General features: G+C 64.7%; 53 protein-coding genes (1 of these 53 only partly in view). 20 read left to right on the top strand and 33 right to left on the bottom strand.

What is annotated here, in order from left to right:
* The 3 genes in view from AC5Y21_RS09030 to AC5Y21_RS09020 are tightly spaced (at most 4 nt apart) and all read left to right on the top strand, a layout consistent with a single transcriptional unit that may run on beyond the window.
* A protein-coding gene (locus AC5Y21_RS09030; RefSeq protein WP_499911470.1) for an aromatic ring-hydroxylating oxygenase subunit alpha crosses the window boundary here: on the top strand, nucleotides 1–99 show its 3' portion. 1,197 nt of this gene lie to the left of the window's left edge; the window shows 99 of its 1,296 coding nt (coding positions 1,198–1,296); its start codon lies beyond the left edge, outside the window; its stop codon occupies nucleotides 97–99.
* Entirely contained in the window at nucleotides 96–431 is a 336-nt protein-coding gene (locus tag AC5Y21_RS09025; protein WP_499911468.1) for a hypothetical protein, read from the top strand. Before AC5Y21_RS09030 ends, AC5Y21_RS09025 begins: the two co-directional genes overlap by 4 nt.
* Nucleotides 432–435: 4 nt before the next feature.
* A complete protein-coding gene (locus AC5Y21_RS09020; protein WP_499911466.1) occupies nucleotides 436–1,053 on the top strand; it encodes a TetR/AcrR family transcriptional regulator in 618 nt (205 codons plus the stop codon).
* Between the two features lie 286 nt (nucleotides 1,054–1,339).
* Here AC5Y21_RS09020 and AC5Y21_RS09015 read toward each other — a convergent pair whose 3' ends face one another.
* The 5 genes from AC5Y21_RS09015 to AC5Y21_RS08995 form a co-directional block, all read right to left on the bottom strand.
* Nucleotides 1,340–2,554: a cytochrome P450 gene (locus AC5Y21_RS09015; RefSeq protein WP_499911464.1), complete on the bottom strand. Its 1,215-nt coding sequence runs from the start codon at nucleotides 2,552–2,554 to the stop codon at nucleotides 1,340–1,342.
* Between the two features lie 10 nt (nucleotides 2,555–2,564).
* Complete coding sequence (locus AC5Y21_RS09010; RefSeq protein ID WP_499911462.1) at nucleotides 2,565–3,401, bottom strand: mycofactocin-coupled SDR family oxidoreductase; 837 nt, start codon at nucleotides 3,399–3,401, stop codon at nucleotides 2,565–2,567.
* Between the two features lie 151 nt (nucleotides 3,402–3,552).
* Nucleotides 3,553–6,807 (bottom strand): helix-turn-helix transcriptional regulator, encoded by a 3,255-nt coding sequence (locus AC5Y21_RS09005; protein ID WP_499911784.1) that lies wholly within the window; start codon nucleotides 6,805–6,807, stop codon nucleotides 3,553–3,555.
* A 209-nt stretch (nucleotides 6,808–7,016) separates the two neighbouring features.
* Nucleotides 7,017–7,823, bottom strand: coding sequence for a DUF3060 domain-containing protein (locus AC5Y21_RS09000; protein WP_499911460.1), 807 nt, complete (start codon nucleotides 7,821–7,823; stop codon nucleotides 7,017–7,019).
* Between the two features lie 81 nt (nucleotides 7,824–7,904).
* Nucleotides 7,905–8,477, bottom strand: a complete 573-nt coding sequence (locus AC5Y21_RS08995) for a TetR family transcriptional regulator (protein ID WP_499911458.1) — start codon at nucleotides 8,475–8,477, stop codon at nucleotides 7,905–7,907.
* 88 nt (nucleotides 8,478–8,565) lie between these two features.
* Between AC5Y21_RS08995 and AC5Y21_RS08990 the strand changes: the two genes are divergently transcribed.
* Nucleotides 8,566–8,892, top strand: a complete 327-nt coding sequence (locus tag AC5Y21_RS08990; protein ID WP_499911456.1) for a sigma factor-like helix-turn-helix DNA-binding protein — start codon at nucleotides 8,566–8,568, stop codon at nucleotides 8,890–8,892.
* A 42-nt stretch (nucleotides 8,893–8,934) separates the two neighbouring features.
* Here AC5Y21_RS08990 and lipL read toward each other — a convergent pair whose 3' ends face one another.
* The 3 genes from lipL to AC5Y21_RS08975 form a co-directional block, all read right to left on the bottom strand.
* Nucleotides 8,935–10,206 (bottom strand): esterase/beta-lactamase LipL, encoded by a 1,272-nt coding sequence (gene lipL, locus AC5Y21_RS08985; RefSeq protein ID WP_499911454.1) that lies wholly within the window; start codon nucleotides 10,204–10,206, stop codon nucleotides 8,935–8,937.
* A 140-nt stretch (nucleotides 10,207–10,346) separates the two neighbouring features.
* Entirely contained in the window at nucleotides 10,347–11,336 is a 990-nt protein-coding gene (locus AC5Y21_RS08980) for an ABC transporter ATP-binding protein (RefSeq protein ID WP_499911451.1), read from the bottom strand.
* A gap of 92 nt (nucleotides 11,337–11,428) precedes the next feature.
* Nucleotides 11,429–12,457, bottom strand: a complete 1,029-nt coding sequence (locus tag AC5Y21_RS08975; RefSeq protein WP_499911449.1) for a DNA polymerase domain-containing protein — start codon at nucleotides 12,455–12,457, stop codon at nucleotides 11,429–11,431.
* Nucleotides 12,458–12,494: 37 nt separating this feature from the next.
* Here AC5Y21_RS08975 and AC5Y21_RS08970 point away from each other — a divergent pair, with 37 nt between their 5' ends.
* The 3 genes from AC5Y21_RS08970 (at nucleotide 12,495) to AC5Y21_RS08960 (ending at nucleotide 15,400) form a co-directional block, all read left to right on the top strand.
* The gene (locus AC5Y21_RS08970; protein ID WP_499911447.1) at nucleotides 12,495–13,595 is read left to right on the top strand and encodes an ATP-dependent DNA ligase; all 1,101 of its coding nucleotides are present in this window, start codon (nucleotides 12,495–12,497) and stop codon (nucleotides 13,593–13,595) included.
* A gap of 90 nt (nucleotides 13,596–13,685) precedes the next feature.
* A complete protein-coding gene (locus tag AC5Y21_RS08965; RefSeq protein ID WP_499911445.1) occupies nucleotides 13,686–14,255 on the top strand; it encodes a TetR family transcriptional regulator in 570 nt (189 codons plus the stop codon).
* Between the two features lie 92 nt (nucleotides 14,256–14,347).
* Nucleotides 14,348–15,400 carry a zinc-binding alcohol dehydrogenase family protein gene (locus AC5Y21_RS08960; protein ID WP_499911443.1) on the top strand — a complete coding sequence of 351 codons (1,053 nt, stop codon included), beginning with the start codon at nucleotides 14,348–14,350 and terminating at the stop codon, nucleotides 15,398–15,400.
* A gap of 77 nt (nucleotides 15,401–15,477) precedes the next feature.
* On the opposite strand, the gene AC5Y21_RS08955 is transcribed toward AC5Y21_RS08960, so the two are convergent.
* The gene (locus tag AC5Y21_RS08955) at nucleotides 15,478–16,722 is read right to left on the bottom strand and encodes a cytochrome P450 (RefSeq protein WP_499911441.1); all 1,245 of its coding nucleotides are present in this window, start codon (nucleotides 16,720–16,722) and stop codon (nucleotides 15,478–15,480) included.
* Between the two features lie 73 nt (nucleotides 16,723–16,795).
* Here AC5Y21_RS08955 and AC5Y21_RS08950 point away from each other — a divergent pair, with 73 nt between their 5' ends.
* Nucleotides 16,796–17,839 carry a DUF2330 domain-containing protein gene (locus AC5Y21_RS08950; protein WP_499911439.1) on the top strand — a complete coding sequence of 348 codons (1,044 nt, stop codon included), beginning with the start codon at nucleotides 16,796–16,798 and terminating at the stop codon, nucleotides 17,837–17,839.
* Nucleotides 17,840–17,858: 19 nt separating this feature from the next.
* Here the strand turns inward: AC5Y21_RS08950 and AC5Y21_RS08945 are convergent, their stop codons facing one another.
* From AC5Y21_RS08945 to AC5Y21_RS08925, 5 genes are all read right to left on the bottom strand, one after another.
* A complete protein-coding gene (locus AC5Y21_RS08945) occupies nucleotides 17,859–18,764 on the bottom strand; it encodes a haloalkane dehalogenase (RefSeq protein WP_499911437.1) in 906 nt (301 codons plus the stop codon).
* 18 nt (nucleotides 18,765–18,782) lie between these two features.
* Entirely contained in the window at nucleotides 18,783–19,268 is a 486-nt protein-coding gene (locus AC5Y21_RS08940; RefSeq protein ID WP_499911435.1) for an NUDIX hydrolase, read from the bottom strand.
* Nucleotides 19,269–19,275: 7 nt separating this feature from the next.
* Complete coding sequence (locus AC5Y21_RS08935; RefSeq protein WP_499911433.1) at nucleotides 19,276–20,634, bottom strand: WS/DGAT/MGAT family O-acyltransferase; 1,359 nt, start codon at nucleotides 20,632–20,634, stop codon at nucleotides 19,276–19,278.
* 53 nt (nucleotides 20,635–20,687) lie between these two features.
* Complete coding sequence (locus AC5Y21_RS08930) at nucleotides 20,688–21,071, bottom strand: DUF1330 domain-containing protein (protein ID WP_499911431.1); 384 nt, start codon at nucleotides 21,069–21,071, stop codon at nucleotides 20,688–20,690.
* 616 nt (nucleotides 21,072–21,687) lie between these two features.
* Entirely contained in the window at nucleotides 21,688–22,545 is an 858-nt protein-coding gene (locus AC5Y21_RS08925) for an SDR family NAD(P)-dependent oxidoreductase (protein ID WP_499911782.1), read from the bottom strand.
* A 97-nt stretch (nucleotides 22,546–22,642) separates the two neighbouring features.
* Between AC5Y21_RS08925 and AC5Y21_RS08920 the strand changes: the two genes are divergently transcribed.
* A complete protein-coding gene (locus AC5Y21_RS08920; protein ID WP_499911429.1) occupies nucleotides 22,643–23,728 on the top strand; it encodes an NAD(P)H-dependent amine dehydrogenase family protein in 1,086 nt (361 codons plus the stop codon).
* A 91-nt stretch (nucleotides 23,729–23,819) separates the two neighbouring features.
* The gene (locus AC5Y21_RS08915; RefSeq protein WP_499911427.1) at nucleotides 23,820–24,419 is read left to right on the top strand and encodes a TetR/AcrR family transcriptional regulator; all 600 of its coding nucleotides are present in this window, start codon (nucleotides 23,820–23,822) and stop codon (nucleotides 24,417–24,419) included.
* Nucleotides 24,420–24,457: 38 nt separating this feature from the next.
* Here AC5Y21_RS08915 and AC5Y21_RS08910 read toward each other — a convergent pair whose 3' ends face one another.
* The 3 genes from AC5Y21_RS08910 to AC5Y21_RS08900 form a co-directional block, all read right to left on the bottom strand.
* The gene (locus AC5Y21_RS08910; protein WP_499911425.1) at nucleotides 24,458–24,826 is read right to left on the bottom strand and encodes a hypothetical protein; all 369 of its coding nucleotides are present in this window, start codon (nucleotides 24,824–24,826) and stop codon (nucleotides 24,458–24,460) included.
* A 111-nt stretch (nucleotides 24,827–24,937) separates the two neighbouring features.
* Nucleotides 24,938–26,317 (bottom strand): flavin monoamine oxidase family protein, encoded by a 1,380-nt coding sequence (locus AC5Y21_RS08905; protein ID WP_499911423.1) that lies wholly within the window; start codon nucleotides 26,315–26,317, stop codon nucleotides 24,938–24,940.
* Nucleotides 26,318–26,394: 77 nt separating this feature from the next.
* Nucleotides 26,395–27,006, bottom strand: coding sequence for a TetR/AcrR family transcriptional regulator (locus AC5Y21_RS08900; RefSeq protein WP_499911421.1), 612 nt, complete (start codon nucleotides 27,004–27,006; stop codon nucleotides 26,395–26,397).
* A gap of 108 nt (nucleotides 27,007–27,114) precedes the next feature.
* Here AC5Y21_RS08900 and AC5Y21_RS08895 point away from each other — a divergent pair, with 108 nt between their 5' ends.
* Entirely contained in the window at nucleotides 27,115–28,008 is an 894-nt protein-coding gene (locus AC5Y21_RS08895; protein WP_499911419.1) for a PfkB family carbohydrate kinase, read from the top strand.
* A gap of 82 nt (nucleotides 28,009–28,090) precedes the next feature.
* On the opposite strand, the gene AC5Y21_RS08890 is transcribed toward AC5Y21_RS08895, so the two are convergent.
* From AC5Y21_RS08890 to AC5Y21_RS08880, 3 genes are read right to left on the bottom strand one after another with little or no spacing between them, the layout of a single operon-like run.
* Complete coding sequence (locus tag AC5Y21_RS08890) at nucleotides 28,091–28,999, bottom strand: HpcH/HpaI aldolase/citrate lyase family protein (protein ID WP_499911417.1); 909 nt, start codon at nucleotides 28,997–28,999, stop codon at nucleotides 28,091–28,093.
* A 14-nt stretch (nucleotides 29,000–29,013) separates the two neighbouring features.
* Nucleotides 29,014–30,198 (bottom strand): CaiB/BaiF CoA transferase family protein, encoded by a 1,185-nt coding sequence (locus tag AC5Y21_RS08885; RefSeq protein ID WP_499911780.1) that lies wholly within the window; start codon nucleotides 30,196–30,198, stop codon nucleotides 29,014–29,016.
* On the bottom strand, nucleotides 30,191–31,561 hold the full coding sequence (locus AC5Y21_RS08880) for an LLM class flavin-dependent oxidoreductase (protein WP_499911415.1): 1,371 nt from the start codon (nucleotides 31,559–31,561) through the stop codon (nucleotides 30,191–30,193). Before AC5Y21_RS08880 ends, AC5Y21_RS08885 begins: the two co-directional genes overlap by 8 nt.
* Nucleotides 31,562–31,622: 61 nt before the next feature.
* Between AC5Y21_RS08880 and AC5Y21_RS08875 the strand changes: the two genes are divergently transcribed.
* Complete coding sequence (locus AC5Y21_RS08875) at nucleotides 31,623–32,264, top strand: GntR family transcriptional regulator (protein WP_499911413.1); 642 nt, start codon at nucleotides 31,623–31,625, stop codon at nucleotides 32,262–32,264.
* A 103-nt stretch (nucleotides 32,265–32,367) separates the two neighbouring features.
* Here the strand turns inward: AC5Y21_RS08875 and AC5Y21_RS08870 are convergent, their stop codons facing one another.
* Nucleotides 32,368–33,633 carry an HNH endonuclease signature motif containing protein gene (locus tag AC5Y21_RS08870; RefSeq protein ID WP_499911411.1) on the bottom strand — a complete coding sequence of 422 codons (1,266 nt, stop codon included), beginning with the start codon at nucleotides 33,631–33,633 and terminating at the stop codon, nucleotides 32,368–32,370.
* Nucleotides 33,634–33,774: 141 nt separating this feature from the next.
* Here AC5Y21_RS08870 and AC5Y21_RS08865 point away from each other — a divergent pair, with 141 nt between their 5' ends.
* Together AC5Y21_RS08865 and AC5Y21_RS08860 are read left to right on the top strand one after the other, a co-directional pair.
* Nucleotides 33,775–37,716, top strand: a complete 3,942-nt coding sequence (locus AC5Y21_RS08865) for a Pls/PosA family non-ribosomal peptide synthetase (RefSeq protein ID WP_499911409.1) — start codon at nucleotides 33,775–33,777, stop codon at nucleotides 37,714–37,716.
* Nucleotides 37,713–39,041, top strand: a complete 1,329-nt coding sequence (locus AC5Y21_RS08860; protein WP_499911407.1) for a M1 family metallopeptidase — start codon at nucleotides 37,713–37,715, stop codon at nucleotides 39,039–39,041. The genes AC5Y21_RS08865 and AC5Y21_RS08860 overlap by 4 nt, the downstream gene beginning before the upstream one ends.
* On the opposite strand, the gene AC5Y21_RS08855 is transcribed toward AC5Y21_RS08860, so the two are convergent.
* The 4 genes from AC5Y21_RS08855 to AC5Y21_RS08840 form a co-directional block, all read right to left on the bottom strand.
* A complete protein-coding gene (locus AC5Y21_RS08855; protein ID WP_499911405.1) occupies nucleotides 39,031–39,417 on the bottom strand; it encodes a DUF2237 family protein in 387 nt (128 codons plus the stop codon). The two genes, AC5Y21_RS08860 and AC5Y21_RS08855, sit on opposite strands and share 11 nt — an antisense overlap.
* Nucleotides 39,418–39,531: 114 nt before the next feature.
* Complete coding sequence (locus AC5Y21_RS08850) at nucleotides 39,532–40,332, bottom strand: NHL repeat-containing protein (protein ID WP_499911403.1); 801 nt, start codon at nucleotides 40,330–40,332, stop codon at nucleotides 39,532–39,534.
* A 270-nt stretch (nucleotides 40,333–40,602) separates the two neighbouring features.
* Complete coding sequence (locus AC5Y21_RS08845) at nucleotides 40,603–41,772, bottom strand: fatty acid desaturase family protein (RefSeq protein ID WP_499911401.1); 1,170 nt, start codon at nucleotides 41,770–41,772, stop codon at nucleotides 40,603–40,605.
* A 19-nt stretch (nucleotides 41,773–41,791) separates the two neighbouring features.
* Complete coding sequence (locus AC5Y21_RS08840; protein ID WP_499911400.1) at nucleotides 41,792–42,883, bottom strand: ferredoxin reductase; 1,092 nt, start codon at nucleotides 42,881–42,883, stop codon at nucleotides 41,792–41,794.
* Nucleotides 42,884–42,967: 84 nt separating this feature from the next.
* Here AC5Y21_RS08840 and AC5Y21_RS08835 point away from each other — a divergent pair, with 84 nt between their 5' ends.
* Nucleotides 42,968–44,206 carry a PucR family transcriptional regulator gene (locus AC5Y21_RS08835; protein ID WP_499911398.1) on the top strand — a complete coding sequence of 413 codons (1,239 nt, stop codon included), beginning with the start codon at nucleotides 42,968–42,970 and terminating at the stop codon, nucleotides 44,204–44,206.
* On the opposite strand, the gene AC5Y21_RS08830 is transcribed toward AC5Y21_RS08835, so the two are convergent.
* The 4 genes from AC5Y21_RS08830 to AC5Y21_RS08815 are packed head-to-tail and all read right to left on the bottom strand — an operon-like array spanning nucleotide 44,199 to nucleotide 48,176.
* Entirely contained in the window at nucleotides 44,199–45,170 is a 972-nt protein-coding gene (locus AC5Y21_RS08830; RefSeq protein WP_499911396.1) for an LLM class flavin-dependent oxidoreductase, read from the bottom strand. The genes AC5Y21_RS08835 and AC5Y21_RS08830 overlap by 8 nt on opposite strands.
* A gap of 6 nt (nucleotides 45,171–45,176) precedes the next feature.
* Nucleotides 45,177–45,647, bottom strand: a complete 471-nt coding sequence (locus AC5Y21_RS08825; protein WP_499911394.1) for a VOC family protein — start codon at nucleotides 45,645–45,647, stop codon at nucleotides 45,177–45,179.
* Nucleotides 45,644–46,882 carry an MBL fold metallo-hydrolase gene (locus tag AC5Y21_RS08820; RefSeq protein WP_499911778.1) on the bottom strand — a complete coding sequence of 413 codons (1,239 nt, stop codon included), beginning with the start codon at nucleotides 46,880–46,882 and terminating at the stop codon, nucleotides 45,644–45,646. Before AC5Y21_RS08820 ends, AC5Y21_RS08825 begins: the two co-directional genes overlap by 4 nt.
* A gap of 34 nt (nucleotides 46,883–46,916) precedes the next feature.
* Nucleotides 46,917–48,176, bottom strand: coding sequence for a sulfotransferase family protein (locus AC5Y21_RS08815; protein ID WP_499911775.1), 1,260 nt, complete (start codon nucleotides 48,174–48,176; stop codon nucleotides 46,917–46,919).
* A 210-nt stretch (nucleotides 48,177–48,386) separates the two neighbouring features.
* On the opposite strand from AC5Y21_RS08815, the gene AC5Y21_RS08810 reads away from it, so the two are divergent.
* The 4 genes from AC5Y21_RS08810 to AC5Y21_RS08795 all read left to right on the top strand — a co-directional run bounded on the left by AC5Y21_RS08810 (nucleotide 48,387) and on the right by AC5Y21_RS08795 (nucleotide 51,249).
* Nucleotides 48,387–48,815 (top strand): YbjQ family protein, encoded by a 429-nt coding sequence (locus AC5Y21_RS08810; RefSeq protein WP_499911392.1) that lies wholly within the window; start codon nucleotides 48,387–48,389, stop codon nucleotides 48,813–48,815.
* A 269-nt stretch (nucleotides 48,816–49,084) separates the two neighbouring features.
* Complete coding sequence (locus AC5Y21_RS08805; RefSeq protein WP_499911391.1) at nucleotides 49,085–49,651, top strand: hypothetical protein; 567 nt, start codon at nucleotides 49,085–49,087, stop codon at nucleotides 49,649–49,651.
* Between the two features lie 181 nt (nucleotides 49,652–49,832).
* Nucleotides 49,833–49,952, top strand: coding sequence for an excalibur calcium-binding domain-containing protein (locus AC5Y21_RS08800; RefSeq protein ID WP_499911389.1), 120 nt, complete (start codon nucleotides 49,833–49,835; stop codon nucleotides 49,950–49,952).
* A gap of 133 nt (nucleotides 49,953–50,085) precedes the next feature.
* Nucleotides 50,086–51,249, top strand: coding sequence for a cellulase family glycosylhydrolase (locus AC5Y21_RS08795; protein ID WP_499911387.1), 1,164 nt, complete (start codon nucleotides 50,086–50,088; stop codon nucleotides 51,247–51,249).
* 167 nt (nucleotides 51,250–51,416) lie between these two features.
* Here AC5Y21_RS08795 and AC5Y21_RS08790 read toward each other — a convergent pair whose 3' ends face one another.
* The 3 genes from AC5Y21_RS08790 to AC5Y21_RS08780 all read right to left on the bottom strand — a co-directional run bounded on the left by AC5Y21_RS08790 (nucleotide 51,417) and on the right by AC5Y21_RS08780 (nucleotide 54,694).
* The gene (locus AC5Y21_RS08790; protein ID WP_499911385.1) at nucleotides 51,417–51,935 is read right to left on the bottom strand and encodes a hypothetical protein; all 519 of its coding nucleotides are present in this window, start codon (nucleotides 51,933–51,935) and stop codon (nucleotides 51,417–51,419) included.
* A gap of 191 nt (nucleotides 51,936–52,126) precedes the next feature.
* Nucleotides 52,127–53,449 carry a glycosyltransferase 87 family protein gene (locus AC5Y21_RS08785; RefSeq protein WP_499911384.1) on the bottom strand — a complete coding sequence of 441 codons (1,323 nt, stop codon included), beginning with the start codon at nucleotides 53,447–53,449 and terminating at the stop codon, nucleotides 52,127–52,129.
* Nucleotides 53,450–54,220: 771 nt separating this feature from the next.
* Entirely contained in the window at nucleotides 54,221–54,694 is a 474-nt protein-coding gene (locus AC5Y21_RS08780) for a CAP domain-containing protein (RefSeq protein WP_499911771.1), read from the bottom strand.
* Between the two features lie 251 nt (nucleotides 54,695–54,945).
* Here AC5Y21_RS08780 and AC5Y21_RS08775 point away from each other — a divergent pair, with 251 nt between their 5' ends.
* Complete coding sequence (locus tag AC5Y21_RS08775) at nucleotides 54,946–55,179, top strand: DUF7218 family protein (RefSeq protein WP_499911382.1); 234 nt, start codon at nucleotides 54,946–54,948, stop codon at nucleotides 55,177–55,179.
* Between the two features lie 36 nt (nucleotides 55,180–55,215).
* Here the strand turns inward: AC5Y21_RS08775 and AC5Y21_RS08770 are convergent.
* The coding region (locus AC5Y21_RS08770; protein WP_499911380.1) for a helix-turn-helix transcriptional regulator at nucleotides 55,216–56,535 on the bottom strand (1,320 nt) is incomplete at its 5' end.

The raw sequence follows: 56,535 nt of genomic DNA, 5'->3' as shown, positions 1-56,535 counted from the left end.
AGCACGTTCCACCTGAGTGACCAGGAACTGTTGATCCGGCAATTCCACACGGTCATCCGCGACACGGTCGACGCCTACCGGTCCGGGGCGCCGTCATGACGAATGTGTTGTTGCCAGAGAGGTTTTCCGGCCTCGAACCTTTTGCCGCCGAGTGGGCGTTGCCGACGCGGGCGCAACGGTACGAGGCGCGGCTGTCTAAGCCCTACGCCGAACTCGTTGCGTTTTACGACGCAATCGCCCCACGGGCCGAAGAGGCGATCGCGTACCTGAACACGATGGACATCAACGCTTTACCGGACGACGCGGCCAGGCTGCTGCACATGCTGTATTCGATGATTCTGGTGTCGTACGCCGTCAACGTGTTCAAACAGAACCGCATCCCGGACTCGGGCGCCGCGTTCTTCGACATGGTCGCCGAGCCGGCGGTGTGACGGCATGACGGCATCGGAACGGCCCAAGGCGCGGGACTCGACCACTCGCGCGTTGCTGATCGACGCGACGATTCAGATCATGCTCGAGGAAGGGTACGCCGCTGCCACGTCGCGTCGGGTGGCGGCCAAGGCCGGCGTCAAACCGGCGTTGGTGCACTACTACTTCCCGACAATGGACGAGTTATATCTGGCCGTGTTCCGCCGCGGCGCCACAGTGTATCTGGAGCGTCAGCAGGAAGCGTTGTCCTCAGACCGACCGTTGCACGCCTTCTGGGACACCCTCATCGAACCCAAGGACACCCGGCTGCTGCTGGAGTTCATGGGGCTTGCTAACCACCGCAAGGAGATTCGTGCCGAGATCGCGGCCTGGTCGGAACGATGGCGCGAGATGCAGATCACCGCACTGAACTTCATCGTTCGCGAACATGGCCTCGACACAACCGAATTACCGCCGGCGGGCTTGGCGGTTGTCATCGCGGCGATCGGCCGCACTCTCATCTTGGAGGAGGGGCTGGGCACGTCGGGAGGTCACGATGAGGCCGTCGCGCTGGTGCGCCGATTCCTGGACCGATTCGAGATGCCGTCACCGAAGGACCGCCGCGGGCGCAGTGCGCCGGATTAGGTGTGGACCTCGGGGGCACAGCTGGCCACACCGGGGCAGCTTGGTGGTGCCGTGGACTTGTCGGCCGCGTTTCTCATGAGTCCCATCCGTCACAGATTGTCTGTTGTGTGTCTATTTGTCCGCCTCCTAGCGACAGCCGTTGCACGGCAGGTCAATTTGTCGCTAGGAGGCGGACAAATAGACACAAGCCTGTTCTCCGGTGATGGGAGTGACCGGTGTGTCCAGCGGTGTACCGAGGCAATTTGAGACAGCCCAGGACAGATTTAAATTCCGCGAGCACCGCCAATCAGGGCAGCACGAGCCGCAACCGCTCCCAACCCCGCACGGTGGACGTCGGCGCCAGTTTTGCTGTGTCGTAGTCGATGTCCCATTCGGGCCAGCGGTTCAGCATCTCGTCCAGCGCGACGCGTCCCTCCAGCCGAGCCAGGTTGGCACCGAGGCAGTAATGCACGCCCTTGCCGAAGGTAATGTGCGAGATGTTCTCGCGATGGATGTTGAACGTGTCCGGATCCGTGTAGCGACGAGGGTCGCGGTTGGCGGCGCCGAACAGCAGCAGCATGGCGCTGCCGGCGGGGACCGTCATGCCGTAGCACTCGAAATCCGTTGCCATCCAACGGGCTACGTGGGGCCCAGTGGGCTCGAATCGTAGCGTCTCGTCGACGGCGCGAGTCAGCAGCGACCGATCGTCATAGACCTCGCGGCGCTGGTCGGGATGCTCGGCGAGCACCTTGGCCAACCAGCCGATAAGCCGGCCCGTGGTCTCGTTGCCCGCACCGGCCACCACCTGGGTGTAGTGCAGTATCTCCTTGCGAGTGAGCTTCCGGTGCACGCCCTGGTCGTCGTCGAACTCGACATTGAGCAATTGCGTCATCAGGTCGTCGGACGGGTTTTTGGACCGCCACTCGACGTAGTCGGCGTATATCCGGCCATCGGCGATGGAGTCGGCGTCGACGACCTTCAGCGGCGCGCCGGGCTTAGTGCGGAGGTTGGCATCGTTTGCGTCCCGCACCGAGATCTGTTCCGACTCAGGGATTCCCAGCAACATACCGATCACACGCATCGGCATCATGCAGGCGAGCTCGGCGATGATGTCGAACCCGTCCGATCCGACATGGGGGTCCAGGCATCGAACGCAATATGCCCGGATCTGGTCTTCGATTTCGGCCATCCGGCGCGGCGTGAACACTCGCGACATCAGGCCGCGCAGCATCGTGTGTTCGGGCGGATCCTGAAACATCATCACGCCGCCGGGCATGTCGAATTTCGACTGGACCAACTCGAGGATGTCGCTGCGCCGGCTGGAGAATACCTGCCAGTTGGCCAACGCCTGTTCGACGTCGGAATGCCTTGATATCGCCCAGAAGTCGTACCGCTCGTTGTAGTAGATCGGCGCCTCTTCACGCAGTCGCGCATACACGGGATACGGGTCGGCGATGATGCCGGTGTCATAGGGGTCGTAGTAGACGTCCGTGTCGTTTGCGGTGTCGTTTGTTAAGGCCATCGTTGCTTCCTTACTTCAGGCAGCTGCCGGCATCCACGGGGATCGCAACGCCGGTGATGTAGCGCGCTTCGTCGGAGGCCAGGAACAGCACCGCGTTGCTGATATCTTCGGCGGTCACCCAGGGAATCGGCAAGTAGTGGAAGGTCTGGCACACCGGAGCGAGATCGTCGGGTCCGGGGTTGTCCAGCTCTGGCCGAAACGCACGGTAGGTCTTGTCGTTCATCAGCAACGGTGTGTTCACGTGGGTCGGCAGAACGGAGTTGACCCTGATCATGTGCTGTCCCAATTCGACAGCGAAAGAACGCATTAGGCCGACCACGCCATGTTTGGCAGCGACATAGTGACCCATGTGCGAATACGCCTTGGCGCCGGCGACCGAAGACGTCAGGACGATCGAGCCCCCGCGACCGCCGGCCAGGATGGGCGGTACGCCGGCCTTCACCGACTTCCAGACGCCGCTGAGGTTGATGTCGATCATTTCCTGCCAGATCGGTTCGTCAATCTTGTGCAGCTTTCCGGCGATCGTGCCGATGCCGGCGTTCGCCACGATGACGTCAAGCCGCCCAAGCTGTTCGACGCCGCTGTCAACGGCAGCCTGCAGTGCGGCCGAATCCCGAACGTCGACTTCGGCTGTGACGACGCGGCCTCCCGCATCTTTGACCATCCCAGCTGTGACGTCCAGATCTTCCGGCGTCGCGGCGTCTGCGGGCGACGCGGTGAATCCCTGACAGATGTCGACCGCGATGATGTCCGCGCCCTCCTGCGCGAGCCGGACCGCGTGACTTCTGCCCTGGCCGCGCGCCGCGCCGGTCACGAACGCGACCTTGCCGTCCATCCGGCCCGCCATGCGATCTCCGTTCGACGGTTTTTGGGCGATCGCCCAAATTTGTGGCTTGGCCATGTTTAGCAGCACGGCGCTGAGCTCGTCAAGGTTCGTTGCCGAGCAGACGCAAAAGCACCCATTTTCGGCCGGAAATGGGTGCTTTTGCGTCTGCTCGTCACACGTGGCGGGCCGCCTCTTGGGCGAGTTGCACTCGAGAGGTGAAGCCGAGCTTCGCATACGCGTGCCTCAAATGGGATTGCACGGTGCGAGGCGAGATGAAAAGCCTTGTCGCGATGTCGTTGTTGCCGAGACCTTCGCTGACCAGCCGCACGACGTCGCGCTCGGTCGGTGTGAGCGAATCCCAACCACTGGTAGGTCGTTTGCGTTCGCCGTGTCCGCGCCGGGCGTAGGCGACTGCCTCCTCGGTAGTCAGCGCCGCCCCTTCGGCCCATGCGGTTTCAAAGTCCGCCTCGCCCATTGCATTCCGCAATGCTGCTAGCGAGGATTCGTAGTCGGCCTCCCAGACTTTTAACCGCCCGATGTTCTTGCGTTGCCGGATTGCCGCTGCCGCACCAAAAAGTCGTCCCGCTTCCCGATGGCTGCCACTGCTGGCGGCCGAAGTCGCGGCACATTCGAGGGCGTCGGCAACGCCCACATAGGGAAAGCCGTCGGGGAGATTTGCCAATGCCTCATGGACGTCGCGTCCAGCCTGCTCTGGTTCACCTTGTGCCATCGCCACGCGGGCGCGCGTGACGAGTGACGAGACCAGGACCGCCCAGCTCATGGCTGTCTTGACTGCGTCATCTGCCCAGCGTCTTGCGGCGACCAGATCCCCACTCGCCAAGATGGCCTGCGCCATGACCGGCCGTTGGATAGAAGCAGATCCGGGCAGGGCACCCCCGTGCTCCCAGGCCGCCGCGGTGGCTTCCAGCGCATTCCCGACATCGCCGGCTGCCAGGGCCGCCCATCCCAGCGCCATATAACAAATGGCTGAGACGAAAGGCCCGAATTCAGTCCCGGGCCCGAGGCTCGCTTCAGCCGCGGCCAGGGCCGCCTCCCCGTCGCCCCGCCACCCTAATGCGGTGGCCTGGTGCGCGAGGTTCCCGACCGCAAGAATCCCGTCGTGGGCGGCCGTGGCCTCGGCGGCCGCCGCGCGGAATTGCGTGAGCGCGCCAGCGATATCGCTCTCGAGTAGTTGTGCCAGACCAAGACAAGTGCGGCAATGGCGCGAGTTGAACCTGTCACCGATCGCGTCGGCGATGTCGCGTCCTTCCTCGGCGGCCGCGCGTGCCGCGATAGGGTCACCGTAAAGGAGTGCCGCGTGTGCCTGCCAGGCCAGAATCTGACTGAGCCTCCACTTGTCGTCCAACTCCCGGGCCAGTGTGATCGCCTCGGCGAAGTACTCCCCCGCCAGCTCTGCGTTGTGGGCAGCGGTCAGTGCGCAGGCAATCAGCGCTCTCACCAGCACGGCTGCGTCCCCAACATCACGGGCGACTACCAGCGCTTGCTGCGCCTGATTCACGTTCACGCTGCCGACCGCGGAGTCGAGCATCGCTTTGTCGGATAGCGCTCGGGCGAGCACCACGGCCGGCACGTCGGGGTGCTGTGCCACGTCATCGATGAAGACCGCGTCCAACCACGCCGAGCCCTCGAGCACCCGACCCCGCGCGAACCAGAGCGGATGCAGCGACGACGCGAGTGTCAATGCGAGCGCCGTGTCCGAGTTTTCGCAACTCCAGGCGAACGCGGCTCGCAGGTTGTCGATTTCCATTTCCGCCTGCTCGACACGCTGCTCATAGTCACTCCCTGCCGGCGCATCGACCGCGGCCGCCATCGATGTGTAGTAGTCGCGGTGACGCGACCGCACCTCGTCCGCCTCACCGGATTCGCCGAGCTTTTCCAGCGCGTATTGGCGAACGGTCTCCAAGAGCCGGTAGCGGGTTCGGTCCCGGCTGTCGTCGGCGACCACGAGCGATTTGTCTACCAGCAGGCTGAGCTGATCAAGCACCTGGAAGCGCTCCACCTGCCCGGACCCCGCAACCGCCTGTGCGGCATCCAAATCGAAGCCACCCACGAACGCCGCCAGCCGTCGGAACAAGACCCGCTCAGACTCGGTCAACAACGCGTGCGACCAATCCACCGACGCGCGCAAGGTCTGCTGGCGGCGCACCGACGTGCGCGCACCACCGGTCAATAACCGGAAACGGTCGTGCAAGGTGTCGACGATCTCGGTCAGCGACAAGGCGCGCACCCGTGCTGCGGCGAGCTCGATCGCCAGCGGCAAACCGTCCAGCCGCCGGCAGATTTCCGCGATCGCGGCGGCATTGTCGTCGGTGACGGCGAAATCTGCCCGGGCACGGCGGGCACGGTCAGTGAACAGTTCGACGGCTTCGTCGGCCAGCGACAGCGACGGCACTCGCCAGCCCACCTCGCCGGACACGCCGATCGGCTCGCGGCTCGTCGCCAATAGCGTCAATTCACTTGCGGCGGCGAGGAGAGCGACGACTAGCTCCGCGCTCGCGTCCAGCAGATGCTCACAGTTGTCCAACACCACCAGCATCCGTCGCTCGGCGACGAAACGGCTGATTGTGTCCATTGTGGAGCGCCCCGGTTGGTCGGGCAGCCCGAATGCACGCGCCACCGCGATCGGCACCACCTCGGGATCGGTGATCGGCGCCAGGTCCACATACCAGACTCCGCCACCGAACTCGGCGGCCACCTGTCCCGCGATCTGCACCGCCAGCCGGGTCTTGCCCACCCCACCGGCGCCGGTGAGAGTAACCATCCGGTTGTCGGCCAGCAGTTCCCGCACTCGGGTCAGCTCGGCGTCGCGGCCCACGAAACTGGTCAACTGCGCGGGAAGGCGCTGAGCGACAACAGTTTTGGTTATCCGCAGGGGTGGAAAATCGTTCACCAGATCCGGATGACACAGCTGTACCACCCGCTCGGGACGCGGCAGATCACGCAGCGGATGGGTGCCCAGGTCGGTGAGCCATGCGCCTGTCGGGAGCCGGTCAAGCACCATCGCTTCGGCCGCGCCGGACAGCACGGTCTGTGCGCCGTGCGCCAGATCGCGCAGCCGCGCTGTCCGGTTGATCGTCGGCCCGACGTAGTTACCTTCGTCGCGCAGCTGTATCTCGCCGGTATGGATTCCGATCCGCAGCCGGATCGGCGCCAACGGTGCGCGCTGCAACTCCAGCGCGGCGGCCACCGCATCCGAGGCACGGGCGAAGGCAGCGACGAAGCTGTCGCCCTCGCCTTGCTCGACCGGTCGCACTCCGTCGTGCGCGGCGATGGTCGCCGACACTGCCTCATTCATTCGAGCGAGGGCAGCAGTCATTTCATCGGGCTGGCTTTCCCATAGCCGCGTGGAACCCTCGACGTCACCCAACAGCAACGTGACGGTGCCCGTCGGCAATAGACCGCTCACGTCAACTTCGCTCCAGTCCACCAGCGGCAGGTCCGCGCGTCGATCGATTTCGCTCATGCTAGCCAGCGTGCGTCGCCGCGGAGGGCAAAACATCAGCGCATACGCGGAGATCCGCGCCGACGGGGGCGGAGGTTCCTACCGCGAGCAGACGTGGAATCGCACTCGCAGCGCTCGCGCAGTGCGATTCCGTGTCTGCTCGCGCGTCGAAATCAACCCTGCTTCACGGTGTTGTTACGGCCCGTCGTGACGACCTTTGGTGGCGTACCCGTGTGGTAGGTCACCGTGTTGTTGAAGCCCGCGAACTCGACGGTGTCGACGCTGTCGCACTGCACCTGATTGTCGTACGCCGAAATCGTCAGCCCGCCACAGTGGCCGGTGACCGTGACCCGGCTGCTGTAATTGGTAACCGCGATGCTGTCGATGCTGTCGGCCTGCACCCGGTTGCCGTAGGCGGACAGCGCCAGGCTGGCACAGTGACCGCGAGCGGAAAACGTGTTGCCGTAGCTGGCGAAAGTCAGTTTGCCGTCATTGCACGCAGTTTCGGTGATCGTGTTGCCAAAGCCCGATACCTCCATGACGTCGGCGCGGTCGACGTTCACGTGATTGTCGAACCCATGCACTTTGAGGCTGGCACAGTGACCGGTCACGGTAACCGTGCTGTTGTTCGAATTCAGCGTCAGGTTGCCGTCGTTGCATGCGATCGTGTCGTTGGCGCCGTTGCCGCCCAGGCTGAATGTGCCGCCGTGCTCAACCGTGATCGGGGCCGCGCTCGTCGCGGCGCCACTGTTCACGGTCGCGGCGGTGTTACGCACCAGATGGATACCCCAGACGACTGCCAGCGCGATCGGCACCAGGATCGCCAGTGCGACAACAGCCAGCAACGGCCAGCGCACTCGAACGCCGCGGGGCGGCGACGTGAAGCCGCCATCGTAGAGCGGACCAGCCGTGCCCTGCGTCGAGCCGCCGAGCCCGAGTTCCAACTCGCGGATCCGCTTCTCGGGGTCGTCGTCCTTCATCTGCGAAATGGTCTCACGCCAACGAGATGACGGCCTCATGAATTGCGTGAGGACGACGCCGCCGCAGTCTTCCTTGACCGGCTACCGCCGGAGTAGGCATTCGACGGCGTCGCGAATAATCTCGCGCTGCCGCTTGGCATCCGACACGTCGACGACAGTAAGGACCTCGAGGCTGCTGCTCGCGGTCCACAGCGAGGCGATGTTGATGATCAGTGCCAATAGCACGCCGGGTTCGAAATAGTCGGACACCTTGCCGTCGGATTGCGCTCTTGCGATCGCGTCAACGGTGGCTTTGGCGTTCTTGACCGCGAACAGATGGGGTCCCTCATGACCGCGCTCGAGGCGTTGCCAGCTCACCAGCCGCCTGATCTCCGGATGTTGCCGATACGTGTCGGCCAGTCTTTCCGCATACCCGGCAAGATCGGTGGCGTCGATCGGGATGGACTCGATGACCTGTTGCACCACCGATTCCCAGACTGCGTCAAAGAGCTGGTCCTTGCTTCCGAAATAGTTGTAAATCTGGGCCTTGTTGGCCTCGGCGTTGGCGGCGATGCGGTCTACACGCGAACCGGCGATGCCGTACTGGCCGAACTCGGCGCGAGCGGCGTCGATCAGGCGGCGGCGGGTCGCTGCAGCGTCACGCGTGGCAGTCATCCCTACAGATTACCTAACTAACTAGATAGTTGACCGCGAATGCCGTTACAGGTATCTTCTAACTATCTAGTTAGTAAGGAACCGCCCGATGCTCGACCCCCAGCCCTGTCTGAGCGCCAGCTGGAGATTTCCAGCTTCGCTGACGCGGGCGCAGCGCGGGCCACCGCCGACCGCTGTACGCCGCCCGGACTCGGTTTCGCCCCCTGATACCGACCAACAGCCGAGATCGCCGATCGCAGATTCGTTGCGGCAGTTGCCGTTCGAGCACCGCGCCGTCATCTACCGGGCCTATTACCAGGGATGGACGACCGCGAGAATCGCCGACGACCTGAAGATCACCGAAGCCGTCGTGAAGTCACGGCTGCACGATGGCCTGCATGCACTACGGCTCACAGGTCGCCTGAGGTTCAACTAAATCGACCATCCGACAACGCGTGTCAAGCCGCCGCGGCGCCGCTCAGGCGTGTTCGCTCTGCGCTCCGACTTCGCGGTAGGGCGCGCCGAACTGAGGCACCGCGTCGAACCCCCGCGTGGATGCGGCCGTAATGGCGCGTCGCATCGGCAGTATCAACGGCACAAAAAGGGCCATGTCGACCAGGATCGGTGTGACGAGCCGATTGTGCACGAACGCGAACGAGCTTCTGGTGGCCGGATCGGCCCACCCGATCGTTCCGCCCAGACCGGCGTGGCCGTATCCACGCAGCAGGCCGGGCACCGGTGACCCGTGGTAACCAAGGTGGAACGACATCGGGAAGATCAGGTTCAGGTCGGGCCGCAAACTGATCTTTCCCAGCAGTCCATCGGCCAGTTCCGAAGAGAGGAACTGAGTTCCGTCGATACGCCCACTGTTGGCCAGGGCACCGTACATCTTGGCCAGGCCGCGGGCGGTCACCACGGCATTAACGGAGGGGATCTCGCTGTCAAGAAATGGGGTGTCGCCCTGTACCAGCGAGGTAATGCCCGGGACGTACAACGCGCCCAAGCCACCGGCCAGCGGCGATTCGGCGAGCCGCGGCGCGAGGTGGTCGATCAGCGGGTTGGCCCGGGTGCTTTGCGGGAACATGATCTGCGCAACTTTGGTCGGCGCTTCCTTCGGAGGCCGCCCGAGATGCAGTCCGTCGGTGTTGAGGGGTTGCGCGATCTCGCGGCGGAACAACTCACGCATGCCCACGCCCGTGATCGCTCGGGCCAGACCAGAGACGAGCCAGCCGTAGGTGAAGGCGTGGTACGCCGCGCGTCCGGCGTGGCGATCAACGGGTGCGGCCGCAATCCGCTCTTCCATCAACCGGAAATCCAACAGCTCGTCCCTGCTGACACCCTGCAGGTGCGACAACCCCGCTCGGTGACGCAGCATGTCGCGCACGGCGATATCCGACTTGCCGTTAGCGCCGAACTCCGGCCAATACCGGGCAACCGGGGCGTCGTAGGACAGCAACCCCCGGTCGACCAGCCGGTGCAACACCGTTGCGGCCACGCCCTTGCTTGCCGAGAAGACCATGGCGCCTGTGTCAGCTGTCCAGGGCACGTCACCGTGACGATCCGACCAGCCAGTCCAGACGTCGACGACGGGTTCGCCCTCGACATACACCGAAAGGGAGCCGCCGCCGAACCGCGGATCGGGAAACAGCTTGGCGAAGGTTCGGACGGCGCACGAGAACCGCGGGTCGGCCGCGCCGTGCACGTGCGCCGGCAGGTCGTTCTCGGATTCCAGAACAGATGCTTGCGTCATGCCCTAACCAACCCCCGGCTTGCAGCAACGCTGATACATGAGAACTATATTATCAGTTAGTGATAAGGGCATTCTCAAAGGTGGCCAGTGCTGATCTCCCTCGAGGCGGCCTTGCGTCAGTGCCGAGGTGAAACCGTAGCCTATGCCGCGTTGTTGCCTTCCAGGTCGTCACGAATGGCCTCTTGAGCTTTCGGCGGCAGCGAGTGCAGAATCTTGCGCACCCGCGCCCTGCGACGCTCGACGGCCTTGCGCTCCGGCATCCCAGGCGTCGCAACGACCTGCGGTGGCACGCCCTCGATGTCCTCAACACCTCCGGCGTGCTGACCGGCGTCGACCATGGCTTGCTCCTCGGCCATGGTCGCCTCGTCCTTCTCCTCCGACATACCGATCGGACCGATACGTCGGCCGTTGAGGAACTGCCCCACAACCGGTTCCTCGCTGGTCAGCAGCACCTCGCGCGGCCCGAACATGACCAGGTGCTTGCGGAACAGCATGCCGATGTTGTCCGGCACCGTGCGCGCCACGTTGATGTTGTGCGTCACGATCAGGATCGTGGCGTCGATCTGCGCATTGATGTCGATGAGCAGTTGACACAGGTAAGCGGTGCGCACGGGGTCCAGACCGGAGTCCGGCTCGTCGCAGAGAATGATCTGCGGATCCAACACCAGCGAGCGGGCCAGGCCGGCGCGCTTCTTCATACCGCCGGAGATCTCGCCCGGATACTTCGCCTCGTCACCTTGCAGGCCCACCAGCGCGAGCTTCTCCATGACGATGTCGCGGATCTCGCCTTCCTTCTTGTTGGTGTGCTCGCGTAATGGGAACGCGGTGTTGTCGTACAGGGTCATCGAGCCGAACAGCGCGCCGTCCTGGAACATGACGCCGAATAGCCTGCGGAGCTCGTAGAGCTCTTTGGCCGAGCTCTCGACGATGTCTACGCCGTCGATGACGATCTTGCCGCGCTCCGGGAGCAGCAGCCCGATCAAAGACTTCAAGAACACCGACTTGCCCGTTCCGGACGGACCAATCAGCCCGCTGACCTCGCCCGCGGGGATGTTCATCGTGACGTCTTCCCAGACATTCGTGGAGCCGAAAGATTTGCTCAGACCTTCGACTGAAATTCCGATACCCACCTGTCCTGCTCCAACCCGTTGAGTTGCCGCCCCCACCGAAGTCGGTGGTCATTGGACTGGGATAACCGTTTCGTCGTCCGGTAACCGCTGAACTACGGCTTCTTCAAATCCGTATCGCGGCTCGGCTGCACCCGTTTCGGTTCGCCTGGCATCTTCGGATAGTTCGGCGGATACGGCATGTCACCGAGCCCGCGCTCTTCGTCAGCCTCGGCCAGTTCCAGTAGCGGGGCGATCGACTGGGCCAGCTGATCCATGTCTGCCCAGGGGTCTTCGCGTTGCTGCACCAGCTCGGGGACGGTCGCCATGGTGTAGTCGTCGGGATCCGCGCCGGCCAGCTCTTTCCAGGTCAGCGGCGTCGACACGGTCGCGATGGGGGTGCGTCGCACCGAATACGCCGACGCCATGGTGCGGTCTCGGGCGTTCTGGTTGAAGTCGATGAAGATGCGCTGGCCCCGTTGTTCCTTCCACCACGATGTGGTGACCGCGTCGGGCGCGCGCCGCTCGATCTCGCGGGCCAGCGCGATGCCCGCGCGTCGCACCTCGATGAAATCCCAGTCGGTGGCGATCCGCAGAAACACATGGATCCCGCGGCCGCCGGACGTCTTGGGGTGCCCGACCAGACCGAGTTCGTCGAGCAGCGGCCGCAGCACGTCGACGGCGACCGCCCGCGCCTCCTCGAAGCCGGTGCCGGGCTGCGGATCCAGGTCGATGCGCAGCTCGTCGGGGTGGTCGGTGTCGGGGCAACGGACCTGCCACGGATGCAGCATGATGGTGCCCATCTGCGCCGCCCACACGATGGCGGCCGGGTGGGTGACCTTCAGCGCGTCGGCGGTCCGCCCCGACGGAAAGGTCACCCGGCAGGTCTCCAGATAGTCGGGATGATGCTGCGGAACCCGTTTCTGGTAGATCTCCTCGCCGTCGATGCCTTCCGGGAACCGCTGCAAGTGAGTGGGCCGGTTGCGCAGCGTGGCCAGCATCGGGCCGCCCGCCACGGCAAGGTAGTACTCGACCAGCCGGCCCTTGGTGCCTTTCGACCCCAGCTTGGGGAAATACACCTTGTCCCGATTGGTCAGCCGCACGGCGATGCCGTCGACGTCGAGTTCTTCTGCTGCAGCGGCCATATCTGGATTCCAGCATGCCGGACGCCACAATGAATGGATGGACTTACCCGTCATGCCGCCGATTTCGCCGATGCTGGCCAAGTCAGTCAAGGCAATCCCACCGGATGCGTCGTATGAGCCCAAATGGGATGGCTTCAGGTCCATCTGTTTTCGCGACGGCGATCAGGTCGAGCTGGGCAGCCGCAACGAGCGGCCGATGACCCGCTACTTCCCCGAGTTGGTCGCCGCGGTCAAGGCCGAACTACCGCAGCGCTGCGTGATCGACGGCGAGATCGTCGTCTCCACCATGCGAGCCACCGGCCCCAGACTGGACTTCGAGGCCCTGCAACAGCGCATCCATCCCGCCGATTCGCGGGTCCGGATGCTGGCCGAGCACACGCCCGCGTCCTTCATTGCGTTCGACTTGCTCGCGCTTGACGACGACGACTTCACGGGGCGACCGTTCAGCGAGCGGCGCGCCGCTCTCGTCGAAGCATTATCTGTTTCCGCGGCCGGCTCGGCCGCGTCGGTCCACGTGACGCCGGCGACCACCGACCTCGCCACCGCGCAGCGCTGGTTCTCTGAGTTCGAGGGAGCCGGGCTCGACGGCGTCGTCGCCAAGCCGCTGACCATCACGTATCAGCCGGACAAGCGCGTCATGTTCAAGATCAAGCACGAGCGGACCGCCGACTGCGTGGTCGCCGGCTATCGGGTGCACAAGTCCGGGGGCGACACGATCGGCTCCCTGTTGCTGGGGCTCTATCAGGATGACGGGCAGCTCGCGTCGGTCGGTGTCATCGGCGCCTTCCCGATGGCCGAGCGACGGCGGCTGTTCACTGAATTGCAGCCGCTGGTCACCAGCTTCGACGACCACCCGTGGAACTGGGCGGCGCACGAGGCCGGCGAGCGCACCCCGCGCAAGAACGAGTTCTCGCGATGGAACGTCGGCAAGGACCTCTCGTTCGTCCCGCTGCGACCCGAGCGGGTCGTCGAGGTCCGCTACGACCATATGGAAGGTCAGCGGTTCCGCCACACCGCCCAGTTCAGCCGGTGGCGCCCCGACCGCGACCCGCGTTCATGCACGTATGAACAGCTCGAACAACCGCTCACGTTCAGCCTTACCGACATCGTTCCCGCGCTCGCTACCGGCAATGCTTAGTGGGTTCATTAGTCCCGCTCCAACTATGTCAGTGACTGATGTGGGCTTGACGGTGATAGCAGTAACTGTCGTCACGTAGGATCAGTCGACATGGGCCGGTGGGAACCCAACGCCCGAGGCCGCCTCGAGCAGGCTGCCTTGGAGCTCTACAGCCAGCGTGGATTCGACCAGACGACGGTGGCCGAGATCGCGCAGCGGGCAGGGTTGACCGAGCGAACATTCTTCCGCCACTTCGCCGACAAGCGCGAGGTGCTGTTTTGGGGCGAAAGCGCGCTATACGACCTGTTTGTGCTCGCCGTTGCGAGCGCTCCTGCCGACGCAGCGCCGATGGACGCCGTCGCAGCAGGGCTCAAAACTGTCGGCATTCTGTTTGAGGGACGGTCCCGCGAGCAAGCGCGGCAGCGCCAGGCCGTCGTCAATGCCCATGTAGCGCTTCAGGAGCGGGAGCTGATCAAGCTCGCGAAGCTTGCCTCGGGGATCGCCGAAGCGCTGCGCGAACGTGGTGTCGCGCAACCAGCCGCAAGTCTCGCCGCAGAAGCTGGAGTCGCCGTCTTCAAGATCGCATTCGAGCGGTGGGTCGGCGAGGTCAAGGGGCACGACCTGGCACAGCTCATCGACGAATCGCTGGAAGAACTCAAGGCCGTGACGGGTGGCCGCTGAGCACGGCGTTGGCCCGGATGACAACGACTGTCGTCAGTGCTATTCTTACGACAGTCACTGACATCACTCAGGCCACCCGAGGAGAACCTGAAATGACTCCCGACAACATCGCCGTTTGGCTGCCGAAGCCGAGGGGCCCGTTCGAGGTTGGACCCGCCCGGTACACCAGGCCGGCAGCAGATGAGGTCGTCGTGAGAGCACGCGCCATCGCGGTGAACCCGATCGATGCGGCGCCCGGTTTCGCCTATCGGCTGGTGTTGCCGTGGTTGACGTTTCCGGCCGTCGTTGGCTCGGACGTCGCCGGTGAAGTTGTCGAGGTCGGATCCGATGTAACTCGTCTGCGTCCGGGGGACCGCGTAGTTGGCCCCGCGTTCGGCATTGAGCGGGACCGTAACCGGGCTGCAGAAGGCGCCTTTCAGCTCTACGTGGTGCTGATGCAGCACATGGTTACGCCCCTTCCAGACGATCTGCCCTTTGAGCGAGCCGCTGTGCTGCCGCTGGCAATCTCGACCGCGGCATCCGGCATGTTCCAGCAAGACCAGCTCGCGCTGCCCCTGCCGACCAACGATCCCAAGGATCGCGGGGAGACGGTCCTGGTGTGGGGCGGATCAACCAGTGTGGGCAGCAATGCCATCCAGCTGGCTCGCCATGCCGGGTACCGCGTCGTTGCCACCGCGTCGCCACGCAACTTCGACTACGTGCGGTCATTGGGCGCTGCCGCGGCGGTTGACTATCACAGCCGCACTGCCACCGAGGAGCTCATCGAGCAGATCGGCGACAGTTACCTCGCCGGCACCCTCGCCATCGGCGGCGGCTCCCTGAGACCGGCCCTGTCAATCGCGACGAAAGTACCGGGCAGTCGTCGTATTTCCAGCGCGCAGCCGGCGCTGCTCACCCGCGTCGAATTGCTGTGGCGGCGTCGCAAAGGGGTCCATGTGAGTTCGATCTGGGGCGGCAGCCTCAAGGACAATGCAGTCGGACCCGGAATATACGAGGACTTCCTTCCGGTCGCGCTCGCCAGCGGTACCTACCGGGCCGCACCGGACGCCGAGGTCGTCGGCGAGGGCCTCGACAAGATTCCCGACGCTCTCGAGCGACTACGGAAGGGTGTCTCCGCGAGAAAGCTCGTCGTCACCGTTCCGTGAGGGTGCGTGCTTGTACACCAAAACCGGCGTGTCGCTGTACAAACACGCACGCTCGTCCGAGGGGTGGGCGACGGGGTTCAGACCGCAACGGCCAGCGTCGACAGGCCGCGCAGCGTGACGTTGGCCTTGTACTGCGGCTCGCCGTCCAACCGCGCGGCGGGGAAACGCGCCGTCAGCGCCGACAGCGCCATGCTGGCCTCCAGCCGCGCCAGCGGCGCCCCCAGGCAATAGTGTGCGCCGCGACCAAAACTCAAGTGCCGCACCGTGCCTCGGTCTGGGTCGAAGTCATCCGGTCGCTCGAACTCGGCGGGATCACGTTGGGCCCCGGCCAGTAGCAGCATCATCACGTCGCCGGCGGGTATGTCGAGACCCGCAATCGTCATGTCCTCAGCGGCAATTCGCCCGATCATTTGCACCGGCGGGTCGTAACGCAGCGTTTCCTCAATGACCGCCGCGGCTCGGCTCGGGTCGGCTCCCAATGCGCCCCACTGCCCTGGCTGACGCAGCAACACCAGGATCGCATTCGCGATCAGGTTGACCGTCGTCTCATGTCCGGCAACCAGCAGCAGGACGCAAGTGGAGACGATCTCTTGCTCGGTCAGCTGGTCGCCGGACTCCTGGACCGCGATCAAACCCGACATCAGATCGTCGCCCGGCCGGGAGCGGCGCTGCTCGATCAGCGCATGCAGATATTCACGCAGCCACGTACCGGCCTGTATCCGCTCGTTCATGCCTTCCGCCGGCGCACCGGTAAACGTGACGAACGGGTCCAGCGCCTGCGCCAGTAGCGCGGATGCGCGGCTGAACTGCGGCTCGTCCTCCAGCGGCACACCGAGCAACCGGCAGATCACCGCGACCGGCAGCGGATAGGCGAAGTCGTCGACGGCATCGAATCCGCCACGCTCGGCGATCGGGTCGAGCAATCCCTCTACCAGCGCACCAATGTCGGGTTGCAACGCGTTCACCACCTTGGGGGCGAACGCCTTGCTGGCCAGCTTGCGCAACCGGGTGTGGTCGGGCGGGTCGAGGAACAAGAATCCCGGGGGGAACTGCGGGGATGCCGCCAGCCCGGCGCTGATCTGTTGCTGCGTGATCGCCGACTTCATCCGGTCGCTGCTCGACGACGGGTGCCGCAGCACCTCGTCACAGTCCCGATAGGTCGAGAAGACGGCGAGTCGGGCCTCGGGTAGTTGCAGCGGTCCGCGGTCACGAAACTTCGCGTAGATCGGGTAGGGATCAGCCCGGTTGGCCGAGTCGAGCAGCTGCCGAAGCAGCGCTTGGGATTCGTCCAGGTCGGTGGGCTCGATGGACCGCGTCGTCATCCTCACATTGTGCCTGTGCACGACGATATCGAAACTGACGCGGCCTGCTACACCGCCACGTAACATGTGGGCCATGACGGTGCTCCGCGCGTGCCGGGTCGCCGCTGTGACCATGCTCGCCGGTGCCACCGTGGCACTGGCCGCGCCGAGCCACGCGTGCGCCTGCGGCGCCGTGGTCGCCCCGCCCAACGGTCAAGCCATGATGAATCACGAAGTCGCCCTTGCGCATTGGGACGGCTCAACCGAGAACATCGTCATGCAACTGGCGTTGGACGCCAGCACCGACAACGTTGCCCTCGTGGTGCCGACCCCCACCCCGGCAAAGGTCGCAGCGGCCGACAAGGCCACATTCACCGAATTGAACTCACTCACCGCGCCGGAGACCAAGCAGCGCCGGCAGTGGAAAGTGGTATCGATTCTCGCGCTGTCCGCACCGCACGCGGCAGCGCCCACCGGCGCCCCGAGCGTGGTCAATCAGGTGCAGTTGGGACCGCTGGAAGCGACCACCTTGGCCGGCGGCGATCTGGCCGGTCTGCAGAAGTGGTTGACCGACAACGGGTATGCGATCCGGCCGGCGGTGTCGGCTGCGCTGGATCCCTACGTACGTGACGGCTGGTCGTTCGTCGCGATGCGGCTGACAAGCACGACCCCGATTGTGGGTGGTCTCAAGCCGGTGCGGATGACGTTCCAGTCATCGCGGCTGGTCTACCCCATGCGGTTATCGGTCGCGGCGGCAGATCCGCAACAAGTCACCATCTTCACGCTGACCGAACATCGACAGCAGCGCACCGATGCCGACGCTGCCGGCCAGTCCGTCCAAGTCCAGTTCGCCGGCAACGTGTCCAGTGCCGTCCACGACCCGCTGCTGCGCGAATTGACCGGAAACCACGGCGCATATCTGACCAAGATGCAGGTGAATATTCCTACGCCGTCGAAGATTTCGTCGGACTTCGAGTTCGGTAACGCAGCCAACGACGACGCGTATCGGCAGGTGGTCTACGTCAACCACGACGTCGAGATCCCGATCGAGCCGATCCTAATGTTCGTCGCCGTAATCACCGCCGTGGTAGTGATCGTTGTGGTTGTCCGGCGACGGCGCCGACGCGCTGTCATGTAGGGGTCCCCTTGCTGAGCGATCAGCGCCGCAAAAACTCCACGATGTGGTTGGCCAGTTCCACACCGGCGTCTTCTTGCAGGAAGTGTCCGGCGCCGCGCAGCAGCGGGTGATCGATTCCCTGTGCGCCGCGCATCTCGCGCTGGAAGATCGGGCCCATCGCTCCGGTGAACGGATCGCTGTCGCTGAAGGCGACCAGCATGGGTGTCGGACTCATCGACAGCGTCGTCCAAGCCGACTTGTTGGCCGCAGCCGCCGGGTCGTCGGGTGAGGTCGGCACCAGGCCCGGCATGGCGCGTGGCCCAACGCAATACGTGTCGTCGGGGAACGGTGCGTCGTAGCCGGCCCGCACCTCGTCGCTCATCTGCTGAAGACACGCCCCCTGGATGAACCAGCCGATGTTCAAGTCCGGTTGCGTTTGGATCACCTCGCGGAACCGCCACCAGATCTTCGGCATCGGTTGCTCGCCGTTCGGCAGCCCGGTGTTGGCCACGACGATCCGTTTGAAGCGCTCGGGATGCTCCGCGGCCAGCCGCAAGCCGATCAACCCACCCCAGTCCTGACCGACCAGGGTGACGTTGTGCAGATCGAGAACATCGAACGCCAGCGCCCGCATCCACTCGACATGCCGCGCGTAGCTGTGGTCTTCGAGCCGGGTCGGCTTGTCCGAACGACCGAACCCGACCAGATCCGGGCAGACGACCCGATGCCCGGCGGCAACCAATGCCGGAATCATCTTGCGGTACAGGTAAGACCACGACGGTTCGCCGTGCAGCATCAGAACGGGATCGGCGTCTTCCGGGCCGTCCTGGACCCAGGCGACCCGCAGTGTCCCGCCGTCGTCGTCGGGGACCTCGCAATAGCTTGGTGCATAAGGGAAGTCGGGTAGGTCGTCGAACCGGTCGTCGGGAGTTCGCAGTTTCTGCATGCGTGGAAGATACCGCGCTCACGTCCCTTCGCTTAAGCCCGCCAAATCCGGATGCGCCATCAACCGGTCCAGAAACGCGCGCTGGCCCTTGAGCAGCTTGCTGCGTGCCTGGGCCACCGGAAACCAGCCGACCCGGTCCACCTCGGGGAACTCCCGCATTCTGCCCGAGCCCTTCGGCCACTCCAATTCGAAGGTGTTGCTGCGCGTTTCGGTGATGTCGAGGTCGGCCCCGACGGCGAAAGCGGTGACCACCTTGCCGCTGGGTTGTTTCAGCGGACCGAAATCGGTTCGCGGCCCGTCGGGCACCGGCAGCCCCAGCTCCTCGGAGAACTCCCGTTGCGCGGCGACCCAGGGGTCGTCGCCGTCGTCGTACTCGCCTTTCGGGATCGACCAGGCACCGTCGTCCTTGCGTGCCCAAAATGGACCGCCCGGGTGTGCGATCAAGACCTCGACGACGCCGGCGCGGACGCGATATAGCAGCAGCCCCGCGCTGAGTTTCGGCATGAATGTGTTAGACGCCTACGGCGCGTTCCAGGTCTTTGAGCGACGTTTCCAGGTGGACAAGCAACCGCTGCAGGTGTGGCACGCTGCGGCGGCATCCGACCAGACCGAAGTCGAGATTGCCCGCATTATTGACCAGCGTGATGTTCAGTGCCTGCCCGTCCGGGATCGCCGACAGCGGGTAGCTGCCATCCAGTCGCGCGCCGCCGTAATACATCTGCTCCCCCAGTCCGGGGACGTTCGAGATGACCAGATTGAACGGTGGTGGCGTAGACGCGACAAAACCCGGGACACCGGCCAGCGTCAGCGGGGCCATGTTCAGCGCCGACAACGCCAGCACCTGCAGTCGCGGCAAGTCGGCGAAGACTTTTTTATTGCCGCGCATGGAGGCACTGATCGCCTCTATCCGCTCCGCGGGGTCCTCCACGTCGGTCGCGAGGTTGCACAGAATGCTGCCGACCATGTTGCCCCCGGCGTCGGCGTCTTCCTTCGAGCGCAGGCTGATCGGAACCATCGCGATCAGCGGGGCGTCCGGCAGCGCGTTCTGCTCGATCAAGTAGTAGCGCAGCGCGCCGGAACACATGGCCAGGACGGCGTCGTTGAAGCTGACCCCGGCCGCTTTCTTGACACTCAAGACACGATCCAGCGACCAGGACTGAGCGGCGCACCGCCGCGCACCCCCGACCTTGACGTTGAACATCGTGTGCGGCGCCGTCATGGGCAGCGTCAACTGCTGCTCGAACAACGCCGCGCGGGCCAGCTTCACCGTCGAGGGGGCAAGTTCCACAACGGATCCCGCCGTACTGGTCAGTGTGCCCAGTCGCGACGAGCTGCCCGACTTCTGACGCCTTCGCCGAGGCAGGCTCCACATTGCCCGCACCTCGGAGTCGGCTGGGTCGACGGACAGGGTGCGTTGCATCAGCTTCATCGCCGAGATGCCGTCGATCAGCGCGTGATGCATTTTGCTGTACATGGCGAACCGACCGTCGGTCAGACCCTCCACCACGTACAGCTCCCACAGCGGACGATGACGATCGAGCAGGCTGGTGTGCAGTCGGGAGGTCAACTCGAGCAACTCGCGGACCCGGCCCGGCGACGCCAGCGCCGAGCGCCGTACGTGGTAGTCAACGTCGATGTCGTCGTCGTAGGCCCATGCCAAGGGAGCGATTCCACCCATGATCGTTGCGGGGCGCTTGCGGAATGTCGGCTGGAATTCGTCGTTGGCCACCAAGTTATCGGTGAACTCCCGGACGAACTCCGGTCCGGCGCCCTCCGGCGGCTCGAACAACGACAAGCCACCCACATGCATGGGATGCTCACGTGATTCCGCGAACAGAAATACCGAGTCAGTGGGGCTCATCATTTCCATCCGCCTATTAGACCGCGATTCCGAAATGGCCGCCATCACCGGTTCGATGCTGACTACGGCGCAAGCGACCATGCCGAGGTGGCGATCAGGTCGCCGCGCTCCAGTCCGGCCGCGCGATGCTCGTGCACCTTGGCGTACTCCGGGGTGGTCACCATGTCGATGAAGGCCTGCGGTGTCGGGTATTCGACGATGAGAATGGCATCCCACCAAGGTCTTTCGCCATCACCGATGACATAGGCCGACGAGGTTCCGGCGTAGCGGACGGTGGCCCCGACGCGTTGCAGGTGCGGCGCGACCTCCCGTCCGTACTGTAGGTAGGACTGCAGGCCGCCCTCGGTCTTGAACTTCAGCAGATTGACCATCACCACCGGCTCGTCTGCCGGCCGTGCGGCCAGTGCCGTGATCTGCTCGCGGGTGGGTTCTAGTGCGGCTGCCATCTGAATCTCCTTGCGTCACTTGACTTGGCGAGCAGACGCAAAAGTTCCCTTTTCGTCGGCGTGTCGGGGGGCTTTTGCGTCTGCTCACCCCTAGAGTCCCGTTACCCGACGGGAGTAATCCCCGCGTTGGAAATGGTGAAGCCCCGGCCGCCGGTGACCGTGCAGGTGACCCCACTGGGCTCGGACCGACAGTTAAACGGGCCGAGGTTGGCGGTCAGGCCGTAGGCGAGCGTCGGAGTGCCTTGGCCCGCATTGCCTAGACAGGTAGCGCCCGTACAGGGCTTGAACGCCCCGTCGGTCGACATACGCACCGACTGCGGCGGCGAGTCGGACTGACAGTAAGTTTCGTCGGCTATGCCACTGCCGCGTTGGTAGTTCATTTCGCAGCCGATGTTGCGTGACGGAGACAGGAAGGAGCACCAGGTCGGGGTGCACACCGGGTTTTCTGCGGCGGCGTGCGGCGGCTGAGGCAGCCCTGCCCAGCAGCTAACGACGACAACCCCCATTGCTGCCACGAGTGTCCGATGCACAACGCCTCCTCAACTGTTGATGTGGACCTGCCGAAAGTATTAGCCCGAACGACGATCGCGGTGTGCGGTTTCGCTGAATGGCTTGGCTACAGCAAATCGGTGATGGTCTTCAGGCCCGCGTCGTAGAGCACTCCGGGCAGCATCCCGCCATCGTGTTCGATGGTGGTTCCGTTGACGAAGTCCGCGTCTCCGCCGGCGAGGAAAACGCAGACGCGGCCCACCTCCGCGGGCTCACCGGCGCGACGCAATGGCACTGCCGCAAAGTACTTTTCGCCGGTTGGTTCATCCTTCGGTAACACGAATGATCGGAAGTTTTCCGTCATCGTCGGGCCCAACGCGATGCAGTTGACCCGCACCTTCGGCCCCCACTCCTCGGCCAGCGATCTCGTCAAGTGGTTGAGCCCGCTTTTGGCCGCGCCGTATGAGACCAACGTCGGTGAACCTGCGGGATGCCCGGCGCCACTGGAGATGTTGATGATGCAGCCGGCGGCGTCCTGCGTGCGCATCTGCCGGTATACGCGAACGGCGAACCAGAGCGGGCTGATCAGATTCATCTGCACGGCGTAGGCGTGAAACAGCGCGGTGCGCTCGTACTCGTCGTCGCTGCGGGGTGCACCCTGGATGCGCTGAACGAGTTCGGGAATGCCTTCCGCATGCGGCGCCTGGACCGTTCCGCCGGCGTTGTTCACCAAGATGTCGATGCGGCCGTGTGCGGCCACCACGTCGCTGACGAACGAGTCGATCGAGCGGTAATCGCCTTGGTCGCAAACCTTTTGCGAGGCACGGGCTGCCCAGTCGTCGTCGATACCTGGAATGGTGTCTAACGGCGAGCGGGAGCAGCCGATGACCGTGGCGCCGGCGCGCAGCAGTTCATGGGCGATGCCAACGCCCACTCCGCGACTGGTTCCCGTGACGATAGCAACCTTGCCGTCGAGGACGCCCATCATCGGCCTTTCTGGTGTGCCGTCGTTGACAGTGACTGCCAATGGGTCATAGCCTGCCGGTGCTGTCGAGCCAGCGCAACTAGTCGGAAGGTCGCTGATGAGTAACCCGTCCAAGCTTCGTGTCATCCAATGGGCAACCGGCGGCGTCGGCAAGGCCGCCATCGAGTGCATGCAGAACCACCCGCAGCTCCAACTCGCAGGATGCTGGGTACACAGCGGGGACAAGAACGGTCGCGACGTCGGTGAGATCCTCGGCACCGCTCCGCTGGGGGTCACCGCCACGTCCAGCATCGACGAGATACTGGCACTGGACGCCGACTGCGTCATGTACAGCCCTTTGATCCCGAACGACGAAGAGGTCATTGCGATTTTGCGGTCGGGCAAAAACGTGGTGACCCCGGTCGGCTGGGTATACCCCGACCTCAGCAACTCGCGGCACAAAGCCGTCGCCGACGCCGCACTCGAAGGTGGTGTGACGCTGCACGGGTCGGGCATCCACCCCGGCGGCATCACGGAACGATTCCCGTTGATGGTGTCCTCGCTGTCGTCGGCGGTCACCCACGTGCGCGCCGAAGAGTTCTCCGACATCCGCACCTACAACGCTCCCGACGTAGTGCGTCACATCATGGGCTTCGGCGGTACCCCCGAGGCGGCCATGCAAGGGCCAATGGCCAGCTTGCTCGAATCCGGCTTCAAGATGTCGGTCCGAATGATCGCCGACCACATGGGATTTCGCATCGATCCCAATATCAGGACTATTCAGGAGATTGCGGTGGCGACCTCCGACATCGACTACGACCCGTTCCCGATCACCGCCGGAACCGTGGCCGCGCGCCGGTTCCGCTGGCAAGCCATTGTTGACGGCGAGCCAGTGATTACGGCCGCCGTCAACTGGCTCATGGGTGAGGAAAACCTGGACCCGGACTGGTCGTTCGGCGAACGCGGCGAGCGCTTCGAGGTCGAGATCACCGGCGACCCGGACATCAGCCTCACCTTCAAAGGACTACAACCACCGTCGATCGCCGAAGGGCTGCAAAGAAACCCGGGAATCGTGGTTACCGCCAACCATTGTGTCAACGCCATTCCTGACGTGTGCGCTGCCGAGCCCGGTATCAAGACCTACATCGACCTACCGCTGTTCGCTGGACGAGCCGCGGCCGACATAGCGGTCGATTCACCGTGACCTACTGCCACCGGCCAGTCGACATCCTCGACGACAAACTCAGCGCGACAACCGCCGACCTGCGTGACCTGGGCGGGATCGGCTGCTTCCGATGACCGGCGAGTCGCTGCGAGATCGACAGCGGGCGCAGATCCGGGCCGACATCAGACGCGCGGCGTTCCGGTTGTTCGCCGATCGCGGCTACGACGGGGTGACGACCGACGAAATCGCCGCTGCTGCAGGGGTTTCCCCGCGCACGCTTTTCCGGCATATGCCGACGAAAGAGGAATTGCTGCTCGCACCGGTGCGCCATGGCGGCGCCGAAGTCGTCGCGTTACTCGAACAGCGGCCGGCCAGCGAACCGCCGGATGTCGCGCTGATCAACGCGATGACCACCCGGACACGGTCTTTCGACGACTCCGACACCGAAGACTGGCGGGCGGCACTGCTGGTGGCACCCGGTCTGCTCGACAAGCTCACGATGCACACGCCCGCCGATAGGGAGAAGGCGACGAAGCTGGTCGCCGAACGCATGGGCACCAACCCCGACGCCGACATCCGTCCCGGGCTGCTCGTCCAACTCACCTTTGCCGCAGCCGATTTCGGCTTTCAGCGGTGGGTGCGCCAATCTGGCAGACGCCCACGGCCACTGGATCGCTACATCACCGAAGCCCTCGAAGCCGTCAAGAGTCCGCACTGGCAAAGGCGCTGACGACGCCGTGGGCGCAGGCTCGGTGTCAGTTAGGCAAGCTAGCTGCGCTCCCAGGGCGCGCTGTCATTCATCTTCTTGTAGTACTTCGCCAGGTGGCTTTTGACCCGGCTGATGTCGGCCTTGGGCAAGTCAATGCCCCCACGCGCGCCGTCCATAATCGCGCCGGCGATCATCACGCCGCGGGGCACGACTTTCAACTCGCCACCGATCACATCGGCGATCAGGAGCTTGTACGCGGTGAAGTTGGACTTGTTGGCGGAGTCGTACCACACGTGGGCGTTGCGGTACTTCTGGTTCGGCGCCTCCGTGGCGTCGGCCCACTTGCGCACGCGCTTCTCGGCCGCGGCGCCGTCCCATTTGCGGCCGCGGTCCGCCAACGGCAGATCCTTGAATGCTGTGACTGACATGTCTGTCGCTTGCCCAATGTTGACGAAAATAAACGCCGTCCAGTCCGCGAGGTCCGAAACACCCCATACTTGAGTCTGTTTCGCCGTCGAAAGCAGTGTGGACGTCGTCGCTTACCGGCTGGCCGTTGATGTGGCCCCGAGGATCTCATCGGCGGCGCGGCGGCCTGAGGTGATCGCGCCGTCCATGTAGCCACTCCAGACCTGAGCGGTCTCCGCTCCGGCCCAGTGGACGCGTCCGACGGGCGCGGCCAGTGCCTTGCCGTACTGCGTCAACGCGCCGGCGGTGAGCCGGCCACCATAGCATCCGCGGGTGAATTCCTCTGCCGCCCAATCCTGTTCGACGATGTCGAAAGGCTCCGCGGCCTGCGGACCAAAGTACTTCACCAACGCATCGATCACCAGCTTCTGGCGCTGCTCGGTCGGCAGCTCCGCGGCTTCCCGGGCGTGGGCGCCTTCGAGGAACCCAACCAGGACACCGCAAGAGGCGTCGGGCGGGGAGTTGTCGATGACGACGTTGAACGCGTCGTCAAGGCTGGTGACAAACCCGCTCAGACCATCCTCGCGCCAGAACGGGGTGTCGTAGCCAATCTGGAACTTGATTACCGATCCGGCCGGGAACTGCTGAGTGAGGCCGTCGCGCGCCGCGGGCAGCGGCGGCAGATACCGGATCCGGCCTGCGAGCGTCGGCGGGATGGCGACCACCACCTGGCCAGCCGTGACCGCGTCCGTCGTGCCGGCGTCGGCGTCCTCGTAAGAGACGGTGACGCCGTCAGGGTCTTGGACGATGGTGCGTACCACCGCGCCGAGCTGAACCCGATCGCCGAGCTCCTCGGCCATCCGCTCGGAGATCCGGTGCGTCCCACCGACCACACGCCTTTCCTGCGCGCCGCCGGTAACAGCGATCATCGTTGCCAAGCTGTTGCCTGAACGGATATAGAACAGGAAGTGCAGCAACGAGAGCTCGGGCGTCTCCGCGGAGAACAAGGTAGGCACGATCAGCCGGAAAAACCGAAGTGCCAGCGTGTCGGTCGTGTTGCCGGCCAGCCATGTGTCGAAGTTCTGTCGGTCCAGCTCCGCCGCACCTGCCGCGTCCCACGGCGCCGAGATCGGTATCGAGGCGGCGAGCGTCTCGATCTCCACCAAAAGGCGACCGATCTCGGCGAGGCTATCGAGCGGAAGACCGAACGTCATGTCGGAATACCGGACCGCCTGTCCGTCGTAGAACGTGATCGCGTCGCCGGTGTCGTAGGTCGGGAATGTCTCCAGACCGAGCTCGTCGATCAGCTCCAGTACGGTGTCTTGGCCCGGTCCCACCCACTGGCCGCCCATCTCGACCGGCACGCCGTTGCTCAGAAAGCCGCCGAGGTTGCGGCCGGCGACCCGGTCACGTGCCTCGAGGACCCGCACCGATTTCCCGGCCGCGGCCAGCTTACGGGCTGCCGAGAGCCCGGCGAGGCCAGCGCCGACGACAACCACATCCACGTCCGTCATGGTGAATCCTTCGAATTCATACAGTCGTATGACTTAGTTGATAGAAGCGTAAGGCATCCAAGCTCAGCCCACAAGGATCAGTTTGGCGACGGCCGAACCGCAGCCAGGGCGATCAGCGTGTCGATGATCGCCTCGAGGTCCTGCGCGGAACGGGTGACATCGGGGTTGACCACGTGCTGCAGGATCAGCCCATCGACGCTGGCCACCAGCACGCGTGCGAGTCGGTCGAAGGGGACCGCGGATTTCTCCCCCGCCTGTGCCGCTGACTTCTGACACCAGTCGGCAACGACGTCGGTGTACCTCTCGTATTGCCAGCGCGGAAGATTCTCCAAGCCGGACGTACGCAAAGCGTGAGTAACAAGCTCGTACTGCACGAGCTGCAGATCACGGTGGTCGACGACCAGCTTTTCCCAGAAATTGCGCAACCCGCACCGGATCGCGTGTTCCAGCCCGGAATCGAGTTCAGCCGAACTCCTCAGCAGGTCGGCAATCTCCGCGACGACGTCCTCGATGACCGCGCGAAGCAGGCCCAGCTTGGTCGGGAAGACGTATTGCAGCGTCCCCAGCGGGATGCCGGCTTCGGTCGCCACCGCGCGCATCGTGGTGCCGCCGACACCGTCCCGCATGAGCACTGCGCGCGCGGCAGCCACTGCCTGCTTGCTACGCAAAGCGGACTCGACGTATGGCATCGAACTCCCATCTCGGACGTCCACCCAGATGGCGCCACGGTAGCCCATGTGACCCCTTCGGCAAGCGCAGCCCGAGTACCCGCGCTGAAAACGGGCACCAGTAGCCCTATGAGCGTTGTGGTGATCGGCCAAATCGGGCGCGACTTGGTGTTGCGCACCGACGGGCCGCCCGCGGTAGGTGAGTCCACCACCGTCCTGCAGCGCGAGGAGCTGCTGGGCGGCAAGGGCGCCAACCAGGCCGTCGGCCTTGCCCAGCTCGGCGTACCGGTCGCGCTCATTGGTGTCGTCGGCGACGACTTCGCTGGAAAGTCGGTGCTGCAGCAAGCCGAAGCTGACGGCATCGACGTCGACGGCGTCGTGCGTCGCGGCACCACGGCGTTGCTGATTGACATCGTCGGCGAGCCGGCGAAGCGGCTGCTGCTGGAAGACGTGCCGGAAACCTCGTTGGTGCAAGTGTCGGACCTCGATCAGTCGTCCTCGTTGTTGGACGGCGCCGACACGGTGTCGATTCAGTTGCAGCAGCCGGCGGCGACAGTGCTGGCGGCCACGCAGCGGGGACAGCGACGAGGACTGCGCGTGGTCGCCGATGGCACACCGCCGCCGGGTATTCAAGACGAGCTTCTTTCCTCGGTGGATGTGATACGAGCCGACGCCAGCGAGGCCGCGCTGATCGCCGGTAAAGACGTCACCACTGTGGCGCAGGCGACTACGCTGGCCAACCATCTGTTGAAGTGCGGGCCGAAATTGGTCGCGCTCGCGGTTCCCGACGTCGGCGATCTCGTGGTGTGGAACGGCGGTAATGAGCTGTTCGAGCTCGCCGACGTGGACGTCGTGGATCCAACGGGTGCCGGCGATGCCTTTGTGGCCGGGCTTATTTCAGCCCTGCGTGACGGCGCCGGCCCGCGGCAGGCGGGTCGACGAGCCGCTGCGGCCGCCAGCTCGACAGTGCAACGCCTTGGCGGGCGCCCCGACTTGAGCACGCTGGTCTCGAGTCTGCGGTGATGGCATCGATCCTGCAGCCACGGTGGCGATTTCGCGAATTAGCACGCCCTGGCCGCAGAGTCGATTCGCCGTTGACCCGGTGTCAACGGCCATTGATCAGCGCGGCGCGTGCCAGTGTCTGCTCAGCCATCTTCACGTGCGCGGCATCGACCAGCACACCGTTGACCCCCACCGCGCCACGGCCTTTCGCCTCAGCTTCGCGGTAGGCCGCGACATTCCGCTGCGCTCGGGCGATTTCGTCGGCGGTTGGTGCGTAGACCTCGTTGGCGACGGGCACCTGGTCGGGGTGGATCGCCCACTTTCCGGTGTAACCCAACAACGCTGCGCGCTTGGCGTCGCGTTCATAACCCACGAGATCGCGGTAGTCGGGATAGGGCGCGTCGATCGCGTCGATTCCGGCGATGCGCGCCGCGACAATCACCTTGTTGCGCGCGTAATGCCAGAAATCACCGGGATATTCGCCGAGCGGGACGAAGTTGGTGTCCACCCGCGCACCCTGCGACAGCGAGAAGTCGCCCACGCCGAAGATCAACGCATCCAGTCGCGGGCTGGCCACCGCGATCTCCTCGGCATTAGCCAGGCCTTCAACTTCTTCGATGAGCACTTCGAGCCGAATCGTGTTGTGCAGTCCCAGCTTCGACTCCAGCTGGGTGAGCAACACGTCCACCCACCAGACGTCGCGGGCCTTGCGTGCCTTGGGGATGATGATCGTGTCGAGGTTCTCGCCGGCCTTGCTCACCACGTCGATGATGTCGTCGTGGCACCACTGGGTGTCCAGGCCGTTGATCCTTATCGCGCGGACGCTGCGGCCCCAGTCGATGTCGTTCAGCGCGGCAATGGCCTTGGTGCGCGACTCCTGCTTGAAGGCCGCCGGAACCGCGTCCTCGAGATCCAGGAACACCAGGTCCGCGCCGCATCCTGCGCCCTTTTCGAACATGTTGTCGTTGCTCGCGGGCACCGCGAGTTCGGAGCGACGAAGCAATTCGGTCAACGGGATTCCTTCTCTCACACCACGCCACGTGCGCGCAGGTCGTCGATTTCGGTTGGAGTCAAGCCGAGTAATTCGCCGTAGACCTCGCCGTTGTGCTCACCGAGGCGCGAACCCAAATGCCCCACCGTTCCGGTCGCCGAGGAGAAACGCGGAACCGGCGCCTGCACCGTCATCGGGCCGAGTTGTTCGTCGTCGACGGAGACGAACACACCGCGATGCTCGAGTTGCTCGTCGGCGCGCAGGTCGCTGATGTCGTAAACGGGTGCGGCGGCCACCTCATGCGCCTCGAAGACCTCCATCGCTTCTGAAAGCGTCTTCGTCGCAACCCAGTTCGCGACGACGGTGTCGACTTCGTGCGCCCTCGCCAACCGTCGTTGGGGATCCGAGAAGTCGGCATCGGCGAGCAAGTCACCACGGCCTATCGCACGAAACACCCGCAGCGCCAGTGCCGGTGAACTACCGGACATGGCCAGCCAGCGCCCGTCCGCTGTGCGATAGGTGTTGCGTGGAGCCGAGATATCCCATCGGTTGCCGGAACGCTCTGGCACCAGGCCCAATTGGTCGTAGCCCAGCAACGTCTGCTCCAGGAGACGCGCCAGTGGGTCGATGAGGTTGACGTCGATCAGCTGCCCCGGCGCACCGTGCACGTCGCGGTGGTACAACGCCATCATCACCGCATACGCGGCGTTCAGCGATGCGACGCCGTCGGCCAACATGAACGGCGGCAGGGTGGGCGGCCCGCCGGCCTGACCGGTGATATGCGCGAAGCCGCTCATCGCTTCCCCGAGGGTGCCGAAGCCGGGGCGTTCGCTCTTCGGACCGGTCAACCCGTATCCGGTGATGTGCAGCACCACTATTCGTTCGTTGACCGCACGCAGATTCTCGTAGTCCAGGCCCCACTTGCGCAACGTCTGCGGCCGGGTGTTGAAGATGGCGACGTCCGCAAGCTGCACCAGCCGGCGCACCAGCTCTTGACCTTCCGCGCAGCGCAGATCCAGCGTGACCGATCGCTTGTTGCGCGAAATCGACTTCCACATCAGGCCGACGCCGTCGCGCTGGTTGCCCCATGCCCGGATCGGATCGCCGTGTCGTGGTTCTTCGACCTTGATCACCTCGGCGCCAAACTCGCCCAGATAGGTCGCGACCAGAGGAGCGGCCGCCAGCGTCGCGAGGTCGAGTACCCGCACGCCGTCAAGCATCGGCACCCACGAGAGCGTTCGAAGGTCGTTGCAGCCCAAGGTGTTCTCGTAAGGTCGACGACTCGTACTCGGTGCGGAACAGGCCGCGACGCTGCAGTTCCGGGACCACCATGCGCACCACGTCCTCGAACGCGCCCGGCAGATGCGTTGCCGCAAGGACGAACCCGTCGCACGCACCGCTTTCGAACCACTCCGCCATCTGATCGGCGACCTGCTCACCCGTGCCGACGAAGCGCGGCCCCTGCAGCAGGGTGGCGCGATGGCCGGCTAGGTCGCGCACAGTGACTAGGCCACCCGCGTCGCGGGAAGAGATATGCGCGCGCAGGTTCTGCACCAATCCGCGGATGCCGGAGGCCGACGCGATCAGCTCGTCGGTCACGGGATCGTCCAGATCATGCTGCGCGAAGTCGTAATTCATCAACTCCGACAACAATGTCAGCGACGCCATGGGATGAACCAGATCGTTGAGGAACAAGGCTTCGCGGTCCTTGGCGTGCGCCTCGGATTCGCCGACCACAGCGTAGGCCATCGGACAGATGCGGACCGCCGCGGGATCGCGTCCCGCGGCGGCGATACGGTCCTTCTGGTCGGCGTAGTGGCTGCGCGCGACGTCGATCCCCGGGTCGCCCGTGAAGATCAGTTCCGCCCAACGCGAAGCGAATTCACGCCCCCGACCCGACGACCCGGCCTGGATGATGACCGGTCGGCCCTGCGGAGTGCGCGGCACGGTCAGCGGCCCCCGCGCGGAGAAGTACCGGCCGACGTGCCCGAGTTCGTGCACCTTTTCCGGGTCGGCGTAGTGACCCGATGCCCGGTGGTGCAGGATCGCGTCGTCCTCCCAGGTGTCCCAAAGTCCGGTGACGACGTCCATGAACTCGTCGGCGCGGTCATACCGTTCGTCATGGCCCAGATGGGAATCGACGCCGAAATTCTGCGCCTCGCTGTCGTTGACGGAGGTGACCACGTTCCAGGCCGCCCGACCGCCGGACAGGTGATCCAGCGTCGCGAAGGTGCGCGCGACATGGAACGGCGCGTAGTAGGTGGTCGAGTACGTCGCGCCCAGCCCGATGCGCGACGTGGCCTGCGCCAGCACCCCGAGGACGACACCGAGGTCCAGCTTGACCGGCCGGGCGCCGTAGGACACCGCCTCGGCTACCGATCCGCCGTAGACGCCCGGCATCGCCAGGCGATCGTCGAAGAACATCAGGTCGAAGCAGCCTTCTTCGAGTTGGCGCCCGATCTTCGCGTAGTAGGACGCGTCCAGGTAGCGGTGTTCGGTCGCGGGGTGCCGCCACGAGCCCGCGTATACAGAGGTGCTGCCCGCCTGCATGAAGGCAACGAGGGCCATCTTGTCGCTTCGCATATCGCCAAATCTAACATCTGATATATCAGATTTCAAACGCCAGGTACGGTAGCCTGTGCGGATGGCGGCCATCGATATCTCCGGCACGGTGCGGGAACGCGCCGCCCGGGAACTGCGCGACCGCATCCTCACGGGCGCGCTGCCAGCCGGGGCGCGCATCGACCTGGACGCCATCACCGAGGAGTTCGCGACCAGCCGGACCCCGGTCCGTGAGGCGCTGCTGGAGCTGTCTTTCGAAGGTCTGGTCCGCGTCGCCCCGCGCAGCGGGGTCACCGTGATCGGCATCAGTCCCGACGACGTGCTGGACAGCTTCACGATTCTCGGCGTGCTGACCGGGCAGGCGGCGGCCTGGGCGGCCGAGCGCGTGGAGTCTGACGAACTTGAGGCGCTGCGGCAACTGGCGGCCGACGTCGTCGCACGCTCCGGCGACGACAGCATCGGCGAGGCCAACTGGCACTTTCACCAGCGGATCCACCGGGCCGCGCACTCGCCGCGGCTGATGGCGCAGATCAAGCAGGCGGCGCGTGTCGTACCGACCAACTTTCTGACGTTGTTCCCCGATCACGAGAAGCACTCGCTCGACGAGCACCAACAGCTGCTGGATGCCCTGGGCGATAAGGACGCTGAGCGCGCCCGCACGATCGCCGAACGTCACGTCCTGGAAGCCGGGCGCTCACTGGCCCACTGGCTGCAGCCGAGCTAAGTCGCGAGACCGCCGCGCTACCCGCGCGTCGGCGGGGTTGCGGGTTGGTTGTCGGCCTTGGTTATCAAGGTCCGATGACAGCGGGTCGCGTGAGCGAGATTCGCTATGTCGCCGCGGGTTTGAGCTTGGCTATGGTGCTCGGATTGTCTGGTAATTGGAAGGGTGTGTACCACCACCATTCGGCGCGTTCGCCGAGGGGCCCGTGCCAGGGTGCGACGTCGGGTGGCGGCCCGTTGGGTGGTCGTGCGAGTGATCCTGTGCTCATGGGCCGGCCGGTGCTGTCGGTGATAGTGAGGTTGTCGGCGGTTCCGGTGATGGTTAGGCGGCCGCTGTGGTGCATCCGGTGGTGATACGGGCAGACCAGCACCAAGTTGATCAACTCGGTCAGGCCGCCGTCTTCCCAATGGCGGATGTGGTGGGCATGCAGGCCACGGGTGGCGCCACAGCCGGGAACCACACAGCTGCGGTGGCGGTGCTCGAGCGCGCGGCGCAGCCGCCGGCTGATCTGACGGGTCTCCCGCCCGGCGCCGAGCGGCTGGCCGTCGCGGTGGAACCAGACTTCAAAGGTGGCATCACAGGTCAGGTATTGGCGTTCGGACTCAGATAGCAGCGGACCCAGATGCAGGGCGGCCGCACGCGCGGCCACATCCAGGTGCACCACCACGGTGGTGTGCTGCCCGTGCGGGCGGCGCGCCGCGTCGGCGTCCCATCCCGTCTCGACGAGCCGCATGAATGCCTCGACCGTGGACGGCAACGGGGGCCGCTGCTCGCCCTCGTCGTCGCCGTGGTCGCGCTTCCACGCCGCGATCATCGCATCCCGATGCGACGCCAGCGCCGCGTCGAACTTCGCGGCGTCATGGTGGCCCAGGGTGATCCGATAGCAACTGCCCGCCTCAGTGCTGGTCGAGGTAATCGACGGCTCAGGCTCGGGTCGAGGTTCGGGTTCCGGGCGCGGTTCCAGCTTGACCGCGGTACGCAACTGGTTGACCGTGGCCACCGCGGCCAGCTCCGCATAGTGTTCATCGGATCCCGCTCCGGCGCGCGCCGCGATGACCCCGACCTGATCCAGCGACAGTCGGCCCTCGGCCATGCCCTGGGCGCAGCGCGGCAACTCCTCCAACCGGCCCGCCACGGTGGCGATCGTGTGCGCGGTCGCCGAGGACAAGCCCAGCTTCCAGCCCACCAACGCCGCCATCGACCGCGCACCGGTGATCGCACACAACTCGTCACGCTCGATCTCGGCCGCGATCTGCACGATCCGCGAATCGATCGCGTTGCGCTGACCGGCCAACTCCGCCAACTCCTCAAACAACAGCTCAACACGCTGCGCAGGACTTACCGTCGCAGCAGGCGATGCGGTCGAAGACATAACGTCATCATCGCAGCGGGGTACGACAAGTCTGGGCCGCCCAATTCCGCAGCCGAGTCTGGCCGCCAAGCTCCTCATCCGAGTTTGAACGTGCAGCGGTGGCGCGCAGCGATCTCGCCACGACTTGAGTATTTTCATAAGGTGCCGGATATCCCAGCGCAGTACCTGCTGTCGTCCGACGCACCCAGCCCGCGCACGCTGGTCGACATCATCAACGAAACCGCCGCGCGCTATCCGGACGCCGCCGCGATCGACGACGGCACCGTCCAACTGACCTACAGCGAGCTGATCAGCGACATCGAGGACAGCGTGGTCTGGCTGGCCGCCCGCGGCATCGGTCGCGGCGACCGGATCGGCATCCGGATGCCGTCCGGCAGCTATGCGCTCTACGTCGCGATCCTCGCGACGCTGGCCACCGGCGCGGCCTACGTGCCCGTCGACGCCGACGATCCGGACGAACGCGCCGAATTGGTGTTCAGTGAGGCCAACGTTGTCGCGGTCATCACCGAAGCCGGGCTGATCAGAGGCCCCGGCTCGTCGCGCGGCTGGCGCGCGGCGGCCCCGCTGGCGCGAGACGACGCCTGGATCATCTTCACGTCTGGATCCACGGGTACACCGAAGGGCGTGGCCGTCACGCATCGAAGTGCCGCCGCTTTCGTCGACGCCGAGGCACGAATATTCTTGCAGCACAATCCGATTGGGCCTGGTGACCGAGTGCTGGCCGGACTGTCGGTGGCTTTTGACGCGTCGTGCGAGGAGATGTGGCTGGCCTGGCGGCACGGCGCCTGCCTGGTTCCCGCGCCGCGGTCGCTGGTGCGCAGTGGGATGGACCTCGGTCCGTGGCTGGTCACGCGTGACGTGACCGTGGTGTCGACGGTGCCGGCGCTGGCATCGCTCTGGCCCGCCGAGGCGCTGGAAGCGGTGCGGCTGTTGATCTTCGGCGGCGAGGCCTGCCCTCCGGAACTGGCCGAGCGGCTGGGCCCGAGTATCCAGGAAGGCCGCGAGGTGTGGAACACCTACGGCCCCACCGAGGCCACCGTGGTCGCGTGCGCGGCCAGGCTCGGCGGTGGCGGGCCCATCAGCATCGGGCTGCCGTTGCCGGGCTGGAACCTCGCCGTCGTCGACGCGGACGGCAATCCGGTCGGCTATGGCGAGGTGGGCGAGCTGGTGATCGGCGGCGTCGGGCTGGCCCGCTACCTGGATAAGGATAAGGACGCCGAGAAGTACGCCCCGATGCCGACGCTGGACTGGCAGCGCGCCTACCGCAGCGGTGATCTGGTGCGGCTGGAACGCGACGGGCTGTATTTCTGCGGGCGAGCCGACGACCAGGTCAAGCTGGGCGGCCGCCGCATCGAGCTGGGTGAAGTCGACTCCGCGCTGGTTAACCTGCCGGGCGTCACCGGCGCCGCGGCCGCGGTGCGGCAGACCACCGCCGGCACCCCGGTGCTGGTCGGCTATCTGGTCAGCGCGGATGCGTCGTTCGACATCGACGAGGCCCGCAAGCAGCTCGCCGAGCACCTGCCCGCCGCGCTGGTGCCGCGTCTCATCCGAATCGACGAGCTGCCGACTCGCACGTCGGGCAAGGTCGATCGCGACGCGCTGCCATGGCCGCCGCCCGGTGGAACGGACACAGAAACGGCCAGCCTGGGCGGCACAGCGGGCCTGCTGGCCGAATTGTGGCAGGCCTTGCTCGGCACGGCGGTTTCCGGTCCCGAGGCGACCGGCGCCGCGGCCGGTCTGGAAGCCGACTTCTTCGCGCTCGGCGGTGGGTCGCTGGCCGCCGCGCAGCTAGTCGCCGGTCTGCGCCACCAATATCCGCAAATCACCGTCGCCGACGTGTATGACCATCCGCGGTTGGGCTCTCTCGCCGGATTCCTCGATGAGCTGGAACCACCACCGCAGTCCGCCCAGCGTGTGGTGCGGCCGACGCCACGGTTGACCCAGCTGATCCAGGCCGTGTTGGCGGTGCCGCTGGCGACGCTGGCGGCGCTGCAGTGGGTGACCTGGCTGGCGTTGGGCAACAACGTCGCCCACGCATTGCATCTGGTGCCGTGGACCGTGGTGGTGAACTGGTGGCTGGTCGCCGCCGGGCTCCTGCTGTTCGTCACGCCGGTGGGCCGGATGGGTATCGCCGTAGTGTTCGCACGCATCCTGCTGTGGAAGGTGCAGCCGGGCAGCTATCCCCGCGGCGGGTCGGTGCACCTGCGGGTGTGGATCGCCGAGCGACTCACCGAGGCCAGCGGCGCCGGGAATCTGGCCGGCGCGCCGTGGCTGGTGTACTACGCGCGTGCGTTGGGAGCCAATGTCGGCAAGGGCGTCGACCTGCACTCGATGCCGCCAGTCACCGGGTTGCTGACGCTTGGCCACCGCAGCGCCGTCGAGCCCGAGGTCGACCTGAGCGGACACTGGATCGACGGGGACGCCTTCCACGTCGGCAAGGTCACGATCGGCGACGACGCGACGATCGCCGCCCGTACCACGCTGCTGCCCGGCGCAGTGGTCGGCAAAAACGCCGACGTGGCGCCGGGCTCCGGAGTGATCGACAAGATCAAGAACGGCCAGTACTGGAAGGGCTCCCCTGCCGTGAAGTCGGGCAAGGCCCACCACCCGTGGCCGGACGAGCGACCGGCCCGCAGGACCCACTGGGTCGTCATGTACGGATTGACGTCTCCGCTGCTCGCTGCGCTGCCACTGGTCGCGGTGGCGACCGGCCTTACGGTGATCGCGGCAGCGGTGCAGCACATTCGCCGCTTGTCGCAGGCGATTTTGCCGGCATTGGCATGGACGCCGGTGGCGACATTGACCGCACTCATGACGTACGCACTGTTGACGGTGCTGGGCGTCCGGCTGTTGTCGATCGGGCTGCGCGAGGGCTACCACCCGGTGCGCAGCCGCGCCGGCTGGCAACTGTGGGCAACCGAGCGGCTGATGGACGGCGCGCGCAACTACCTGTTTCCGCTGTACGCCAGCATGCTCACGCCGATCTGGCTGCGGCTGCTCGGCGCCAAGGTTGGCCGCGGCACCGAGATCTCCACGGTGCTGCTGATTCCCAAGTTCACTGTGATCGAGGACGGCGCGTTCCTGGCCGACGACACCATGGTCGCGTCCTATGAGCTAGGCGGAGGCTGGATCTACGCTGCCAAGACGACCGTGGGCCGGCGCGCGTTTCTCGGTAACTCTGGCATCACCCAGCCGGGCCGCCGCGTCCCCGACGAAGGTCTGGTAGCGGTGCTCTCGGCGACGCCACCCAAGGCCAAGCGCGGATCGTCGTGGCTGGGCAGCCCGCCGATGCGGTTGCGCCGACGCCCGGCCGAGACGGACGAGGAAACAACTTACGACCCGCCGACGCGGTTGAAGGTGATGCGCGCGGCAGTCGAGATCTGCCGGCTGCTGCCGGTGTTCGCGACGGTCGCGATCGGGCTGGCCGTACTCGGCGTGTTGCACGCAATAGCAAGAATTTTCGGCATCTGGTGGGCGGCGATGTGCGGCGGACTGGTGCTGCTGGCCGCGGGCGCGATAGCCGGCGGCATCACGGTTGCCGCGAAATGGATTGTGGTAGGCCGTATTCGAGCCGGAGAGTTTCCGCTGTGGTCCTCGTTCGTCTGGCGCAACGAGGTCGCCGATACGTTCGTCGAAACGGTTGCCGCGCCGTGGTTCGCCCGAGCCGCCAGCGGGACGCCGGTGATGAACCTGTGGTTGCGTGCGCTCGGTGCCCGCGTCGGACGTGGCACGTGGTGTGAAACCTATTGGCTGCCAGAGGCCGATCTCGTCAGGCTTGGCGACGGCTGCACCGTCAACCGCGGCTGCGTGGTGCAGACCCATCTGTTCCACGACCGGATCATGCGGATGGACAGCGTCGTACTGGAACCCGGCGCGACCCTGGGGCCGCATTGCGTCGCCCTGCCCGCGGCGCGAGTGGGGGCCGGCGCTACCGTCGGGCCGGCGTCGCTGGTAGTGCGCGGCGACGAGGTGCCGCCGTCGACCCGCTGGCAAGGCAACCCGATCAGACCGTGGAACCTCCCCCGCAAGAAGACCCCCGGCAGGGCGCGGCGCGACGGCGGAGTCCAGGACACCGCAGCGTGAAAGCCAACGGGAAGTCACCGGCCCCGGTGATCGACGAGTATCTGCCGAAGAACGGCGATCCCGGCTACCGGGTGTCGCGCTACGAGTTGGACCTGGAATACAAGGTCGCCATCAACCGGCTGTCGGGATCGGCGACGATCACCGCGGTGACGCTCACCGAGCTGCAGCAGCTCAGCCTTGACCTGTCCGATGCATTGTCGGTGTCGAAGGTGTGGGTGAACGGCAGGCGTGCCGGCCAATTCTCTTGTCGCGGTGGCAAGTTACGCATCCGGTTGGCATCAAAGGTGGCCACCGGGACAGCACTGTCGCTCGTCGTGCATTACCACGGTTCGCCCAAACCGATCCGGTCGCTATGGGGTGACGTGGGTTTCGAGGAACTGACCGACGGCGTGTTGGTCGCCGGACAGCCCAACGGTGCCCCGTCGTGGTTTCCGTGCAACGACCACCCCGGCGCCAAGGCTGCCTACCGTATTCAGGTCAGCGCAGAAAGCCGCTATCGGGTAGTCGCCAACGGCAAGCTGACGTCGCGACGGGTACGGGCCTCGCAGACCGTATGGACCTACGAACAACCCGAACCGACGCCGACCTACCTCGTCACTCTCCAGATCGGCGTCTACGAGTTGACGCGGCTCGCGACGACGCCGGTGCCGATCAAGGCGGCGTTGCCCGAACGGCTGCGCCGCGACTTCGACGACGACTTCGCCCGCCAGTCCGAGATGATGGAGCTGTTCATCGAGCTGTTCGGACCGTATCCGCTGGCTAACGGTTACACCATCGTCGTGACCGACGACCCGCTGGATATCCCGCTTGAAGCGCAAGGGATTTCGATTTTCGGTGCCAACCACTGCGACGGCACGGGGACCAGCGAGGCACTGATCGCACATGAACTGGCGCACCAGTGGTTCGGCAACTCGGTGACCGCGCGGAGCTGGCGTGACATCTGGCTGCACGAGGGATTCGCGTGCTACGCCGAGTGGTTGTGGTCCGAAAACAGCGGCGGCCCCAGCGCTGACGAGCTCGCCCGCCGCCACCACGAGCAGCTGATCGACAAGCCGCAAGACCTGTTGCTTGCCGACCCCGGGCCGCGTGAGATGTTCGACGATCGCGTGTACAAGCGCGGTGCGTTGACCCTGCACGCGCTGCGCGGACGGCTGGGCGGATCGAAATTCTTTGCGCTGCTCCAAGATTGGACGACCAGATATCGCCATGGCACCGTCGTCACCGACGACTTCACCGGCCTGGCAGCCAATTACGCCGATGAATCGCTGCGGCCGTTGTGGGACGCGTGGTTATATTCGACCGAAGTGCCGAGCTCTACAAGTTAGCCAGATCGTCCGGAACGTCGACTTTGTGTTCCAGCAACGCATCGAGGGGCACCACCTCGAGGGTGCGTTCGTTGGTGGACGCCAACACCACCGGGGCGGCACAACCGTCGTGATGGGCCCGCAGCCAATTCAGGGCCGTGACGCACCAGCGGTCGCCCGGCAACAGTCCGGGAAATCGGTACTCGGGCACCGGCGTCAACAAGTCGTTGCCAATCGACCGCTGGTGCTCCAGGAATTCTGCGGTGACGACAACGCAGATCGTGTGTCTGCCGAGGTCCTCGGGGCCGCTCGAGCAGCAGCCGTCACGATAGAAGCCGGTTAATGGTTCGGTACCGCACGGTCCCAGCGGGCCGCCCAGCACATTGCGATCAGCCACCCGCCTAGTATCACGCCGTCGGCCCGAACTTTGAAGCAACTTTGGCCAATTGCGGCTAGGGCGCGGCGGTCGCCCGCTGCAGGAGCCTTCGGCTGGGGGCGTGAGAGCGCTCGATCAGCTTCGCGCGAGCTCCACCACACGGCCCGTGTTCTTGTCGGGATTGCCGTCGGTGACGTATAGGTTGCCGGTGCTGTCAACCGCTACGCCTTGCGGCCATTCCAATCCGGTGAATGGCAACTCGGTCGCGTTGGCAGCGCCAGGGGCCAGGTACAACACCCGGCCGGTGTGGTCATCGAGATCGATCTGCGTGACGAACACGCCGCCGGCCGTGTCGACGGCCATGGCGTGAAGCCAGTGGCGACCGCCAAACGGAAGCTCCTTGGGAGACGCGGCGCCCGGTGCCAGCTTGAGCACCATCTGCTTGTCGAAGTCGGTGACGTAGATGTTGTTGGCGGAGTCGACGGCAACGCCCTGCGGGTTTTTGAGCTCGCCGAACGGTAGCTTGGTCGGAGCCGCAGCACCCGCCGCCAATTTGAGCACTTCGCCGGTGCCGTCGTAAGTATTGGTGTCGCTGACGACGACGTCGCCCGTGGCATCCACGGCTACCCCTTCCGATTGGCCCAGCTGGCCGAAGGGAAGCTCGGCCGGAGTTGCGGCGCCGGCGGCTAGTTTGAATACCTTGCTGCTGTGGCTGTCGACCACGTACAAACTCCCCGCTTCGTCGACGGCCACCCCCGTCGGCGACACGTTGCCGTTGAAAGGCAACTGCGTGCTCGTATTGGAGCCTGCCGCCAGCTTCAATACCCGATGGCGCGAGAAATCCGCGACGTAGACATTGCCCGATTTGTCAACCGCCACTCCGCGCGGCATGTCCAGGTCACTTAGCGGCAGCTCTTTCGCCTGAGTCGACCACACCGATCCCAGAGTCGGGGCGGGTGTTCTCAGGGAAGAGCCCGTGCCGGGAACTGTGCGGTGGCATGAAACGATCACGACAATCAAGGCCGAGATTGCAGCTAGCACCCGTTGCCGTTGCCGGTTCGGTTTAACGCCCATGCGCCACATCAAACACTGGACGATACGCAAGCGTCACGTATGCCCAGCCGGGTGTTCACGGAAGTTTTGCAGGTGTGGCCGCCCGTCGTACCGACAGCGCGGACTTCACGCTGACTGCCTCGAGCAGCCGGGTTAGGCGGCTGCGGCGGAATCGCTCGGCTTCCCGAAGACGACACGCGTGACGTTGGCCGGTGACAGTGCGGTTGTCGCTCTACGTGCGAAGTCATTGGGCAACGAGAGCCGGAAGACTTTCTTCCACGCCGAGGTAATTTGGTTCGCCAACGGACCGCTGGTGTAGGGCAGCCCGTAGCGCTCGAAGAGGTCCTGCACCTTCGGGGCGAGCTCGTGGTAGCGGTTGCTGGGCAGATCGGGGAAGAGGTGGTGCTCGATCTGGTACGACAGGTTGCCGGTCATGAAGTGCATCAACGGGCTACCGCTGATGTTGGCCGAGCCGAGCATCTGGCGCAGGTACCACTGGCCGCGCGTCTCATCGACGATGGACGTCTTCTCGAAGGTCTGGACGCCTTCAGGGAAGTGCCCGCACATGATCACCGAGTGTGTCCACAGGTTGCGCACCAAATTGGCCGTGAAGTTGGCGGTAAAGGTGGTGAGGGCCGCGGGACCAGACAGCAACGGGTGCAGCACATAGTCTTTGCGGACTTGCTTTCCGATCTTGGCGAACACGTCCTTGAGCTGACGGTGAAACATGGCCTTGTCGGCCTTGCCCTGCAGATAGGCGTCGATCTCCAGGTCATAGATGGCGATTCCGTACTGGAAGATGCATGCGTTTGCGAAATTGGTCAGCGGCTGGATCAGATGAAAGGGGGTCCAGCGCTGATCCTCGTCGACGCGCAGGATGCGGAAGCCGAGGTCTTGGTCCTTGCCCAACACGTTGGTATAGGTGTGGTGCAGTTCGTTGTGCGAGTGTTTCCACATTTCCGACGGCACGGCGATGTCCCACTCCCAGGTGGTCGAGTGGATCTTGGGATCGCGCATCCAGTCCCACTGACCGTGCATAACGTTGTGACCGATCTCCATGTTCTCGACGATCTTCGAGACCGACAATCCGGCGGTGCCGAGCAGCCAGGCCGGCGGGAACAGCGAAAACAACAGCAGCGCGCGGCTGCTCAATTCGAGCTTGCGCTGGCCGTCGATGACGTTCCGAATGTAGGCCGCATCACGCTCACCCCGGCTGGCGATCACCTCGGCCCGCATGGCGTCGAGTTCGACGCCGATGTCCTCGACGTCCTGATCGCTCAGGTGCGCGGTCGGATCGTCGTGTTTGCGCTGTACAGCAGTCATTGAATTGTCTCCGTTGAGTTTAAAGTTCGATGTCGCAGTCGCCCGCGGCTGCGGAGATGCAGGTCTGGATCTGTACGCCGTCGCCGGCTGCGGCGGTGGTGATGTCGCCGGTACGCAGGTCACGAACGCTGCCCTGTCGCAACGGTGCCACACACCCGTAGCAGATGCCCATCCGGCAACCCGAGGGCATCAGCACGCCGGCGGCTTCGCCGGCATCAAGCAGGGTCTGCGAACCTCCGGCATCGACGACGGTGCCGGTCTGCGCGAAGGTCACGGTGCCACCATCGCCGGTCACAAGCACAGTCGGACGGAACCGCTCGGTGTGTAAACGGTCGGCGAGCCCGTCGGTCGTCCAGCGGTCCTCGACCGCGTCGAGCAGCCCCACCGGCCCACATGCCCAGGTCTGACGTTCGGCGATGTCGTCGACGATTTCGTCGAGACGGGTGACGTCGAGCACTCCCTCGACGTCAGTGTGCCGCTCCACCAACCGGATTCGGCCCTCGCGCGCCAGCTTGCGCAGCTCTTCGCCGAAGATCACGTCGGCGGCGGTCGGTGCGGAGTGCACGACGACGATATCGGTGTCGAGGTCGGTGAAGTTGCGCAACATGCCCATGACCGGGGTGATGCCGCTCCCGGCGGTGAGGAACAGGATCTTCGCAGGCGGTTGCGCACCGAGGGTGAATTCGCCTACGGCCTGGTCGAGGTGGACGAGTGTTCCCTCGGTGGCTTTACGGACGAGGTGGTTGCTGACTACGCCGTCGGGAATCGCCTTCACAGTGATCGCGATGCAGCCGTCACTTCGGCTGATCTTCGAGGTCACCGAGTAGGCGCGCCACTGACGGACGCCGTCGACATCGATGCCGATCCGGACGTACTGGCCGGGAACATGGGTGCGCCAGCCGCGGCCGGTCTTGATCACCACGGTGACCGCATCGCGGGTTTCGGCAGTGACGGAGACGATGCGGCCGCGCAGCACGGCACCCGAGCGCAAAGGGTCGATGACGTCGAGATAATCGGAAGGAACCAGCGGAGTCGTGATTCGTTCGGCGAATTTGATGACGCGTTCACGCAGCGCGCCGACAGTCGTCGGACGAGGTGCGGTGGTCGTCATCCTTCAATTCTGGCTAAGTTGCGGTATAAAAGCTTAGTTATAGGGCGTGAAAGCCAGGCCTCAATTTGTTCTCAGGAGATAAATTTGCTGAAACCGGCGCTGCGCTTCACTGGCCTCGATCTGGACAAGGACGTGGTCGCCGCGTTGCAGGCCGTGCTGCCGAGGATGGCCGAGCGCACGATCACCGCGGTCACGGTCGAAGTGCCCAGCTACGCCGACGCGTTCAGCGGGCGGATGGGCCAGACCATCGAGCACGCCGTGCAGATGGCGCTCGCTGCGTTCCTCCGTTTGGCGGTAGGCGCTCACGGTGCGGATCCGACGGCGGCGCTGTCGCCGGCGCTCGATGGGGCCTACGAATTGGGGCGCGGCGAAGCGCGGCAGGGCCGGTCCATGGACGCGCTGCTGTCGGCCTACCGCGTGGGCGGCCGGGTCGCGTGGCGGGAACTGTCCGAGACCGCGGTCGCCGCGGAGATGGCTGCCGAGACGGTGGCGCGATTCGCCGAGCTGGTGTTTGCGTTCATCGATGAACTGTCGGCCTCCAGCCTCGCGGGACACACGGACGAACTGGCAACCACCGGACGGGTGCGGCAACGCTACCTGGAGCGACTGGCCAGACAGCTGCTCGTCGGCGAACCCGACGAGATGCTGCTGTTCAGTGCGAACGAGGCCGGTTGGCAGGCTCCGGAGACCCTGACTGCCGTACTGCTCGCCGAGACTCAAACCCGTGGACTGGTAGAACGTTTCGGCCAATCGATGTTGCTGCTCACCGAGGACCTCCCGGGAATTGAAGACTCCGAGTCAATGGCAGTGCTGCTGGTTTCAGATCTGGACGGCCGCCACCGCGCGCAGCTGCTGTCAGCGTTGCAGGGCCGTCACGCCGTAGTGGGGCCGGCGCGTCCGTGGATGCGTGCCGAGTCGTCGTATCGACGCGCGCTGCGCGCACACGAGTTAGGGGTCGGAGACGGCGTCGAGGTGGTCGACACCGACGAGCACCTCGTCCAACTGGTCCTGACCGCCGACCGCGAAGCGGCCGACGATCTGCGTCGCAAGGTCCTCGCGCCCCTAGCGGGACTGCGGCCCAACACCGCAGAGCGGCTGGCCGAAACGTTGAGATCGTGGCTGCTGCACCAAGGCCAGCGTGAGGCCGTCGCCACCGATCTTTACGTGCACGCACAAACAGTGCGGTACCGCATGGGTCAGCTGCGTGAGCTCTACGGCAACAGCCTCAACGACCCGCAGACGATCCTCGAACTCACCGTGGCGCTCGGGATCCGACCCGTCCGCGAGCCGCCCTGGGAACCTGCGTCCGCGCGCGTCAAGTGAGGGCCGGCAGCACGCTATCGGTGAGCAGTTGAACCGACTTCCACGCCTCGTCGACCGGCATGCCGCCGACCAACGGATGCAACACGATCGGCCCGTACTCGTCGGTCGCACGGACTTCGGCGATGAGCTGTTCGGGGGTGAGAAACCGGTATCGCCCCGACGCCTTGACCTGGTCCAGGGTCTCAACTCCCGGCAGGTGCATGAGCGACCGCTCGTCGCTTGACCATCCGCCGTAAGTTACTGCCTCCCAGAGAATGTGCTCGCCGAGTTCGGCCCATGCCCGGTCGGGATCCTCGTGCAGGAAGATCATTCCGCGGTTGGTCGCTCCGGGCATGATGACAAGTGGTTTGATCCCGGACTCGGAACACAGCTGGCGATAGTAGGCGGCGATGTCGGGCAGATGGTCGGCCAGGCTGAGGGGCAGCCCAAACCGTGCGGCTCGCCGTGCGGTGGCGCGCGCTCCCCCGCCTACGAACAGCGTTGGATGCGGCCGTGTCCAGGTACCCGTGCACACTTCCCGATCTGGGTCAGCGCCTGCCCACACCGACAGCATCCGCTCAACCAGGCTGTCCATCAGCTTGCCGCGTTGGCTGAAATCCACTCCGATTGCGTCATATTCGACCGTGCGGTATCCCAGCCCGACCGTGGTGAGCAACCTGCCGCGGCTCATGTTGTCGACGAGCGCGATGTCTTCGGCCAGCCGAACCGGATTCCACAACGGCCCCAGGGCGCAGTCGACACTCGCAAGCATGGTTGACGTCCGGACCAGGAACATAGCGGCGGCCATTATCGGATTGCAGCTCCATCCGTGCCCGGTAGCGTGATGCTCGTCGACACTCACCGAGCGGACGCCGTGCGCCTCGCCCCACTGCGCTAATTCGAGTGCGGCATTGATCAACTCGCTCTGCTTACGCGGTTTGCCTTGCGGCGAACCGAAGTTGAAGCGCAGCACCGTTAACAGCATGTCCGACTACCGATCAGGGGCCTGCGACCGCAGGAATGCGGGCCAATCAGGAAACAGGGCACGGTCGACGATCTCGATGCGAGTGCCGAATGCATCGACGTAGTAGGCGAATAACGCAAGTTCCGAATATGATACGGCGGCGGTGGCTTCGAAGGTGAAGCCGTTGTCCTCCAGCGTTCGGGCGGCATCGGCCAGGCTGTCAGTGAAGTAGCCGAGGTGGTGAACGGAGTTGCCATGGGCGGCCACCCAGGGACTTCCAGGAACCTCTTGGATGAGCTCGATGTGCGGACTGTCAACGGAATAGACGATTGTCGAAGTGAATTCGTGCGTCCCGGCGGCCGCGGTGCGAAACGGCAGCGTATAGGACAGCGGAGTTATCCACTGGTACCCGGCCAGCGCGGTCAGGCGCGCCATCGCGGCATCGAGATCGGGCACCACGATGCCCGTGTGGTAGAGATCCTGGGGTCGTAGTGTCATGAGTTCCTCGCTATCTGCTGTGTGAGCCAAGCACTTTCCCAGAAATTTGTGCTGTCGGCCAGCAGATCTTCGTGGGCCGCTTTGAGTACCTCGCCTGCGCCCGGGTGGTCTTCCGGCGCCAGCTCCGCGAGGTGAATAGCGTGCAGCGGGCGCCCCGCGTCGAGGTGTGCCCGCGCCCTCTCCACGACTGCGTCGACGCCCGCCAGTTCGACTATGTCGGCGCTGACGGCGTCGAAACCAACCGGGTAAAGCTCAGTCGTCGACCGGTGATGGAACCAGCCGGAGTAGTTCTCCCAGATGGCGCGCACATCCCAGGAGACTTTGCCGTAGCCTTGGCCCACTTCGTATTCCGCGGGCAAGGTGATCTCACGCATCAGGGTCCACACGTCCTTGCCCGCGTTCATCCCGGCGACGGTCTGGTCGTGGACGTACTGGATCGCGTTGCGCAGTCGGGTCAACTCGGCGTTGATGCGCTCGGCTCCCGCGATCGGCTCGAAGTGACCGGTTACCAGCAGCTCTGGCTGCAGGTTGCGTACCCGCTCGACGGATGTGATGGCCGTCAGCGCATCGCGGTAGCGGTCGCCACGGATGGTGACCAGGTTGGGGATGTGCCCGAAGATCGGCCCGAAGGTGTTTCCACACAGGCAAATCCGATCGTCCGGCAACCACACCACAAGCGAGTCGTTGGTTTCTCCCCCGGGGACGGAGATTAGCTCCATGTGTCGCCCACCCAGTTCGAGGGTGAGGGTGTCCTCGAAGTCGAGATCCACCGTGGGCACACTCAGGCCAGGCAGTCGTTTGGTGCCGAGTCGTCGTTGAATTGCCTGTACACCGGTCGTCAGGGTGTCTTTGAAGGCGAATGCGCTGCGGTTGGCGCGATACGGGATGAGTCGTTCGTTGTCGTCTCGCCAGAGCCTCCAGTTGGCTTGTGCGACAACCGTGGTGTCGGGGTCACGAACGCTTTCCAGGCCGCCGACGTGGTCGACGTGACCCTGGGTGAAGATGATGTAGCGTACCGGCGACGAGTCGACGGCATCGAAGTTGGCGCGGTGTACCGGTCCTTCAAAGCCCATCCCGGTGTTGACGATCACCCGGCCATCTGGGGTGGTCAACAGGTAGGCGTTCGACAGACCCGGCGAGCACCACAGTCCCGGAGCGATCTGTTCTGCCTTCTCGGCCGAAGCTGGTCGCATCGCGTCGGCGCCCTGGCGGCTGCGATACACCGGTTCGAACACCGCTTTCGGCTTTTTCATTCGGCCCGTGTCTCCTTCATTCGGCGCGGACGTCAAACCTGTCGAAGTAGAAGCCGAACCGCTCGCGCAATTCGTCCGCCGAGACCCCGAAGTGCCGTTGTAGCTCGTAGCGGATGCGGCCGTGCTTGCCACGCGGGTTGCCGTCCAGGTATTGCTGGAACCGCCCACACACCTCCGGCGTCAATTCGACTCCGCCGCGTCGGTAAAGCTCGTGCAGCAACGGCATTTCGTTGCCGTTGAGGTGGTGGAAGCTGACGTCGATGCTGCGTTCGGCCGGAACCAGATCGCGGTCGCGCACACACGCGCTCAGCAGTCGGTGCACGCGATCGGTCCAGTAGTCCAGTAGCCAGGCGGGCTCGATGCTGGTGCGGCGCAGCCGGTCGGAGTAGGCCATCATCGTGACTGCCGACTGGATCACCGCGGCTGGGTCGCGGTGGGTGAAAGCCACGGTGGCGTCGGGAAACGTCGCCATCAGCGGGCCGAGCTGCTCACAGTGCTGCGGGCTCTTGAGTACCCAGGTCCGCGGGCCGCGCAGAAACGTCAACGCCTGCACCACTTTTCGCATATACCGGTAATGCCGCGTTTGATCCAGTCCCAGATAGTAGTTACGCCATCCGGGCACCCGCGCATGCCATTCCAGCACATAGCCGGCCAGATCGAGGTCGAGGAGTTCGACCTCCTCCTCGATTGCCTCGGGGAACCGGTCGTGCATGGCGGCCACCACCGGTGCGCTAGCCATCAGCGCGTCGTGTTCGGCCTTGGCGCGCGCGTAGCGGGGGTCGACGCCGGCGATGTCGGGGCCTTGGCCGTGGGCCGGTATGGGTTCCTGGCTCTCCCAGTACGGCAGCGAGCGCCGGCGTGGATCGGCGGCAATGAGATTCACCAGGTGCGTGGTACCCGACCGCGGCATCCCGACCACGATGAAGGGCTTCTCGATCGGGATCGACTCGATCTCGGGATATCGCTTAATGAGGTCGGTCAACGACAACCGGTTCCGTAGCAGGCGAACGACCCGTTGCCGCAACGACGACCGTGCGAGTTGGGTCAGCCCGTCGTCGGCGTCGATCGAGGCCACATGTGTGCTCAGGCGCTCACCGAAGCCGTCCGCGTCATCCAGGTCGTCGGCGCCCGCTTGCTCAATGGCCTCGGCGACCATCCCGTCGACGTCGAAGTCGACGTGCCGGGTTTCGGTGTACTTCAGAATCTGACGTTGAATGTCGGTCAACTGGGGTGACGTCAGATCGTCGAAGTCGATGTCGTCGACGGCGTCTTGGATTTCCTGGTCCGCTGAACCCACGCGACCTCCTCGACCAGCCGTCGGCGATATAACACGAACGCTAGCCGCGGCCAGAACCCGTCGTTGACCGACCTCCCGGCAAGCGGGAAGGCGGGGCCGCAATGGCCAGGACCGAACGCTGCGCTAGAACCATGGGGCGGTACCCTGCAGCGGTAAACAGCCCCCTCGTCTCGGCAGAAAGGTAATCCGGTGCTCGTCGTCACCACCAACGACCTTCCCGGTTGGGAGATCCAACGCGTGTGCGGCGAAGTCTTCGGGCTTACCGTGCGCTCACGAAACGCATTCTCCCAGATGGGCGCCAGTTTCAAGTCGATGTTCGGCGGCGAACTGCAGGGCATGACCAAGAACCTGGCCGAGAGCCGCAACGAGGCGATGAATCGGTTGATCACCGAGGCGCGCGCCAAAGGCGGAAACGCGATTGTCGCAATGCGCTTCGACACCACCGAGATCGGCGAGGTGTGGACCGAGATCTGCGCCTACGGCACCGCGGTGCAGGCCGTGCCGGTTACCGACGGCGCACGCTACACCGCCTCCCAGCTGGGATACGGCGGCGCACCCCAGCAGCCGCAGCCGCAGCAGCAGCCTCAGCATCAGCATCAGCATCAGCAGCGGGGGTAAATATCGCCGAAAGACGACTCGGCGCTCTGGCGGCGTGGATCAATTCTATTGCTATTGCCCCCGATTCGACATTTCACTGGCCCGGCGGGGGGCTGTCCTGCCGTCACACCCCGGTCGGCACGCTCCGACGTCGACGTCCTCGTCTCGATAATTTCGGCTCTGTGCGGGTAGCGAACCCTCGCGGCGATCCGCTAAATGCGATCATGTAGGTCTCCAAACGTCCGCGATTGCGTTTGGTGAACTGTGCTACCGACCTGTATGAGGTGAAAATGGCCGATGCCCAGGACGCCAACTCTGACCTGAGCGCGAAGAGGGCTCAGTGGGGAGAATGGGCGCGCAAACAATTCAGCGGCGACGAAGCGCAGGTCCAAGCCGCTGCCGAAGCAGCGCTGCGTGCGGCACTAGCGGGTGCATCCAGCCAGGAAGCCGCCGCAGCCGGCCACGAGGCCGCGGCACAAGCCGGCGCCACGCCACTCGGGCCGTCACCCGGCGGCGCTCAACCCCCCGCCCGCCCGACGCCGGGCGACGCACCGGTACCGGCCGGTCACCAAACGCAAACCACCTCACCCAAAGTTGCGTGGTATCGCAGGCCCGCCGTCCTGTTGACGGTGGGCGTGGTCGTCATCGTCTTGATCGGCTTGCTGATCTGGGGCATCACTTCTCGTTCGTCGGGTCCCAGTACGCCACAGACATCCGTCGTCCCGGCTACCAGCACGACCCAGCCGTCGACAACCAAACGCACGAGGAAGCCCAAGACCAGCAGCTCGACGTCGCCGACCCCGAGCGCAGCGGGCTCGGGCACCGTGACCATCACCATCCCGTCGGCGCCGGCGTAACGTCGATCGGCCGCGACTCGACGACTTTCTCGATTTCGGCCCGCGGACGGCCTCTTCCGGCGTAATCTCACCAAACCAGTTGTTAGAAGCGGCATTAACGGAATGCCACGCGGGGTTGGGGGTTGCGATGGTGCGTGTCTTTTGGCCGGCTTGACCGGCGCCAGCGCGGCTCTCAGCGCAGGTGTGGCCGAACTGCTCGGCAGCTCGCGCCGACGGTCGCTACAACATCCTCAGGGACGATCCGGCCTTCGCTCCAAAGCTTGATCGCGGCAACGGCGGCATCACCTGGGAATCGCATTGACGACACGCTCCGCGTGTCGAAGGCCCGTTCGCCCCGGCACGGTGAATACTGCTGGGTGACAACGAGATAACAATTCTCCACTACGAGGGATTGCGAATTCAGCATGCCCGCCGGGCAACACTATCGTCGCTTCGTGCGCCGCCGAACGGCCCTGAAGCTACCGCTACTGCTGGCAGTTGGCGCCGCACTGGCCCAAACGCCTTGCGCCACTGCGGAAGCGGCTCGGTGGTCACCTGATCGTGTCAGTCGCTGGTATCAAGCGCAAGGCTGGCTCGTCGGCGCCAATTACATCACCTCGACCGCGATCAACCAGCTTGAGATGTTTCAGCAGGGCACCTATGACCCCCGACGCATCGACGCCGAGTTGGGCCTGGCCCGGTTGCACGGGTTCAACACGATGCGGGTTTTTTTGCACGATCAGTTGTGGGCGCAGGACCGGCAACGCTTCCAGCTGCGTCTCGCGCAATTCGTCTCCATCGCGGCGCGCCACGGGATCAAACCCCTCTTTGTGCTGTTCGACTCCTGCTGGGACCCGTTGCCCAAGTCGGGGGTACAGCGCGCGCCACGGCCTGGCGTACACAACTCGGGTTGGGTGCAGGGCCCCGGTGCCGAACGTATCGATGACCGCCGCTACATCAGCGTTCTGCAGGACTACGTCACGGGCGTGCTGAGCCAATTTCGCAACGACGATCGGGTTCTGGGTTGGGACCTGTGGAATGAGCCCGACAATCCGTCCCGTGTGTATCGGAAGGTGGAGAGGACCGACAAGCTGGAGCGCGTCGGAGAACTGCTGCCACAGGTGTTCCAGTGGGCGCGTTCAGTCGATCCGGCGCAGCCGCTGACCAGCGGCGTCTGGGACGGAGCCTGGGGAGATCCGGGGCGCCGCAGCGCAATCGCGAGCATTCAACTGGACAACTCCGACGTGATCACATTCCATAGCTACGCGCCACCTGGCGAGTTCGAGGCCCGGATCAACGAACTCACCCCGCTGGGGCGGCCGATCCTATGCACCGAGTACATGGCCAGGTCGCAGGGCAGCACTGTGGAAGGAATCCTACCAATTGCCAAGCGACACAACGTCGGTGCCATCAATTGGGGTTTCGTGGCTGGAAAAACTCAGACGTATCTGCCGTGGGACTCCTGGGACCACCCGTACACGACGCCTCCGAAGGTGTGGTTCCACGACCTCTTGCAACCCGATGGACGGCCGTACCGGGATGGCGAAGTTCAAACAATTCGCAGCCTGACGGGCAATGTGTTGTTGGCCCAGGACCAAGCCGCAGGTCGCGTACGGTAAACCCGGCATGGGCCGCGTCGCACAGAAAGTCGTTTTGTCAGCGACGAGCTGACCTGCCAGGTGCCAATCAAGACATAGCTAGCGCGTGCTGGGGCAGTGCCCGCTTGCGAGGGGGACGCAAAAGCCCTCATTTCGCAGTGCGAAATGAGGGCCTTTGTCGTCACGATTTAGGTCGTCGCGCCGCGACGGGCCCGGAAGAACTCCGCGCTGGGCCGTTGCGCGAGCAGTACCAGGATCGGCACCGCGAACACCAGGCCTAAAACCGCTTGCACCAACGCAGTGCCGGGCGAGGTCGTACCATCTGCGAGGTTTCTGACGAGTGCTAGCGCAGTGAGACCTACTTTCATCACTGACATAACCAGCAGCATTGTTTTGCGGCCTTTCAGAGCTCTGACGCCGCCCCAGATGAACAGTGCAGTAAAGGCAGCTTCCAGCAGCGTGATTACGACAACGACCGCAAACAAATGGGTTGTCAAATGGTAGCTAGCAGTCAAAGCAGCTAGTCGCAGCAGAATAAATAGGTAGACGAGCGTGCCCAGCCCGCCATACACAAATGCGAGGACCGCCGCGGCAGTGACGGAGCCTGGGCGCCGCCGGGAAGCGGGTGCAGCGTACAGCGGCGGCAGCTCGGTGTTGGTTGCGTGAGGCGCGTTGCTCTCGGCGAGCGCCCGATTCGGATGTGACATTGTTTCCTCCTCGATCGAGTCGGTTCATGGATTGATTGGTGTGGCGTGCAAGTGGCTCAGATGGCGAGATTTCGCGTCGCCGCCGCCGAAGTCGTTTGCTGCGAAAAGATTTGCAGTCAGCGCTTGGAGGCTTCTAAAAGAGTCCTTGGAGCTCGCGTGAGTCTTCGGCCCGTTCGCGTGGAGTCAGAACCTCAACGTTCGATGACCAAACTGCGATGGCCGTCGGTGGTTAATTCCCCCCGCAACTGGTCGCGGCGGCCTGCGCGTTGCTGTCGGTTCGCGATGAGGCCCGCGACGATCAGAAGAACGGCATAGACCATGAGGTAGAGGTTCTCCAGCGGTTGCCAGCCGACCATTCGCGGCACGAACAGGTAGAGACCGATGCGCGGGGCGGCGTCAAACGGAAGTGAATGCGGCCACGAACCCAACACCGCGAATAATGTCGCTACCCCGACCCACCACCACGAGTTTGTGAGTGCCCGATGTACGAAGTAAACGATCACCGGTACAAGCCACACCCAGTGATGGCTCCACGTAAAAGGTGATACCGCGGAGGCGCTCAGTCCCGCAACGGTGATCGCGAGCAGGGATTCTCCGCGGCGATACAGGCGCACGGCGATCCACATGCTAAGCGCCACCACACACAGATCGGCGCCCAACCATAGCCACGGGGACGGCACCTCTCCCGTCAGGCGGGCGATCCCGCCGCGGACAGACTGGTTGGCGACATGGAAGAGCGACTTGTTGAAAGGACTGGACTCGACGACCTTTCCGCGCCAGTACTGCCAGGAATCGTTAGGAAGCGCGAGCCAGCCCAGCCCGATTGTCGCGGCGATCGTCGCGACGGCGACCCCGGCGGCTCGCCACTGGCGCAAGAACAGGTAGTACACGACGAAGTAGGCGGGCGTGAGCTTGATGCCCGCCGCGACGCCGATGCCGATCCCCTTGAGTCGACTGCGGTTTCCGAGCGAGGCGTCCCAGAGCACCATCAGCATCAGCAGTAGGTTGATCTGCCCGAAGAACAGCGTGGTGCGGACCGGTTCCAAAAACGCGCAAGCAATCCCCAACAGTGCGGAGACACCGGCCAGGTACGGGGTCATGCGGTAGCCCAGTATTCGAAAGCACAGCATCACAATTGCAGCCAGCAGTACGACGTTTATCGCCAACCAGATGTACTTGTCTGCGCCGTCGGGTAACCAGACCAGCGGCGCAAAGAAGAGCGCTGCGAACGGTGGGTAGATGTACTCGAACTTGCAGTAGCCGGAGGGCTTGACATAGAGCGGCAGGTCTCCGAGAGCATGACGCCCGCCGTCGCGGAAAATGCAGAAATCCCACCCTCCTACCAGCAAACCGATGTCGCGTGCCCATAGCGTCACGAGCGTGGTCAGCAGTACTCCGGAAACAACCGCCGCGACTAGGAGGACCAGCAGTGTCGACCATCGGAAGTCGAGCTGTCGATCGTCGAAGGGAAGGTGACCATCGGGTGACTGGGCGGCCCGGTCAGCTCCGCGCATCGATGGACAGTCCTCTCTGGAGCGAAACCGCGTTTGGTCGTCACTCAGTAAATGTGGTCCTGGCTGATCGTCAGGCCGTTGTCGCACGTCACGGTGACGTGCCAGGTCGAGCCGGTCGCGGGTCCGTGACGATCGAGCCTCGTCTCCGCCGGCCGGTTACGGTGAAACTCACGGTGTCGTTGTAATTGACAATGACGGCGGGACCCGCCACCGCAACGGTCCTGTACACGCAGCCCACTGCCCGATTGTCTGCGTTATTGGTAATCGCAACAAAGGCCGGTATCCCTTTGGGCGACGGTTCGCCGTACCACAACTTCAGCTCCGGAGGCGGCGCCGGTGGCGGCGCCGCCGTTGGGGGTGCCGCCGCTACGGGTGGAGCCGCTCGGGGTGCCGTTTCGAATGCCGCCGTCGGATCCGGTGTCGACTCCTCGGTCGCAATGAGCGAGAAACTCGTCGACCACGGGATGCTCGTCCCCGTCGTGCCGGCAGGCGCGGCGCCCGGCTCGTCCGGCCCCGACACGAAAATTCCGACTTCAGCGATTAACGCAGCGGACGCAGCCGCAATGAGAATGCGGTGGCAGGAGTGACTGATGAACAGCTTCATCGCGCACGTCTCCTCGGGCCCGACGCCCCCAAGGCGGGGGTTTGTTCAGCATACGAGCTGCGTGTGGGCACGAGGAGGCAGGGTAATCGCTGCGCCAAGTGCGGAAGGCATCGAATTGACTGCCGGAAGGCGCGTGTGATCCGAAACTGCTTGGCCCGGTTTGGCTTTCAAGGTCCCGCGAAGTCACCGACGGCGATCATCTTGTTGGCGTCCCGGGCGGTGGCGAAACCTCCCGCGTTGAATGCACAGTTCAGGATGATCGCTCGGTGTGCAGGACTTCCCATCCACCAGTCGAGCGCTGCGCTCGGAGTCGCCGCGGATCCGGTGCCCCAGTAGACGATCTCACCGATGTAGCCGGCCCTGGGGTAGCCCGCATCCGCGATACGCTCCTGCGGTGACGAGCCGTCCGAACCGACATGGCCGTCCAGCCCGTTCTTCAGCATGTCGTTGGCGTGCCGTTGTGCTGCCGCCGTCAAACGCTGGTCGTCGCCGGTCACCCCGCATGTCTGGCGAAGCCGGCTCACCCCGCTGTACACCACGGTCCCCGAATCGTCTGCGCGCGCAGCGGATCCAGCAACCGTGCCGAGAGCCGTTGTGAAAGCAGTGTAGATCGAGAAGACGGCGACAATCTTGACTTTCATCGTCACGTTGCCTCTTGCCACGCGCTCGCTTTGCTGCTTTTGGCAAACAAATGCTATCCGCGTTCGACGATGAAAGGTCGGGAATCGCCAATCCGGCGGCCCTACCACGTTTGATCAGTCCCCGTGTGCGCGGCCTCCGTGTGCACGATGTCGATAAGTTGGCGGTCGATGGATTCCAGTTGCCTGGATTCAAAGTCGTTCTTCACGGTGGAAAACGGGTATTCCGGCTGCACGAGACAAAGGAGTCCAAAGTGGCGAAGAATCATGGGCCTAGCGTCAAGAACGACAAACAGTACGAGGGACTGCGTAAGAAGGGGATGAGCAAGTCGAGGGCCGCCGCGATATCGAACTCGCCTGGTGCCTCCAGCAAGGGCGGCAAGAGCTCGGGCAGCAGCCAGAGCAGCCGTAGCAGCGGCAGCGGCAGCGGCGGTAACCAGTCGCAGAAGAAGGCCGCGGGGCGCAAAGGCGGCAAGAAGTCGAGCTAGTCTTCGTCGACCGAAAATGGGGATGAAGGCAAAAACTTAGCCGTGCTTGGCTGCCTCCTGGGCGAGCTGCACGCGCGACGCGAGGCCGAGTTTGTTGTAGACGTGGGTGAGGTGGGCTTGCACCGTGCGTGGGGAGACGAAGAGTCGTGCGGCGACTCCCTTGTTGTCCAGTCCTTCGCCGACCAATCGCACCACGTCGAGTTCGGCTCGGGTCAATGAAGCCCATCCGCTGCTGGCGCGCCTACGTTCGCCGCGACCACGGCGAACGTAGGCGATCGCTTCGTCGATGGTCAGCGACGCTCCCTCGTCCCAGGCGGCACGGAAGTCGGTGTCGCCCAACTGATCTCGGATAGCTATGAGTCGGCGCTCGTGGTCGGCCTCGAATATCTTGAATCGAGCGACACCGTTTTGCTGCCGAACAGCATCTGCCGCGCCGAGTAGGCGAGCAGCTTCTCGGTAATTCCCCGCCTCCGCCGCGACGTAGGCGAGGCATTCGAACGCATCCGGAACGGTCATATAGCCATGCGTTTCGGTCGCAACATTGAGTGCTTCATGAGCATCAAGACTGGCTTGCTCCATCTCATCTTGCGCGATTGCTACGCGTGCCCGAGAAGCTAATGCCGCGACAAGTGAAACGCCCGTCGACATCGCAACCACATCGTCGGCCCGACGTCGGGCTACTGCGAGCTCGCCGAGGGCCAGTAGCGGCAATGGGGTGACTACATACGTGTTTACAGTTGCAGGCGTCAACGGCGTACGTTGCAGCGCCGCTTCGTATGCTTCGTGAGCCGCGGCGGCATCGCCTGCCATCAGCCTGATCAGCCCGATCGCCGAATACCCGACGCGGTCAACGAGTTCGCCAACATTGGACTGATCATCCAGGTACGCATCCGCGGAGACCAGTGCACCGTCAACGTCGCCCTGCCATGCCAGCGCAAAGGTCAGGCACAGGAGCGCTGCCTCTCTGCAGAACGGATCGTGCGCGGCGATGGCTTCGGCGAGGGCGTCGCGTAGCGAGGCGGCCGCCTGCGTTACCTCGCCGCGGTATGTGGGTGCGGTCGCTAGAGCCAATCGACACAGACGCCCGTTGGAGTCATCGCCGATCGCTTCGGCGAGGTCGCAGCCTTCACGGGCCGCCGCACTGATCGCGACGTGGTCCCCTGCGCTCATTGCGGCCACTGATTGCCAACCCAGAATCTGACACAGCCGCCACCGATCATCGAGTTCGCGCGCGAGGCTGCCGGCCTCCAGAAAATCTGTTCGGGCCACATCGGATTCGTGAGCATAGACGTTCCCGTGCGCGATCAGGGCGCGCATGACGAGAGCCGGGTCTCCGATCTCGCGCGCCAGCCCGGG

The sequence above is a fragment of the Mycobacterium sp. NGS41 genome (genome assembly GCF_059812725.1).
This window is presented reverse-complemented; position numbering and strand designations above follow the sequence as displayed.

Coding starts and splice junctions, on each gene's coding strand:
- AC5Y21_RS09025 (WP_499911468.1), top strand. CDS start 96: ATGACGAATGTGTTGTTGCCAGAGAGGTTTTCCGGCCTCGAACCTTTT.
- AC5Y21_RS09020 (WP_499911466.1), top strand. CDS start 436: ATGACGGCATCGGAACGGCCCAAGGCGCGGGACTCGACCACTCGCGCG.
- AC5Y21_RS09015 (WP_499911464.1), bottom strand. CDS start 2,554: ATGGCCTTAACAAACGACACCGCAAACGACACGGACGTCTACTACGAC.
- AC5Y21_RS09010 (WP_499911462.1), bottom strand. CDS start 3,401: ATGGCGGGCCGGATGGACGGCAAGGTCGCGTTCGTGACCGGCGCGGCG.
- AC5Y21_RS09000 (WP_499911460.1), bottom strand. CDS start 7,823: ATGAAGGACGACGACCCCGAGAAGCGGATCCGCGAGTTGGAACTCGGG.
- AC5Y21_RS08995 (WP_499911458.1), bottom strand. CDS start 8,477: ATGACTGCCACGCGTGACGCTGCAGCGACCCGCCGCCGCCTGATCGAC.
- AC5Y21_RS08990 (WP_499911456.1), top strand. CDS start 8,566: ATGCTCGACCCCCAGCCCTGTCTGAGCGCCAGCTGGAGATTTCCAGCT.
- lipL (WP_499911454.1), bottom strand. CDS start 10,206: ATGACGCAAGCATCTGTTCTGGAATCCGAGAACGACCTGCCGGCGCAC.
- AC5Y21_RS08975 (WP_499911449.1), bottom strand. CDS start 12,457: ATGGCCGCTGCAGCAGAAGAACTCGACGTCGACGGCATCGCCGTGCGG.
- AC5Y21_RS08970 (WP_499911447.1), top strand. CDS start 12,495: ATGGACTTACCCGTCATGCCGCCGATTTCGCCGATGCTGGCCAAGTCA.
- AC5Y21_RS08965 (WP_499911445.1), top strand. CDS start 13,686: ATGGGCCGGTGGGAACCCAACGCCCGAGGCCGCCTCGAGCAGGCTGCC.
- AC5Y21_RS08960 (WP_499911443.1), top strand. CDS start 14,348: ATGACTCCCGACAACATCGCCGTTTGGCTGCCGAAGCCGAGGGGCCCG.
- AC5Y21_RS08955 (WP_499911441.1), bottom strand. CDS start 16,722: ATGACGACGCGGTCCATCGAGCCCACCGACCTGGACGAATCCCAAGCG.
- AC5Y21_RS08950 (WP_499911439.1), top strand. CDS start 16,796: ATGACGGTGCTCCGCGCGTGCCGGGTCGCCGCTGTGACCATGCTCGCC.
- AC5Y21_RS08945 (WP_499911437.1), bottom strand. CDS start 18,764: ATGCAGAAACTGCGAACTCCCGACGACCGGTTCGACGACCTACCCGAC.
- AC5Y21_RS08940 (WP_499911435.1), bottom strand. CDS start 19,268: ATGCCGAAACTCAGCGCGGGGCTGCTGCTATATCGCGTCCGCGCCGGC.
- AC5Y21_RS08935 (WP_499911433.1), bottom strand. CDS start 20,634: ATGGAAATGATGAGCCCCACTGACTCGGTATTTCTGTTCGCGGAATCA.
- AC5Y21_RS08930 (WP_499911431.1), bottom strand. CDS start 21,071: ATGGCAGCCGCACTAGAACCCACCCGCGAGCAGATCACGGCACTGGCC.
- AC5Y21_RS08925 (WP_499911782.1), bottom strand. CDS start 22,545: ATGGGCGTCCTCGACGGCAAGGTTGCTATCGTCACGGGAACCAGTCGC.
- AC5Y21_RS08920 (WP_499911429.1), top strand. CDS start 22,643: ATGAGTAACCCGTCCAAGCTTCGTGTCATCCAATGGGCAACCGGCGGC.
- AC5Y21_RS08915 (WP_499911427.1), top strand. CDS start 23,820: ATGACCGGCGAGTCGCTGCGAGATCGACAGCGGGCGCAGATCCGGGCC.
- AC5Y21_RS08910 (WP_499911425.1), bottom strand. CDS start 24,826: ATGTCAGTCACAGCATTCAAGGATCTGCCGTTGGCGGACCGCGGCCGC.
- AC5Y21_RS08905 (WP_499911423.1), bottom strand. CDS start 26,317: ATGACGGACGTGGATGTGGTTGTCGTCGGCGCTGGCCTCGCCGGGCTC.
- AC5Y21_RS08900 (WP_499911421.1), bottom strand. CDS start 27,006: ATGCCATACGTCGAGTCCGCTTTGCGTAGCAAGCAGGCAGTGGCTGCC.
- AC5Y21_RS08895 (WP_499911419.1), top strand. CDS start 27,115: ATGAGCGTTGTGGTGATCGGCCAAATCGGGCGCGACTTGGTGTTGCGC.
- AC5Y21_RS08885 (WP_499911780.1), bottom strand. CDS start 30,198: ATGCTTGACGGCGTGCGGGTACTCGACCTCGCGACGCTGGCGGCCGCT.
- AC5Y21_RS08880 (WP_499911415.1), bottom strand. CDS start 31,561: ATGCGAAGCGACAAGATGGCCCTCGTTGCCTTCATGCAGGCGGGCAGC.
- AC5Y21_RS08875 (WP_499911413.1), top strand. CDS start 31,623: ATGGCGGCCATCGATATCTCCGGCACGGTGCGGGAACGCGCCGCCCGG.
- AC5Y21_RS08870 (WP_499911411.1), bottom strand. CDS start 33,633: ATGTCTTCGACCGCATCGCCTGCTGCGACGGTAAGTCCTGCGCAGCGT.
- AC5Y21_RS08845 (WP_499911401.1), bottom strand. CDS start 41,772: ATGACTGCTGTACAGCGCAAACACGACGATCCGACCGCGCACCTGAGC.
- AC5Y21_RS08840 (WP_499911400.1), bottom strand. CDS start 42,883: ATGACGACCACCGCACCTCGTCCGACGACTGTCGGCGCGCTGCGTGAA.
- AC5Y21_RS08830 (WP_499911396.1), bottom strand. CDS start 45,170: ATGCTGTTAACGGTGCTGCGCTTCAACTTCGGTTCGCCGCAAGGCAAA.
- AC5Y21_RS08825 (WP_499911394.1), bottom strand. CDS start 45,647: ATGACACTACGACCCCAGGATCTCTACCACACGGGCATCGTGGTGCCC.
- AC5Y21_RS08805 (WP_499911391.1), top strand. CDS start 49,085: ATGGCCGATGCCCAGGACGCCAACTCTGACCTGAGCGCGAAGAGGGCT.
- AC5Y21_RS08790 (WP_499911385.1), bottom strand. CDS start 51,935: ATGTCACATCCGAATCGGGCGCTCGCCGAGAGCAACGCGCCTCACGCA.
- AC5Y21_RS08785 (WP_499911384.1), bottom strand. CDS start 53,449: ATGCGCGGAGCTGACCGGGCCGCCCAGTCACCCGATGGTCACCTTCCC.
- AC5Y21_RS08780 (WP_499911771.1), bottom strand. CDS start 54,694: ATGAAAGTCAAGATTGTCGCCGTCTTCTCGATCTACACTGCTTTCACA.